The sequence below is a fragment of the Marinicella gelatinilytica genome, assembly GCF_026410405.1.
Lineage (GTDB): Bacteria > Pseudomonadota > Gammaproteobacteria > Xanthomonadales > Marinicellaceae > Marinicella > Marinicella gelatinilytica.
On record NZ_JAPMLN010000010.1, the window covers coordinates 57,672 to 106,934 of the forward strand.

General features: G+C 42.4%; 47 protein-coding genes (1 of these 47 cut by a window edge). 23 read left to right on the forward strand and 24 right to left on the reverse strand.

All coding sequences use genetic code 11. The features are described 5' to 3' along the window. From OS173_RS07970 to OS173_RS07995, 6 genes are all read right to left on the reverse strand, one after another. Positions 1–2,196, reverse strand: partial view of a bifunctional diguanylate cyclase/phosphodiesterase gene (locus OS173_RS07970; protein WP_267183745.1) — the 5' portion only. It extends 567 nt beyond the left edge of the window; the window shows 2,196 of its 2,763 coding nt (coding positions 1–2,196); the start codon lies at positions 2,194–2,196; its stop codon lies beyond the left edge, outside the window. Between the two features lie 93 nt (positions 2,197–2,289). After that, positions 2,290–3,105 (reverse strand): bifunctional DNA-formamidopyrimidine glycosylase/DNA-(apurinic or apyrimidinic site) lyase, encoded by an 816-nt coding sequence (gene mutM, locus OS173_RS07975; protein WP_267183746.1) that lies wholly within the window; start codon positions 3,103–3,105, stop codon positions 2,290–2,292. Between the two features lie 2 nt (positions 3,106–3,107). Next, positions 3,108–3,992 (reverse strand): NAD(+) diphosphatase, encoded by an 885-nt coding sequence (gene nudC / locus OS173_RS07980; RefSeq protein ID WP_267183747.1) that lies wholly within the window; start codon positions 3,990–3,992, stop codon positions 3,108–3,110. Further along, positions 3,989–4,318 (reverse strand): iron-sulfur cluster insertion protein ErpA, encoded by a 330-nt coding sequence (gene erpA / locus OS173_RS07985; protein WP_267183748.1) that lies wholly within the window; start codon positions 4,316–4,318, stop codon positions 3,989–3,991. The genes nudC and erpA overlap by 4 nt, the downstream gene beginning before the upstream one ends. Continuing rightward, positions 4,311–4,745 (reverse strand): bactofilin family protein, encoded by a 435-nt coding sequence (locus tag OS173_RS07990; RefSeq protein ID WP_267183749.1) that lies wholly within the window; start codon positions 4,743–4,745, stop codon positions 4,311–4,313. Before OS173_RS07990 ends, erpA begins: the two co-directional genes overlap by 8 nt. Before the next feature lie 17 nt (positions 4,746–4,762). Then, the gene (locus OS173_RS07995) at positions 4,763–5,530 is read right to left on the reverse strand and encodes a DUF6776 family protein (RefSeq protein WP_267183750.1); all 768 of its coding nucleotides are present in this window, start codon (positions 5,528–5,530) and stop codon (positions 4,763–4,765) included. A gap of 64 nt (positions 5,531–5,594) precedes the next feature. Here OS173_RS07995 and OS173_RS08000 point away from each other — a divergent pair, with 64 nt between their 5' ends. From OS173_RS08000 to OS173_RS08025, 6 genes are all read left to right on the forward strand, one after another. Next, positions 5,595–6,026: a CopD family protein gene (locus tag OS173_RS08000; RefSeq protein WP_267183751.1), complete on the forward strand. Its 432-nt coding sequence runs from the start codon at positions 5,595–5,597 to the stop codon at positions 6,024–6,026. 303 nt (positions 6,027–6,329) lie between these two features. Then, the gene (gene glyA, locus OS173_RS08005) at positions 6,330–7,583 is read left to right on the forward strand and encodes a serine hydroxymethyltransferase (RefSeq protein ID WP_267183752.1); all 1,254 of its coding nucleotides are present in this window, start codon (positions 6,330–6,332) and stop codon (positions 7,581–7,583) included. A gap of 45 nt (positions 7,584–7,628) precedes the next feature. Further along, positions 7,629–8,087: a transcription antitermination factor NusB gene (nusB, locus tag OS173_RS08010; protein WP_267183753.1), complete on the forward strand. Its 459-nt coding sequence runs from the start codon at positions 7,629–7,631 to the stop codon at positions 8,085–8,087. Continuing rightward, a complete protein-coding gene (gene thiL / locus OS173_RS08015; protein ID WP_267183754.1) occupies positions 8,084–8,995 on the forward strand; it encodes a thiamine-phosphate kinase in 912 nt (303 codons plus the stop codon). The genes nusB and thiL overlap by 4 nt, the downstream gene beginning before the upstream one ends. A 171-nt stretch (positions 8,996–9,166) precedes the next feature. Next, positions 9,167–9,640, forward strand: a complete 474-nt coding sequence (locus OS173_RS08020) for a phosphatidylglycerophosphatase A family protein (protein ID WP_267183755.1) — start codon at positions 9,167–9,169, stop codon at positions 9,638–9,640. Positions 9,641–9,804: 164 nt separating this feature from the next. After that, the gene (locus tag OS173_RS08025) at positions 9,805–10,884 is read left to right on the forward strand and encodes a saccharopine dehydrogenase family protein (RefSeq protein ID WP_267183756.1); all 1,080 of its coding nucleotides are present in this window, start codon (positions 9,805–9,807) and stop codon (positions 10,882–10,884) included. A 54-nt stretch (positions 10,885–10,938) separates the two neighbouring features. On the opposite strand, the gene OS173_RS08030 is transcribed toward OS173_RS08025, so the two are convergent. The 4 genes from OS173_RS08030 to OS173_RS08045 all read right to left on the reverse strand — a co-directional run bounded on the left by OS173_RS08030 (position 10,939) and on the right by OS173_RS08045 (position 13,808). Further along, positions 10,939–11,544, reverse strand: a complete 606-nt coding sequence (locus OS173_RS08030; RefSeq protein ID WP_267183757.1) for a hypothetical protein — start codon at positions 11,542–11,544, stop codon at positions 10,939–10,941. Between the two features lie 17 nt (positions 11,545–11,561). After that, positions 11,562–12,209, reverse strand: a complete 648-nt coding sequence (locus OS173_RS08035; RefSeq protein WP_267183758.1) for a hypothetical protein — start codon at positions 12,207–12,209, stop codon at positions 11,562–11,564. Between the two features lie 18 nt (positions 12,210–12,227). Beyond that, a complete protein-coding gene (locus OS173_RS08040; RefSeq protein ID WP_267183759.1) occupies positions 12,228–12,827 on the reverse strand; it encodes a hypothetical protein in 600 nt (199 codons plus the stop codon). Between the two features lie 294 nt (positions 12,828–13,121). Further along, a complete protein-coding gene (locus OS173_RS08045; RefSeq protein WP_267183760.1) occupies positions 13,122–13,808 on the reverse strand; it encodes an SDR family NAD(P)-dependent oxidoreductase in 687 nt (228 codons plus the stop codon). Positions 13,809–14,063: 255 nt separating this feature from the next. On the opposite strand from OS173_RS08045, the gene OS173_RS08050 reads away from it, so the two are divergent. The 3 genes from OS173_RS08050 (at position 14,064) to OS173_RS08060 (ending at position 18,274) form a co-directional block, all read left to right on the forward strand. Beyond that, a complete protein-coding gene (locus tag OS173_RS08050; protein ID WP_267183761.1) occupies positions 14,064–15,620 on the forward strand; it encodes a peptide MFS transporter in 1,557 nt (518 codons plus the stop codon). Between the two features lie 28 nt (positions 15,621–15,648). Continuing rightward, positions 15,649–17,898, forward strand: a complete 2,250-nt coding sequence (locus OS173_RS08055; protein WP_267183762.1) for a peptide MFS transporter — start codon at positions 15,649–15,651, stop codon at positions 17,896–17,898. 64 nt (positions 17,899–17,962) lie between these two features. Then, positions 17,963–18,274, forward strand: coding sequence for an FmdB family zinc ribbon protein (locus OS173_RS08060; protein WP_267183763.1), 312 nt, complete (start codon positions 17,963–17,965; stop codon positions 18,272–18,274). Between the two features lie 6 nt (positions 18,275–18,280). Here the strand turns inward: OS173_RS08060 and plsB are convergent, their stop codons facing one another. The 4 genes from plsB to hslV all read right to left on the reverse strand — a co-directional run bounded on the left by plsB (position 18,281) and on the right by hslV (position 23,664). Continuing rightward, positions 18,281–20,713 (reverse strand): glycerol-3-phosphate 1-O-acyltransferase PlsB, encoded by a 2,433-nt coding sequence (plsB, locus tag OS173_RS08065; protein WP_267183764.1) that lies wholly within the window; start codon positions 20,711–20,713, stop codon positions 18,281–18,283. A gap of 39 nt (positions 20,714–20,752) precedes the next feature. Further along, complete coding sequence (locus tag OS173_RS08070) at positions 20,753–21,580, reverse strand: hypothetical protein (protein ID WP_267183765.1); 828 nt, start codon at positions 21,578–21,580, stop codon at positions 20,753–20,755. A gap of 61 nt (positions 21,581–21,641) precedes the next feature. Beyond that, entirely contained in the window at positions 21,642–22,976 is a 1,335-nt protein-coding gene (gene hslU / locus OS173_RS08075) for an ATP-dependent protease ATPase subunit HslU (protein ID WP_267183766.1), read from the reverse strand. Between the two features lie 109 nt (positions 22,977–23,085). Next, on the reverse strand, positions 23,086–23,664 hold the full coding sequence (gene hslV / locus OS173_RS08080) for an ATP-dependent protease subunit HslV (RefSeq protein WP_456085707.1): 579 nt from the start codon (positions 23,662–23,664) through the stop codon (positions 23,086–23,088). Positions 23,665–23,856: 192 nt separating this feature from the next. Here hslV and OS173_RS08085 point away from each other — a divergent pair, with 192 nt between their 5' ends. The 9 genes from OS173_RS08085 (at position 23,857) to hrpA (ending at position 35,599) form a co-directional block, all read left to right on the forward strand. Continuing rightward, entirely contained in the window at positions 23,857–25,323 is a 1,467-nt protein-coding gene (locus OS173_RS08085; protein WP_267183767.1) for a GTPase domain-containing protein, read from the forward strand. Beyond that, positions 25,238–26,653 carry a YcjF family protein gene (locus OS173_RS08090; protein ID WP_267183768.1) on the forward strand — a complete coding sequence of 472 codons (1,416 nt, stop codon included), beginning with the start codon at positions 25,238–25,240 and terminating at the stop codon, positions 26,651–26,653. The genes OS173_RS08085 and OS173_RS08090 overlap by 86 nt, the downstream gene beginning before the upstream one ends. A 193-nt stretch (positions 26,654–26,846) precedes the next feature. Continuing rightward, positions 26,847–27,434: a ubiquinol-cytochrome c reductase iron-sulfur subunit gene (gene petA, locus OS173_RS08095; RefSeq protein ID WP_267183769.1), complete on the forward strand. Its 588-nt coding sequence runs from the start codon at positions 26,847–26,849 to the stop codon at positions 27,432–27,434. Positions 27,435–27,442: 8 nt separating this feature from the next. Beyond that, on the forward strand, positions 27,443–28,678 hold the full coding sequence (locus OS173_RS08100; RefSeq protein WP_456085709.1) for a cytochrome b: 1,236 nt from the start codon (positions 27,443–27,445) through the stop codon (positions 28,676–28,678). Continuing rightward, positions 28,675–29,418, forward strand: coding sequence for a cytochrome c1 (locus OS173_RS08105; RefSeq protein ID WP_267183771.1), 744 nt, complete (start codon positions 28,675–28,677; stop codon positions 29,416–29,418). Before OS173_RS08100 ends, OS173_RS08105 begins: the two co-directional genes overlap by 4 nt. 157 nt (positions 29,419–29,575) lie before the next feature. Further along, entirely contained in the window at positions 29,576–30,208 is a 633-nt protein-coding gene (locus tag OS173_RS08110; RefSeq protein ID WP_267183772.1) for a glutathione S-transferase N-terminal domain-containing protein, read from the forward strand. A gap of 7 nt (positions 30,209–30,215) precedes the next feature. Next, positions 30,216–30,629 carry a ClpXP protease specificity-enhancing factor gene (locus OS173_RS08115; protein WP_267183773.1) on the forward strand — a complete coding sequence of 138 codons (414 nt, stop codon included), beginning with the start codon at positions 30,216–30,218 and terminating at the stop codon, positions 30,627–30,629. 3 nt (positions 30,630–30,632) lie between these two features. After that, positions 30,633–31,790 (forward strand): mechanosensitive ion channel family protein, encoded by a 1,158-nt coding sequence (locus tag OS173_RS08120; RefSeq protein ID WP_267183774.1) that lies wholly within the window; start codon positions 30,633–30,635, stop codon positions 31,788–31,790. An 8-nt stretch (positions 31,791–31,798) separates the two neighbouring features. Continuing rightward, complete coding sequence (gene hrpA / locus OS173_RS08125) at positions 31,799–35,599, forward strand: ATP-dependent RNA helicase HrpA (RefSeq protein ID WP_267183775.1); 3,801 nt, start codon at positions 31,799–31,801, stop codon at positions 35,597–35,599. 167 nt (positions 35,600–35,766) lie between these two features. Here the strand turns inward: hrpA and OS173_RS08130 are convergent, their stop codons facing one another. Then, positions 35,767–36,000 carry a hypothetical protein gene (locus OS173_RS08130; protein WP_267183776.1) on the reverse strand — a complete coding sequence of 78 codons (234 nt, stop codon included), beginning with the start codon at positions 35,998–36,000 and terminating at the stop codon, positions 35,767–35,769. Positions 36,001–36,113: 113 nt separating this feature from the next. Here OS173_RS08130 and OS173_RS08135 point away from each other — a divergent pair, with 113 nt between their 5' ends. Further along, a complete protein-coding gene (locus OS173_RS08135) occupies positions 36,114–36,401 on the forward strand; it encodes a hypothetical protein (RefSeq protein WP_267183777.1) in 288 nt (95 codons plus the stop codon). 117 nt (positions 36,402–36,518) lie between these two features. Here OS173_RS08135 and OS173_RS08140 read toward each other — a convergent pair whose 3' ends face one another. The 4 genes from OS173_RS08140 to OS173_RS08155 form a co-directional block, all read right to left on the reverse strand. Continuing rightward, positions 36,519–37,040, reverse strand: coding sequence for a hypothetical protein (locus OS173_RS08140; RefSeq protein ID WP_267183778.1), 522 nt, complete (start codon positions 37,038–37,040; stop codon positions 36,519–36,521). A 30-nt stretch (positions 37,041–37,070) separates the two neighbouring features. Then, on the reverse strand, positions 37,071–37,457 hold the full coding sequence (locus tag OS173_RS08145) for a hypothetical protein (protein ID WP_267183779.1): 387 nt from the start codon (positions 37,455–37,457) through the stop codon (positions 37,071–37,073). Positions 37,458–37,662: 205 nt separating this feature from the next. Next, complete coding sequence (locus OS173_RS08150; RefSeq protein ID WP_323373186.1) at positions 37,663–38,202, reverse strand: REP-associated tyrosine transposase; 540 nt, start codon at positions 38,200–38,202, stop codon at positions 37,663–37,665. Positions 38,203–38,323: 121 nt separating this feature from the next. Next, positions 38,324–39,541: a cysteine desulfurase-like protein gene (locus tag OS173_RS08155; protein WP_267183781.1), complete on the reverse strand. Its 1,218-nt coding sequence runs from the start codon at positions 39,539–39,541 to the stop codon at positions 38,324–38,326. Between the two features lie 128 nt (positions 39,542–39,669). Between OS173_RS08155 and OS173_RS08160 the strand changes: the two genes are divergently transcribed. The 4 genes from OS173_RS08160 (at position 39,670) to OS173_RS08175 (ending at position 43,480) form a co-directional block, all read left to right on the forward strand. Then, positions 39,670–40,212: a lipocalin family protein gene (locus OS173_RS08160; protein WP_267183782.1), complete on the forward strand. Its 543-nt coding sequence runs from the start codon at positions 39,670–39,672 to the stop codon at positions 40,210–40,212. Positions 40,213–40,387: 175 nt separating this feature from the next. Then, positions 40,388–40,723 carry a PRC-barrel domain-containing protein gene (locus tag OS173_RS08165; protein WP_267183783.1) on the forward strand — a complete coding sequence of 112 codons (336 nt, stop codon included), beginning with the start codon at positions 40,388–40,390 and terminating at the stop codon, positions 40,721–40,723. A gap of 388 nt (positions 40,724–41,111) precedes the next feature. After that, on the forward strand, positions 41,112–41,528 hold the full coding sequence (locus OS173_RS08170) for an MgtC/SapB family protein (RefSeq protein WP_267183784.1): 417 nt from the start codon (positions 41,112–41,114) through the stop codon (positions 41,526–41,528). A gap of 290 nt (positions 41,529–41,818) precedes the next feature. After that, a complete protein-coding gene (locus tag OS173_RS08175; protein WP_267183785.1) occupies positions 41,819–43,480 on the forward strand; it encodes a hypothetical protein in 1,662 nt (553 codons plus the stop codon). 75 nt (positions 43,481–43,555) lie between these two features. Here the strand turns inward: OS173_RS08175 and OS173_RS08180 are convergent, their stop codons facing one another. Genes OS173_RS08180 through OS173_RS08200 form a run of 5 tightly spaced genes read right to left on the reverse strand, consistent with a single transcriptional unit; the run spans position 43,556 to position 48,863 of the window. After that, positions 43,556–44,413, reverse strand: coding sequence for an alpha/beta hydrolase (locus tag OS173_RS08180; RefSeq protein ID WP_267183786.1), 858 nt, complete (start codon positions 44,411–44,413; stop codon positions 43,556–43,558). Next, positions 44,410–45,165, reverse strand: a complete 756-nt coding sequence (locus OS173_RS08185; protein ID WP_267183787.1) for an undecaprenyl-diphosphate phosphatase — start codon at positions 45,163–45,165, stop codon at positions 44,410–44,412. Before OS173_RS08185 ends, OS173_RS08180 begins: the two co-directional genes overlap by 4 nt. After that, the gene (locus OS173_RS08190) at positions 45,165–47,162 is read right to left on the reverse strand and encodes a tetratricopeptide repeat protein (protein ID WP_267183788.1); all 1,998 of its coding nucleotides are present in this window, start codon (positions 47,160–47,162) and stop codon (positions 45,165–45,167) included. Before OS173_RS08190 ends, OS173_RS08185 begins: the two co-directional genes overlap by 1 nt. Continuing rightward, the gene (locus tag OS173_RS08195) at positions 47,159–48,109 is read right to left on the reverse strand and encodes a YheT family hydrolase (RefSeq protein ID WP_267183789.1); all 951 of its coding nucleotides are present in this window, start codon (positions 48,107–48,109) and stop codon (positions 47,159–47,161) included. The genes OS173_RS08190 and OS173_RS08195 overlap by 4 nt, the downstream gene beginning before the upstream one ends. Continuing rightward, entirely contained in the window at positions 48,084–48,863 is a 780-nt protein-coding gene (locus tag OS173_RS08200; RefSeq protein ID WP_267183790.1) for a lysophospholipid acyltransferase family protein, read from the reverse strand. The genes OS173_RS08195 and OS173_RS08200 overlap by 26 nt, the downstream gene beginning before the upstream one ends. Positions 48,864–49,263: the final 400 nt, after the last annotated feature.

The following is a 49,263-nucleotide window of genomic DNA, read 5'->3' on the forward strand; positions in this document are numbered from 1 at the left end:
TTCGGCCACCGGAATAAACTCGTCAGGATAAATGGTTCGACCATCTTGAAATATACGGATGAGTGCTTCAAAGCTGACAATCTGACGGTCATGATTGACCATGGGTTGGTATTTAAGAATAAAGGTATCTTCGTTTATGGCGTGTCTGAGTACCTGTTCAACATAAAGGATTTGGTCATTATGTTGCTTCATGCTTTGATGATACATGGTCACTTGATTGCGGCCCTGTTCTTTGGAGCGATACATGGCCACATCGGCCTGGCGTATGATGTCGTTAACGGAATTACCTTCATAAGGGTAAATAGACACACCAATACTAACGGTACAAATATGTTGGTGGTGGTCAATTTGATAGGGTTTGGCCAGTGTCTGGATAATGTCCTCGGCTAACATGACTACTTGTACCGCAGCATCATTGGCAGTTTGATATTCGCAATCAGTGACCAATACAAACTCATCTCCCCCAAAGCGGGCAATCAGTTTGAATTCATCTTGGTAAAGTTTTAAGCGGTTACTGATTTTTAATAACAGTTGGTCACCAAAATGATGACCCAATGCATCGTTGAGTACTTTAAAACGGTCCATATCCAAAAATAAAACAGCTCCGAATAATTGTGTGGCCTGACCTCTTTGGATAAGTTCATTGAGCACATGTTGTAATCGTTGGCGGTTAGGCAGATCGGTTAAATGATCGTGATAAGCTAAATGGCGAATTTGTTGGGCACTGTTTTTTTCGTCGGTAATATCCACCATCATGCCCATTATTTCTTGGCTTTGTTCGAAATCTTCAGGTAAATATAAGGTGTCTCTGAACCAGCGATACTCGCCATTGGCATGTTTAATGCGGTAATCAATATCCAGATTATGGCGATCAAAAATATCCTGAAACAAGGCCTTTTTGAAACGGCTCAAATCATCGGGATGAATTTTGCTCATTAAAAAATGTGGCTCAGTGAGCCATTGTGAGGTGGGGTAACCTAATAAAGACTGGGCTTCGGCACTGATAAATTTAATTTGGTCTTCCTGGATGTTCACTTTCCAAAAAATCACAGGGTGACTTTCTATGATGCGTTTATAATCTGAATTTGTTCGGGCGAGTTTTATATTGGCTTTGTACAGATCTTTGGTTCGTTCGGCAACTATTTTTTTAGTGGTGTAATTCTTGCCGCTTAATATCAGCATAATAAAAGTGATAAAAGCAGCAAAGAAAATACCCACCAACAAAGTTAACCATAAACTATCGGGTGTATTGGTGGTGAATAAATCGTTGTCCGGCGCCACCATTAGTAAATAATCCTGGTCAGCAATGGTGATTTGGGCTTCATGAATATAGTCTTTAAACCGGGATATGCGGACATCCTTGTTTTGATAAATTACATGTCTTTGGTTGTTGTCTATCTGATAAAGTCTGACCACATAATTCTTGATGTCATAAATTTGGTTTTTTTGGGCTAAATACTGCAAGTAATGATTAATATTGCCGGATTCCTGCTCTAGATCTGAAACCAATGTGGTTAATTGCGTTTCAATGCCTTCATTAATCCGATCGATTTGAAACTGACGAAATGAATTAAATAACAAAAAAATTAGAATAAAACAAACCAGAACAGGTACTGTTAAACTGACAATGCGGGTTCGCCAAAGAGACCTTGGTTCAGCAAAAAGAGTTAGTAATAGGGGAGTGAATATGAGTACGCTCATAATATCGCCAAGGTACCAAAGAAAACTTTTAGTCAAAAAATTGTCTTCATCGAAAAAGCCGACTTGGTTTAATAGCATTACAAATAAGATGCTGGTAAAAGCCATGGGTAAAATGGCCGAGTAAAAGAAAAACTGGCTGACTGACTTGAAGTCAAGCAATTTAAATTGATTGCCTACAACGCGAAGCACCCAAAAGCCGGCAAGCAAGGGGCGAAAAATATTGACCAAATAAAAAAGAACATTGTATAAGGTGTCAATATTCCAGCCTAAATGCAGATGAACCTTATAAATGAATAGGCTATTCAATAGTTCACCCAACATAATGCCCGGAATAATGCGGCTACGCCAAATAATAACCGCGCCTACACCGAGACCAGCAGCCGGCCATATCGCCAAGGTGGGTCTGACAAAATAGAAATACGCTAAGTAACAGACCAACGCGTATATGGCTGCGAATATGACGTTGGTTAAACTTAATTTAAGGCTGATTTTCAAGGTTCGTTTAAATGGTGATTTTTAACATGATAGTAGCAAAAATCGACAGGTGGGTGAACAGTTAAATGACTTCATCTTGTAATAAATAGTTAGTTAACGCTGACATTGTTGACAATAATAACTGCTGCGACTGCCAATAAGGATGTTGCGTATTGTTTGATTACATTGTCGGCATGGTTGTCCTTGGTGGCCATACACTTGTAATTCTTGTTGGAAATATCCCGGCTTACCCTCACTGTTTGTAAAATCTTGTAAGGTGGTGCCGCCTGCTTTGATGGCTTTTTGCAGTACGGCTTTAATGGCGTTAGCCAAGCTTTCATAGCGTTGTAAACTAATGCGAGAAGCGGCTCGTTTTGGGTGGATGCCGGCTTGAAATAGTGCTTCAGCGGCATAAATATTGCCCACACCAACCACCACTTGGCTGTTCATGATAAAGTTTTTGACGGCCACTGTGCGGTTCTTAGCGGTGTCTTTCAACCACTGACCGTTAAAGTCATTGCTCAAAGGTTCTGGGCCTAAGGATGCGAGTAAAGAATGTTGTTCAGGGTGTTCATTGGTTAATAGGATGCAGCCAAAGCGCCTTGGGTCATGAAAACGTAATGTCTGTCCATCATGAAACTGTAGTTCAAAGTGGTCATGCTTTTTAACTGGTTGAGAAACAGGAACAACCGACATGGCACCTGACATGCCCAAATGCATTAGCAGGTGACGGCCGCCACTCAGTTTGGCTAAAATGTATTTACCGCGGCGACGAAGTTCGACGATTTGCTGGCCTTCAATATCACGAATGTCTGCTGGAATCGGCCAGCGCAATTGGGCTTGACGAACGATAACGTGGTTAATGGTTTTGTTGAGGATATATCGGTTAAGACCACGACGGGTGGTTTCCACCTCGGGTAATTCGGGCATGGTTACACAGCTTTGCCAATAAACTGGCTGATTAAACTATGGGCAACAGTAAATCGAGGCGCTAAAATAATGGAACCATCTTTTTGGCAAGCCAATAGTTCATCCCGAGAAAACCACCGAACATCTTCCATTTCATCATCTAATCGGATGTCTTCGCTGATACCTTCGGCTTTAAAGGCCAGCATTAAAGAAGCCGGAAAAGGCCAGGGTTGGGAGCCAAAATAAGACACATTTTTGATGCGAATATTTGATTCTTCATAGACTTCACGGTAAACCGCATCCTCAATGGTTTCACCGGCTTCCACAAAGCCCGCTAAGGTGGAATACACACCCGGTTTCCAATTATGTTTGCGTCCTAACAGGCAGCGATCATCTTTGGTGACCAATACAATAATGGCCGGTTCAATGCGCGGCCATTGGGCATGGCCGTTGGTGCATAACATTTTATGACCAACGCTTTCAATTTGGTTTAATTCACCGCAAATAGAACAATATTTTTTTTGACGTTGCCATAAATCTAAACCCCGCGAATATAAAGCAATATGGCCCAGGTCTTCATCCAAAGCCATGGCATAATCTCGAACAGATTCAAAGTGGCCGTGACGTTGTTGTGCCAGCTCATCTGCTTCTTGTTCAGTGAGTCCGCAGCTAAACCATAACTCGTCATGTAGAATACCTAAAAAACTTTCTCGTTCCGGTTGACCAATGGTATGGTCTGAGATGTAAAACAGGTTTTGTTCTTTCGGGTACAAATGTTTACCTTCAAAAACCGGAACAAAATGACATGCTTTTATTTTTTTTAATTGCTCAATCCGGTTTTTTTGGTTGCGCATGTCGGCGCATCGATCTAATTCTGTCCAAGTAAAATAAATTTGCTCGTTGCTCATATGGCAAAAGAACTGCCACATCCACACGTGGTTTTGGCATTGGGGTTATTGACCACAAACCGAGCGCCCTGTAAGTCCTCTAAATAATCAATGGTCGAGCCCATTAAATAAGGAAAGCTCATGGGATCCACCATTAAAGTGACCCCTTCTGATTCAATGGTCATGTCATCGCTATCGGTTTCCTCTTCAAAGGCAAACCCATACTGAAAACCCGAGCATCCGCCACCAATGATATAAACCCTGAATTTTAAATCAGGGTTCATTTCTTCAAGTACCAGCTGGTTAATTTTTTTAGCTGCCGGTTCGCTGATATTAATTTCACTCATGTTTTTGTTGCTTGTCTTTTTTATCGTGTTTGTTAATGTGGGTGACTTCACCGCCTTGATAAATAAGTTGGCCATTGATCTGTGAGCCGGTTTCCATCTCGATGTTGACGTAATAAATGTTTCCGCTAATACGTGCTTGACTGAGTACTTCGATTTTTCCGGTGGCGGTAATATCACCTTCTATGGTGCCGTTAATGACTAAGTTACCGGCTTTAATGGTGCCTTTAACGCGGCCATTTTCACTGATTGTTAGGGTGTCATTGTCATTTTCTGCAATGACAGAGCCTTCCACTTGGCCATCAAGGTGCATCATACCACTAAAGGTCATGTCACCTTTCATCCGTGTACTTTGGCCAATCAGGGTATCGAGTTGTTTTTGGTTGTTTTGTGCCATGGTTGTCTCTGGTTTACGTTTTTTGTTGAACATTATCTCTACCTCCAAAATTAGTTGGAGTCAGTTTGTGGTGGGGTGGTGTCAATCACCACTGGCGACTGTCCGGCGCCTTGCCAAATATCTTGCCATGCTATGCGGTCGGTGACAGTCTTCGGTTTATTATCTTGACTATGTAATTCTACTAAAAGTGCGGTTGGAATGAAACCATCGGGTAAGGTGATGGCGTAATTCTTAATTTGAAAGTACTTAAAAGAAAACTGGTTGTCTAAGTCAAATTGTTTAACGAGGTCTATTTGATTGGCTTTGTTGTCGGTTATTCCTAATAACTTAAGGCTGATGGTGCCGGTTTTATTGAGGGCTTTTTCTAATTTTTGTGCCAATACGATTTTTAATTGAATGTGGTTAGCCACCGGTTCCGCCACCGCTTCAAAAACCCGCAAAGTCTTAATGCTATCCTTGTGGCTCAAAAGATTTTCATAAAAGCCCACGTCAGCTTTTAGCTGGACTATTTCCTGGTTGAGCTTATCTAAATCCATTTTTAGAGACTGCAGTGCTTGGTCTTTAACTTTTAATTCTGTTTGGATGCGGCTCATGGTGATGGATTGTTGTTGGTTTTCTTCGGTTAACTGTTGGTTAATTTCAGTCCATGTTTGTTTTTGGCCTTTAAATGCTTTTAAGACATCCACGTCGTAATAGCGGCCGTAAAAAAATGCGACGACGATTAAACCGGTTAAGGTTGCCAATAACCAATGTCGCCGTATAAACGAAGGTTGTTCGTTGGCAGTTTGGATAATGTATTTGGGTGTTTTTGTGGACACTTGAGTTGTTGTTTTGATCAAAAAAAGGCATTATACCACCTGCCGGTGATCAGTGAGTTTGAGGATGTTGATAATTAAAACCATTCATATTTTTTTTGTGGTTAGTTGGTTTGCGTGTTTGTTCTACCTGCCACGGTTGTTTGTTAATCACGCCATGGTCGAGCAGGAGTCAGAGCGGCTGCTGTTGACCGGGCTGCAACAACGACTCATTAAAATGATGCGCTTTACCATGTGGGGGACTGTGATTTCAGCGATACTGCTGGTTTACAGCATTGCCGGTAAATCTTGGCTACTCTATATTAATCAAACTTGGTTTATCGCTAAAATGATCCTGGTGCTGGCTTTGATTGTTTACCATTATTATTGTTTTGCCATTCATAGACAATTTGTTGAGGGTGTCCAGAAACGCAGTCACGTCTGGTTTCGGTATTTTAATGAAATCCCGGCGCTTATCTTATTGATCGTTATCTATTTGGTGATTGCTAAACCCTTTTAGAGGTCTTTAGTTTGAGTGGTTTTAGATCAGGTTTTTAAAACCACAACCAGTGGTCTTACCTTTCAGGCTACCTTGGGCATTCAAAAATGCCATCCCTACATTTTTAGATAAAGTCGGTTTTTTCATAAAACCTTTTAGGCAAAATTTACAAAAGCTGTTTGTTTTATTGCAACTCAATGGTTTTGATATAAAAAAAGTATTTGAAAGCTGAAAGCAGAACTGATGAAACATTCTCGCTTATAATGACTTCTTAAGCGGTGGCAGTTAAAATACCGACCTATCGCTTTTAACAATTCATCTATTATGTTTGATAAAAATAACACCTTAAGCAAAACAGATCCGGATTTGATGGCCGCCATCGAACAGGAGAACCGGCGCCAGGAAGATCATATTGAGTTGATTGCTTCTGAAAACTACACCTCGCCTGCGGTGATGCAGGCCCAGGGTTCTCAACTCACCAACAAATACGCTGAAGGTTATCCGGGGCGTCGTTATTACGGTGGCTGTGAGTATGTGGATATCGCTGAGAATCTGGCTATTGAGCGGGTCAAAAAATTATTTGATGCCGATTATGCCAATGTGCAGCCGCATTCAGGCTCGCAGGCCAATCAGGCGGTATATATGGCCTTATTGCAACCCGGTGACACCATTTTAGGGATGTCATTGGCGCATGGTGGTCATTTAACCCATGGTTCGCCGGTAAATATGTCCGGTAAACTTTATAATGCCATTCAGTATGGTATTGATGAGGCCACCGGTGAAATTGATTTTGAAGAAGTGAGAAATCTGGCCATTGAGCATCAGCCCAAAATGATTATTGGTGGATTTTCTGCTTATTCCAAACGCATTGACTGGCAAAAGTTTAAAGATATTGCCGATGAAGTCGGTGCTTATTTTATGGTGGATATGGCCCATGTGGCCGGTTTAGTGGCGGCCGGGGTTTATCCCTCGCCGGTTAATATTGCAGATGTCACCACCTCAACCACCCATAAAACCCTGCGTGGTCCTCGTGGCGGTATTATTTTAGCCAGAGCCAATAAAGACATTGAAAAGAAATTGAATTCACTGGTTTTTCCGGGGATTCAAGGTGGCCCGCTCATGCATGTCATTGCAGCCAAAGCCACGGCTTTTAATGAAGCCTTACAGCCTGAATTCAAAACCTACCAACAAAATGTCGTTAAAAATGCCCAGGCCATGGCACAGGTTTTTATCGCGCGTGGTTTTGATGTGGTGTCAGGTGGCACCGAAAATCACTTGTTTTTACTCGATTTGGTGGCCAAAGACATCACCGGTAAAGATGCCGAAGCCCGTTTGGGTGAGGCTAATATTACGGTTAATAAAAATGCCGTACCCAATGACCCGCGCTCACCCTTTGTCACCAGTGGTTTACGATTGGGAACTCCGGCCGGTACCACACGAGGCTTTGATGCCGCTGATTTTAGTGACATTGCCGACTGGATGTGTGATATTCTGGAAGATATGGACAATGATGCCGTGTTGCTTGAAGTGCGCAAAAAAGTGGCTGAATTGTGTAAAGTTCACCCGGTTTACGGTTAACAATGAGTGGCCATTTTGTCACACTTGAAGGATGAATACAGCGGCATGAGTCAGCACAGAAAAAACAAACGATTACCTGAGCCTCTGGCTCGCAAACACCGCGCCCGTAAGCGTCTGGTGCAAGCCTTATACCAGATGCATTACAACGATGAGTCGGTGTCCTCGGTGATTAATCAATTTATCGAAGAGCAAGACTTCAAAAAAGTGGATATGGCCTTTTTTGAAAAGGCTTTGCGTTATATCGCTGCCAATCGCACCACCATTGAGGCCTTAATTGATCCCCATGTGGGCCGTGAAAAAGCTTCATTGGGTGCGGTTGAATATGCGGTGTTACTGGTGGCTGCGTATGAGCTGTCGCAAAGTATTGAAACACCGTTCAAGGTTGTTATTAATGAGGCGGTTATTTTAACCACGGAGTTTGGTGCCGAAGGTGGGCATAGTTTTGTCAATGGCGTGTTAAAACAAGTGGCCGCTGAAACCCGTCCGCATGAATTGGGTGTGTGATTAACGAATTCGATCTTATCAAACAGCTCCAGTCGTTGGTTCATGGTCAGGACCGGGCCGTAACCCTGGGCATCGGCGATGATGCCGCGGTGATTGATCCTGCCTTAATTCCTGCCGGTCACCAAATGGTTATTGCCACCGATACGCTGGTGGTGGGTCGTCATTTTAAAGCGGATGATAAGCCTGAAGATATTGGTCATAAAGCCATCGCCGTTAATTTAAGCGATATGGCCGCCATGGCAGCTCAACCCAAGTGGGTTTTGATGAATTTAACCTTACCCGCTGTCGATGGGCCATGGATTGCAGGTTTTAGTCGGGGTGTCAGTGGTTTATTGAAAAAACACCGGGTGGAATTAATTGGCGGCGACACCACATCCGGGCCGCTTGCCATCGGTTTCACTGTTATCGGCTTGTCAAAAAATCCGAAAAAACGAAAAGATGCTCGGGCGGGTGATTTAGTCGTGGTCAGTGGTGAGCTGGGCAGTGCTGCCTTTGCGCTCAACAATCCCGGCGTCAACGATTATTGTGATGCACAACTCAAACGGCCTCAGCCGCGATTTGATGTCGCCGAGGCAGTGATTGATTACGCCCGTGCCATGATTGATGTTTCAGATGGATTGCTGGCGGATTTGGGTCATATCTGCGAGGCATCGGCTATGGGTGCGCAACTGGATGTGGAAAAAATGCCGGTCTATGAGCCCATTAAAAGTGATTCACAATGGTTGGACTACGTGTTAAGCGGTGGTGATGATTATCAATTATGTTTCACCATTCGACCAGAGGATGAATCCTTGTTACCGCCGGATTGTACGGTGATTGGGCATATGTGTGCCGGATCGGGTGTCACTGTTTATGACAAAGGTCAGCGTATTGAAGTTAAACGGTCGGGTTTTGATCATTTTGGGTAAAACTTAAATTGCGACTCCTTCGGGCTTGACCCGGAGGTCCATTTTTGAAATAGATATAAAAATGAGTAATCGTTTAGAATTTAGACATTATAGCAAGACAATTAAAAGCGACTGCTTTTGTTTGCTATCGCAAACTGGATCTCCGGGTCAAGCCCGAAGACGACGCGGCTTATGAATAAAACACAGAAAATAGCATTAACCACACCGTCCGGCTTTCTGGCCTTTGGTTTTGGCAGCGGTTTGGCGCCGGTGGCGCCGGGGACGTTTGGGACACTGATGGCGATTCCTTTGTATCTGGCCTTGCAGACCTTGCCGCCTTTAATGTACTTAGCCGTCGTGGTGGCTGCCTTTATCGGCGGAGTCTGGATTTGTGGCCGTGCCGGCAAAGCCTTGGGCGTGCATGATCATGGTGGCATTGTCTGGGATGAGTTTGTCGGTTTTTGGATCACCATGTGGTTGGTGCCGTTTCATTGGACTTGGCTGTTGGCCGGATTTATTTTATTTCGTCTGTTTGATATTGTGAAACCCTTTCCCATTGGTTGGATTGACAAAAAAGTCTCCGGTGGTTTTGGGGTAATGATTGATGATGTGGTGGCGGGTATTTATGCGTGGTTGATTTTAATGCTGGCCAGATATTTTTTATGATGCCTGATGCTTAATGAAAATTCTGTATCTCCGAAACCAGTGAACAGTCTCATGGCGAGTGGCACAAACACCGACAAAACCCTACTCAAAGACACTGGGTGCCGGCCTTCGCCGGCACGGGTTAATGTTGAATGATGAAGATGAATCACTGTGGAAGTTAGGGTATGAAGAAGATTATTGTGTTGGGTGGTGGTCGTATTGGTCGGGTGATTGCTTTAAACCTCAGTGAAGACCATGTCGTCTGTTTGACGGATTTACAGAAGCCCGATGCGTTACCGGATGGTATTGAATTTAAACAACTGGATGTCACCGACAAAGCCGCCTTACAAAAGATGGTGGCAGATTATGATTTGGTGGTCGGTGCCTTACCCAGCGTCCTGGGCTTTAAGGCTTTAAAAGCAGTATTGGAAACCGGGCAATCGATGGTGGATATTTCATTTTTTACCAAAGATCCGCTGCAATTGGATGATTTTGCTAAAAAACATAATGCCACGGCGATTGTTGATATGGGGCTGGCGCCGGGTTTAACCAATTTATTTGCCGGCCATTTTGTGGCGACTTATGAGCAGGTGGATGAATTGACTTGTCTGGTCGGAGGTTTGCCGGTTGAGAGAAACTTACCGTTTGAATACAAAGCACCATTTGCACCCCTGGATGTGATTGAAGAATACACCCGTCCGGCACGTATGAAGAGAAATGGTCAGGATTTAGTGTTACCACCGTTAACTGAAATCGAAACATTGCATGTCCCCGGAATCGGTGACCTTGAAGCTTTTAATACCGACGGCTTACGGACATTATTAACCACCGTTGATATTCCAACCATGGCCGAAAAAACCATCCGCTATCCCGGTCATGCGCAGTTTATTACGCAGTTAAAACAAGCCGGGTTTTTTAACGATGCCCACCGTGAGAATACCGCCGAAGTTCTGCAAAAACAGTGGCAATTTCAAGCCGGCGAACAAGACCTGACAGTACTGGAAATTCGGGTCAAAGGTATTCGTGTCGGTCAGCAAACAAGTGAAATCTACCGCATGGTGGATCATTATGACACTGAAAATTACATCAGCTCCATGGCCCGTACCACCGGCTACACCTGTGCCGCGACAGCTCGTTTAATGCTGAATAATAAGGTTATGCCAGGCGTACTGGCACCGGAGCATTTAGGTCAGGATGTGCACCACTTTGAATACCTCTTGGCCAATTTAGCGCAACACAACATCAAAATTAAACCCTGCACATAAAAAAGGGCTTCGTGAAGAAGCCCAAAACTAAGTCGTTATTTTGTTGACTACTAATTAAGGTGCTGAATCCATAACAAGTTGTACCGCGCACATTTTTTGATCAGTAGTTGAAGTCGGAGAATAAAAACGAATCATATATTTATAATTTGCATTATCGATGACAACGCGAGGCGATAAATAATCAACTATAAACCCGTATCCGGTGTCACCAGTTGAGCTGAGTGTATTTTCAATGACAAAGTTACCTGTAAAATCAACAGAAGCCAAGTAAACTTCTGTGCTAGCGCTACTGCTGTCTTCAAATGCATAACGCACACCAAATATTTCATGGCCATCTGGTAACTGTAGTGGTAAATCAAAGTATCCACTACCATAGATACAACCTTTGCTACCATAGTTTAAAGTAACTGATGATGAATACGGCGTGGCGGCAGTGGCAATTAAATTTATAGTGTAGATACCATCACCGTAAGTTTTGTTAGAAGATAAAAAGTCAAACGCTTTTTCATCTTCAGTAAAATTGTTCTTAATTGTCGTGTGATTTGTTGGAAACTGGTCTGAATTTAAATCCGATTCATCCTGCAGTGAAGTTTGACAAAAACTTCCACCTGATACAGATAATCCAGCGATTAAGGATAATTTAAGTGTTAAAAGTTTCATGGTATTTCTCCTTTGGATTAACGGTAAAAGTTGTTGACAAAGATTACATCACTCGCAACATCCGGTGGCACATAACCAATCCGATAGCCACAGAGTGAGATATCGGAATCATTAGCGCGCTGTCGAACGACAAGTGGATTACTGTATCCTATGGTGTAATCAAGAAAGCCACCTTCACTGAACCGACCTGGTATGGCTGATCCGCCTGAAGGGTGGGTTTCAAGGTCAGTCCATGTATTGGTATTATTGTCGCGCTCAACCAACCAGGATGAGGCTTGAGCAGTGCCGCTATTGTCGACACCAAATGCTGAAAAAGAGACAACTTTTGATCCATTGGGTAGGTCAACGGCATCATCTATTTGAACTGTGCCTGCTAAAGGTGTTTTGCAACCAGAATAAGTGTAAGAATAAGTGCCGCTTGAAGAACTCTGCATGGCGGATCCCACTGCTGAATAATAGCGGATTGAAGTACCGCCAACAGGACGATTTTCATCGACCATAGTTTTGGTATTATCGCTGATTATTTCACCGTCACGATTGATTTCAAATCCCAATGGTGCATTCGCTTCCATATCAAGTAAATCGTCACTGTTGAGATAGACTGTATCACCGGCAAAGACAGTACTGCATGCCATTAAACCGGCTATTTTAATTAAATGTTTCATAATAATTACTCCTGTTTTTTAAGGTGTGGCTGTCATATTAAGCCGAGCACCGCACATTATTTGATCGATACCGGGCGAGCCTGGTTGAAAACGCAAGACATAAGCATAATTTGCATTATCAATAAAGTGCGGCGTGGATATGTTTTCATAATGACTCGTATAGACGCCGGCGCTACCGCTTGAAGTAACTGATTGTAAAGAGCTATAAGTTCCGGTATTTTGGTTGATTCGGTACAAAGTAACTTGACTATTGCTACTGGCACTGTTGTCGTCATAAAAGTACCGTATGCCATTAATTCTATGACCACCAGGTAGTTGAATATTAACATCGAAAAGACCCACCACGTTGGCGTAAAAACAGCCTTTGTTGGCGTAAGTGTAATCGTTGTCGCTGCTCATTATGGGAACGCTTCCTGATGCGGCAATATTCAAATGATAGGTACCGGAAAAACTTTTGTCGGACAGTTCGTCCTGATTGTCATCTTGATATTTAACTTTGGTGACGGTAAATTGATCGGTTATATCAATAGTCTCATCCGGCACCGTTGATTGGGCCGAGATTGAGGTTGATACCATGGCGGTGATCCAAGCCATGGATTTAATGGATAGATATTTCATTGTACTCTCCTCTGAAAAAAATGGTGCTAAGCTGTTAACTTAACTTGCCCCAGTTTACTCCTAAAGAGAACAACCTGCCACTGAAAAACAGTGATACAGTTCACAAAAATGAAGCTAAATCAAGAAAATTAACGGAAAACAGTGAAGAAATGCGTATTTTTGCAGAGCGTTGAGCATAGTGAGTTGCCACGTCAATGGACTAAAAAGTCCATGAAAAAATAATCACAGTCAAGTTCTAGACAGGTTGATGGTCAAGTGATCGGCTTGTCAATGTATCAATTTACAGGATAAAACTTATGACGTCAGCAGTTCGTCCAGATATTGAAGTGCCACTTCGGTGGGTTTGTTGAGTTTTGAGGCATCTTCTGAGGGCCAGACTTTGGCGCGTAGTGTGGTGGGCATGGGGGGGGGTGTGAGGGTGCTGACTTTAACCCCCTGGTTTTCACATTCTTGAGACAGAATTTTTGCAAACTGCTCGATGGCAGCTTTGGCGACACCGTATTGTCCCCAGTAGGCTTTGGCGGTTAAGTTCAGGTCATCTGAGGTAAAAATAATGTGGCCTTTGGCTTTCAGTAATAGCGGTAACAAGGCTTGGGTCAGAAAAATCGGTGAATTAACATTAACCTGCATTTCTTTGAGCCAGCGAGACGCTTCATACAATATAAAGGGTGATAAACTACCGAATTCAACAGCGGTATGAATCAAGCCGTCTAAGCGTCCGAAGTGTTTTTCTAATTGTTTGGCCAGCTGAATGTAATCATTGGGTGTGGCGCCAATTAGGTCCATGGGGTAAATAACCGGCTCGGGTAAACCGCGTTTTAACAGTTCGTCACAGAGTTTATCTAAAGTTTTCGGGCTTTTGTCACTAATCACTAAATTGGCCTGTTGTTGTGACAAACGTAACGCAATGGCTGAGCCCAAGCCGCCGCAAGCGCCGGTAAGAAAGTAAGTTTTTCCTTTAAGTTGATGGTATTTATCCATGGTAACGTAAAATTCGATGTGTCTGAATTTTAACAGTTTATTCGCGCAGATATAGAAATATTTTGAATTCACTGAAGCAGTGGTGAAATATATCGATTAATTGCTAAATATTTGATTGGGATCTTTCGTTACAATCTCGTTAAATAAGTCAACCAGATGGCGTTTTTTTTATGGTAATATCTATGCCTTTGGCTGATTCGGGTCATGTAAAACACCCGATATCAGATATTTTCTAAGCCTAAATAAATAAATTCTATGACTGCAAACACAAATCCTTTATCAGCCTCTACAGCTAACCTCAATCCCCAAGTAATGAATCATCCGGCGGGGCTTTTTATTTTATTTTTTACTGAAATGTGGGAGCGTTTTAGCTTCTATGGTATGCGGGCTTTGCTGGTGCTGTTTTTGGTAACTGCCATTTCAGATGGTGGTTGGGGTTGGTCCAGAGAGAATGCGGGTATTTTATATGCCTGGTACACCGGTTTGGTTTATTTAACGCCTTTAATTGGTGGTTGGTTAGCCGACCGTTACATGGGTTTTAGAAGTGCTGTTGTTTGGGGTGCTTTATTAATGACCTTAGGCCACGGTTCGCTGGCTTTTGAAACGCAAAGCAGTTTTTATTTAGGACTGGCTTTACTGGTGGCCGGTAATGGTTTGTTTAAACCCAATATCTCTTCGATGGTGGGAGGTCTCTATAAGGATGATAAAAAGAAGGACAGCGCCTACACCATTTTTTATATGGGAATCAATGCCGGTGCTTTTTTGGGTATTATGCTGTGCGGTTATGTCGGTGAAATGGTTGGCTGGTCTTATGGATTTGGGCTGGCCGGGGTGTTTATGTTTTTCGGGTTACTGCAGTTTTACTTTGCCCAAAAGCTGTTAGGCTCTAATGGTGACAAGCCAATGCGGGTTAATGTCGCTGAAGATATTCATGAAATCCAAGACCACCCTTTAAATAAACAAGAGAAAGATCGTTTATTGGTGATTGCGGTTTTTGCTTTATTTGTGGTGGTGTTTTGGTGGGCTTTTGAGCAAGCCGGAAGCTCCATGACGATATTTGCCAAAGATTATACCGGTCGCTTATTAACCGGATTACCTGCCACAATCTATGTATGGTCTAACTTTTTCCTGACTGTTTTACCGGTGGCTGTGGTGACATGGGTGTTGATTTTATTGTTTAAACGGACTTTTAAAACGATACCGTTATCGAATATCTTTTTAGGCACTAGTTTTGCCATTATTTGGGGTATTGTGATTTGGAAGGTGTATAGTGAATTTACTTCAACTGACCAAATTGAGATACCGGCTTCCTGGTTTGGGGTGTTAAATTCGTTTTTTATTATTACCTTGGCACCTTTATTTTCTAAACTTTGGGAAACCCGCTTTAATCCATCAGGACCGGCCAAATTTGCTTTGGGCTTGGTGCTTTTGGGTATTGGTTTTGGCTTTTTAGCTTATGGCGCCAGCGGTATTCAAATGGGTGCTGCCACCGCTTCTGTTTCCATATTTTGGTTGATTGCTGCTTACTTTTTCCACACCACCGGTGAACTGTGTTTGTCTCCAGTGGGTTTATCTTATGTCAGCAAATTGGCGCCGAAAAAACTGTTGGGTCTTATGTTTGGGGTCTGGTTTCTGGCTAATTTCGTGGCTAATTTAGTTGGTGGTTATACCGCCAGCTATATTGATGACATTAATGCCAGCATGGGCTTATCTGGATTCTTTATGATCTTTACCGCCATTCCAATCGCTGCCGGTGTATTGATGATGGTGTTGTCGCCCTGGTTGCGCAAACGTATGCACGGTATCCATTAACTTATCATCTAATAAGAGGAGTGAATAAATGACAACTGATGTAATTGGTTCGGCCACCACAGGTGATGGCAAAGACTATAAAACCTTGTGGGGACATCCCATTGGTTTGTATGTGTGTTTTGCCACAGAACTATGGGAGCGCTTTTCGTTCTACGGCATGAAATACCTGCTGTTGCTTTATTTAACCAAATACCATCTATTTACCGATGAAAATGGATTGGGTATCGTCGGCGCTTATGCTGGTTTGGTGTATGCCTTACCACTGGTGGGTGGTTTATTGGCGGACCGTTATTTAGGTATGCGCAAGGCCGTTATCTTCGGTGGCGTATTATTGGTGATGGGTCACTTATTGATGGCGGTGGAAGGCACCAAAGCGACCATGGTGGCCGGTGAAGTGATGCGTGATCAGTTTGCCATTAATGTGTTTTATTTGGCTTTGGCTTTAATTGTTTTGGGGGTTGGTTTTTTAAAACCCAATATTTCAACCATTGTTGGTAAGTTATACCATGAAGATGATCCGCGCCGTGATTCGGGTTTCACGATTTTCTACCAAGGTATTAACATTGGCTCGTTTGTGGCCACAATTATTTGTGCCTGGTTGGGCGAAACCTATGGTTGGAGTTATGGTTTTGGTGCCGCCGGTTTAGGTATGTTGATTGGTTTAGTGACTTTTTTATGGGGTCAAAAATATCTGTATGGACATGCTGAGCCGAATAATCCGAAGGTTTTAAAAGAATCTTTTCTGGGGCCAATTAATAAGGAGTGGGGCATTTATATTGTTTCCGTCCTGTCGTTGGTTCTCATTTGGTTTTTGGTGCAGAAAATTGCCATTGTATTTTTTACCCAAAATTTATTCCTATTGATGGCGGTGGTGGGATTGACCTACTATGCCATGTTTTATAAAAACGAAGATCAGAATCGCGGCTTGGCAAAGATTTTTGCCGCAGTGATTATTATCTTTGGATTGCTGGCTGTGATTGGTTTTACCATCGATCATTTTCCGGACTCGCTGCTGAGTCAGGTGGCTGTCTTTAATACTTTTGCTGAATGGATTGAACCGTTGGCCTATGTACTGCTGGGCATGATTATTGCTTTTAGCATATACGGTTTTTTGAAAACTTCAGGCGAAAGTTACTCGCGCATGATTGTGTTGATGTTTTTAATTGTTTCCACCATTGTGTTTTGGGCGCTGTTTGAACAGTCGGCCAGTTCCATGACTTTATTTGCCGATCGGGTCATTGATCGTCGTTTAATCAATGCTGAATTAACCAATGGTGATGCCTGGTTGTTTTATGTGCTGGCCGTGATTTCATTTGCCATTGCCGCTTTAGGTTTTAAAACAGCCAATGCCTATCGCCGTATTCATAACAGTCCATTAAGATCCGTGTTAATGCCGACCGTTTTGGTGGGTTTGGTTGATATTGTATTGGTGCTGGGTGTGGTTATTTATCAATTTGGCGGTGAGTGGATTACCTATTTTTCTTATTTAGGTATCTTTTTGCTGCTGTTAACATCGGTGGTTAAAGCCATGTCCTTGGCCTTTATATTAATCGGGTTTTTCTTTAACCGTGATAAAGCCACCACCATTACCCAAACAGATGCCACCTCATCGGCCGCCAGTATCAGCATTATAGCCGTGACCATGCTGATTGTTGGTGGTATCTGTGCTTATTATGGTTTGTTCCATTTGGGCGGTTTGGCAGATGGTGAAGTTGAGCGTCTTGTGATTGAACCCACAGCCGGACAATTTGGTTCACTCAATGCCTTATTTATCTTTACTTTAGCGCCTTTATTTGCCGCTTTATGGGTTAAATTGGCGCGGGTTAATTTAGATCCCAGCACGCCGGTGAAATTTTCCTTAGGTCTTATACAAGTGGGCTTGGGTTTTGGGGCTTTATTGATCGGCGCCTTAATGCCTGATGCGTCCGGTAAAGTTGCTTGGGTTTGGTTAATGTTGGCATACTTGCTGCATACCACAGGCGAATTAAGTTTATCGCCGGTCGGTTTATCGGCGGTGACTAAGCTGTCCATTAAGAGTGTGGTGAGTATGGTTATGGGCGTTTGGTTCTTGGCCACTTCCTTATCGGAAGTGGTGGCCGTGTTGTTGGCTAAAATTGCAGCGCTTGACCCCGAAGAGTTAACCACGCTTACAGTGTCGCAACAATTAGATAAATATAACGAACTGTGGACCACCTTATTGTATTTAGGTGTTGGTTTTGGTTTGGTGTTGTTGCTGCTGAGTCCGCTATTGAAAAAAGGCATGAAGGGCTTACATTAAACCTGTCTTTATGTTCAGTTAAGCCCTTAAAGACAAACACTTTAAGGGCTTTTCTTATCGCACCATGCCAATATATTGTTATCGACAAACAGAACAAAACGGTTGCGACCTGTGTCGCCACGGTTTTGAGTTGCGCCAAAAAATAACGGATGTTCCGTTACAACACTGTCCTGAATGTGGTGTGCCAGTTAACAAAATTATCACAGCGGTACATGTTCATACCGGCTTAACCAGTGGTGGTGGGCACACGCTGAGTGAGAAAAATATAAGTAAACAAGGTTTTACCCAGTATCGCAAAGTGGGGCCGGGCCAATACGAGAAAACCGCCGGCAAGCAAGGCCCTGATCAGTTCAATGCCAAAGATCTTAAGGATTAATGCCGTTTAAATCAGCGAAAGAATGCTGTGACGAATACGCCGGGATAAGATGGCTTTCGAACCCTGGTACATGGGTTCTAAATTTTCAGTCAGAATGATTTTACCTGTATCATCAATTTCTATGATGGCTTCTTCGCTGAGTTGCTTAATAAAATGTTTGAAGAGATTTCTGTCAAAGAAGTCTGGAGAGTTAAACTCGTATAGTAAAGTCAATTGACTGGCAATTTGATGGCATAAAGATTCCAGATCATTTGCTGTTAGGGTACCGGAACCTTTTGATTTAAGCACCGCAATGACAATAAAAAACCGTTCATAGGTTTGCATCAGGGCATTGGCCAGCACCCTTAACTTTCCTGCTTGTAAAGAGCCGCCCACATGACGCTGTAATTGTCGTCCGTCAGATTGTAATAAATCATGGTCCTTGAATATTTTGAGGGTTTGCCGGCCATAATCAATGAATTCTTCGCGAGACCACTGCAAAAATAATTCATTTTTAATGTATGGGTAAATAATGGCCATCATCCGTAATAAATCTTTACGCGGGTATTTGGCCTGGTTAATAAAAAACATGGCAATAAAAGAACTGGCAGCAAAAAGATGCAGTACATTATTGCGGTAATAAGTCATCATCACGCCCATATCCTGCTTCACCCTAACAACATCGCCAAGATCATGTGAAACTTGCTCAATAAACCCCAGTTTTATACCTTGATCGATAATTTCTTTTTCTGATAAGTTGGTGATGGTGGTTCTGTCAGAATAAGGAAGGTCGCGCAATAAGGTTTTATAGAGATGAATTTGTGCCATTAAATTTGACATTGAGGCAGCTTGATTGGGTGTGGCCAATAAACTCACTGCCAGTAAATTAATGGGGTTGACATGTGATGCCCTGTTAATATTTGTCAAAATGAGGTTGCCGGCTTCTGAAACCACATTTTTAAACCAAGTGGGTTTTTCCTTAACACCTAAGCGCAGGTTACGCCAATCAGCTTTATGTTTGTCCAAAATATCATCCAGCTCAATGGCTTCGGCAAAATTAACTGTCAGCCGTCCATATTCATCTTTGAGAAGTTTTAAAGTTTTGAAAAGACCGCCAATGGATTCTTTTTTCTTGGCCTCACCGCCTAGTTCTGATTTGTAGGAAGCGCCTTCCATGAGTTTTTCATAGTTCAATGAGGCGGGCAGGAATACCAAGGGTTTACCACGTTCATTGATATAACTACGCACTGTCATGGCTAACATGCCGGCTTTTGGGTGCAGTAATCGACCGGTGCGACTGCGGGTACCTTCAATAAAGTATTCAATGGACACGCCGTGGGCGATTAAAGAGCTTAAATATTCAGAAAAAATGGTGGAATATAAAGTCGAATTAAATGAGCGTCGAATAAAAAATGCGCCTGACCCACGGAGAAGACGGCCTATGATGGGTAGATTTAAGTTTATGCCGGCAGCTATGTGAGGCGGAACCAAGCCCTTTTCGTAGAGTGAATAAGACAGGATTAAATAATCAATGTGACTGCGATGACAAGGGGTGTATATGATTTCCTTTTCGGTGGTTAAGCCACGAAATTCTGCATAAAAATTTAATTTAACACCATCGTAAACACGGGTCCAGAACCAACGAAACACTTTATGCATTAAACGGATATTACTGTAAGAGTAATCAGCCGCGATTTCACGGATAATTTTTTCAGCTTCTCGCTGGGCTTTATCCTCGGAAACTTTTTGTCGCACAGCGTAGTTTTTAATTTCAGTCTGTACCAAAGGCCGAGCCAAGATGTTTTTGGCGATGGTCCGGCGATGCGATAGGTCTTGACCAACCACTGCGGTTTTAACCCGATTAAAATGCAAGCGAAGAACACGAGATAATTTATGTGACAGGGCCTTTGAATCATCTTCCCTGTTGTCTAAATTTTTATCAACCACAATCGGCCGGCTTAAACGCACCAATGTGTGATTGCCATGAGCCAAAATACTGAAAAACTTTCGTAATCGTCCGGTGATTCCCCAGCGTTCAGAAAACAATATTTTAAATAGGCCGTGATTTTTGTCAGGTGCCCGCCCTAAAAATACGGAAACCGGTATAAGCTGTAAAGATTTATCGGGATTTTGGCGAATGGTTTGTATCAGTTCTTCAAGCTGTTGTTCAAAATGAAGATAATCTACGCGACGTCGGAACAGGCCGGTGATTTTTTTATTGGCCAATATACTGCTGTCAGCTTTGAGTTTGGTTGATGTCTGGTCGTCATCGATAACGGCGACCGGTACAGGCAAATGACCCCGTCTGATTTCCTCAAGCAAAATACTGCGTGATACCATGGAGTCAGCCGATAATACGTACATAAACGGTTTATCGGCTGCCACACCTAAGGTGCTCAAATCATCCGGGCTGTATTCAACGCGTACCCGAAGATAGAGTAATTTACTGAGAAGCGACATAAGTCAGACAGGGCTGACGAATCAGCCCTTAATGTTCATTTATTGTGGGTTAACAACCCAAATACCATCACGTTTAATCATGGTAACAGGACTGCAAGCGGTTTTACCAAAAACCTCATAACTGGCGATCATGGTGGCTTGTTCGCCATTGATGGTAACGTCAGAGACCTGAGCTGAACTTAATATGGCATTGACGTCAATGCCGTGCGCATTCAGTGCGTTCTTGAATCCACTAAAAACTTGACCACCCATTTCTAAGGCTTCATCAAAATTAAGATTTTGTAAATCATCTGCAGATGACAAGTCTAAATCACGACCCATGGCGACCAACTCGGCGATGCTGTTTTTAACTTTATCTTCTTGCAAGATATCGTTGTCCATAATCCAGGTAACGGTGGCGTCAACCACTTCCGAGTTACTGTTACAACGCGGCGCCAAGCTGGTCTTGTCGGCCCCCAATTGTTGGCTGATTTGGTCTTTGGCACCCATTAGCATCATTGGCATAAAAGCACGTACTTGGGTGAGTTGCGGCGCAATCATGGCAAACAATTGTTGTTCTGCGTCATCTTGGTTAATCAAAGCCAAACCTTCATTAAACTGAGCTTTCTGTTCAGCATCCATAGGTTCATTTTTCTTGGCTTCAAATTCAGTGACCAGTTCGTTATATTTATCTTGCGATAAACTATTTTTAACAGCGGCCTGAATGTCGCTTTCAGCCAGCGTATTCATGGTTAATAAAAAAGCGCCATCAGGCGTATTTTTGTCCAAATCAGAGGTATCAATTTGGCCGGCATCGTCGCTGCCACAGCTTATTAAAAACAGCGCGGTGAAGGTCAGAAGAAAAGTATTGCGAAATCGTGTTTTCATTGTCGTTATCGTTTAAAAAGAGACATATTATCCCTGTTAATGGATTTATTCACAAGCTTCACTATAAAATATAGCGGCTTAGGTCTTCATCTTTCGCCAATTCACCGACGGTTTTATCAACCAATTCAGCATTGATAACATATTCTTTACCGGCGTTATCGCTGGCGACAAATGCCACCTCATCAAGTATTTTCTCAAGCACTGTGTGTAAACGTCTGGCACCGATGTTTTCAGTGCTTTCATTGACAGAGAACGATATTTCAGCAATGCGTCGAATACCATCTTCGGTAAATATCAAATCCACATCTTCGGTACCGATTAAGGCCCTGTATTGCTCAGTGAGTGAGTGTTTTGGTTCTGTTAAAATACGTTCAAAATCTTTACTGGTGAGGGCCCGTAACTCAACACGAATGGGTAATCGACCCTGTAATTCGGGGATTAAATCAGATGGTTTGGCCAGGTGAAAGGCCCCTGAAGCGACAAATAAGATATAGTCAGTTTTAATTTGGCCGTATTTGGTGTTGACCACAGTGCCCTCAATAAGCGGTAACAAGTCACGCTGAACACCTTCTCGAGAAACCTGACCAGAGTCGCCTAATCCACTGCCTTTAGCCACTTTATCAATTTCATCCAAAAAGACGATGCCGTTTTGTTCGGCGTTTTGCAGTGCTTGGTGCTTGATTTCTTCTTCGTTAATGAGTTTTTGCGCTTCTTCTTCCACCAATATCGGTCGCGCGGCTTTGATGGTCAGTTTCTTTGTTTGTTGTTTTTTGCGACCCATGCTTTCGAACATATTTTGCAATTGATCGGTCATTTCTTCCATACCCGGTGGTCCCATGATGTCCACACCGAGATTTTGACTGACTTTGATTTCTATTTTTTTATCTTCTAAATCACCATTGCGAAGGCGTTCTAAGAATTTTTGACGCGTGGCATGATCACGCTCTCCATCCTGTTCTCCGGGAATGGTGCTGCCACTGCGTTGTGGTAGTAAATAGTCTAAAATACGTTGTTCGGCAGCCGCTTCAGCACTTTTCACGACTTTACGTTTGGCGGCTTCACGGGTTCTTTTCATGGAAGTTTCCACCAGATCACGAATTATGGATTCCACATCCTTACCCACATAGCCCACCTCAGTGAATTTTGTGGATTCTACTTTTATAAACGGGGCATCGGCCAACACCGCTAAACGTCGGGCAATCTCGGTTTTGCCGACACCGGTGGGGCCAATCATAAGAATGTTTTTAGGGGTAATTTCTTTCGCCAGCTTAGGGTCTAATTGCATCCGGCGCCATCGATTTCGCAAAGCGATGGCAACGGCTCGCTTGGCCTGACTTTGACCAATAATATGTTTATCCAGTTCTTGGACGATTTCTCTGGGTGTCATGTTCGACATAATGTTTCCTTATTTAAAAGCTTTGTTTTGATGATGTGGTTTTACAAAAAAGCCATCAGTGATGCCCGTGAGGGCAATTAAAAATTCACCAGTCAAAACAAAGGTTTGGTTAAATATCTAATGTTTCAATGGTGTGATTATGGTTGGTATATATACAAATATCGGCAGCAATGGTTAAGGCATCTTTAACCAGTTGTTCAGCCGGTATTTCGGTGTTTTTCATCATGGCCAGGGCAGCGGCTTGGGCAAATGGACCGCCTGAGCCAATGGCAATCAGTCCTTGTTCCGGTTCAATCACGTCACCATTTCCGGAAATAATGAGTGATGTTGTTTTATCGGCGACTGCTAAGAGCGCTTCTAAACGGCCCAAGCGGCGATCAGTTCGCCATTCTTTGGCCATGGCCACGGCAGAACGGACCAGATTGCCGGAGTGTTTTTCCAGTTTAGCTTCAAACACTTCAAATAGTGTGAAGGCATCGGCAGTGGCACCGGCAAAACCGGCCAATACTTGGTTGTTGTAAAGTCTGCGTATTTTACGGGCATTGGATTTCATGATGGTGTTGCCAAGCGTCACTTGACCATCTCCGCCGATAACCACTTGTTTGTCGTTGCGGTAACTAACAATGGTGGTACCGCGATAATTGTGCATGGATTCTTTCATGGTATTGGGTGTATTAAGGTAATCCAAGAAATGGGTTGTGCCGGCTAAAATTCAAGTCAAATTTAAATAGAGACCTTTGTATTAATGGTGAATCGAATTAAAACCAAAGGCTCTACTGTTGGCCTTTTTCCGCATCTCAGATTATTACAATGATCTTGCCTGTCAATTTATGACCAATGGCAGTTTATACTTTGCGGTGGGGCACACTATAATAAACCCATGAAATTAAATTCAAAATCAATTCTTGCCGTGGTGTTATTGACACTGGGTTTATTACTGTTATTGTTAATGCTGGTGTTGGCTGAAAAGCTGTTGAGCATTTGGCATTATTTACAACAGGCACCAGTGTGGTTTTGGCTGCTGTACGCGTTAGCCATTATGATTGTGGCTTTACTGCCGCTGTGGATGTGGTTTAAGTGGACACGTCCAAAAAATCAGTCAGAAAAGAAACCAAAAATCATTGATGAGGCGGGTTTACAACAGGCGTTAGAAACGGCACAAAGCCGAGGTATTGACATTACCTCGGCACAACAAGAGCTTGATGAGCTACAGCGACGTCGCCAAAATAAGCGTTTTTATATCTGTTTGTTTGGTGGTGCTTCCAGCGGTAAGTCATCATTTATTCAGGCATTAATTCCGACAGCCCATACTGAAATCGATGTGATTAAAGGCACCACATTAGAGGTGTTGCGTTATCAACATGAAAACTTGGAAGTCACTGATTTACCCGGTTTTGATGCCATTGAACAAGATCACTTGAGCCGTCTGGCTCTGGCTGAAAGTCGCCGTGCGCATGTGGTGATATTCATGCTTAGCGGCGATTTTAGTCGTTCGGAAATGATGTTCTTTGAATCTTTAAAGGACTGGCATAAGCCGATGGTGATTGCTTTAAATAAGTCTGATCGCTACCAGTTGGAAGAATTGCAACAGATTAAACAAGCCATAGCCGATAAGACGGAACACAAGTATCCGGTGGTTGCCATTTCTACGGGTGGTTTTGATACTGTTATCAGAAAGCAGCCGGATGGTCGTCAACTAACAGAGACAATTACCCGTCAGCCTGACATCGCTCCCTTAATTCGAGCGGTGAAAAGAGTCATTGCCGAGGACAGTGAAAGTTTGCACCGTTTTCGAGATGCCGGAATGCTGATGTTGGCAGAGCGCACACTCACGGAAGCCACGGCCGAACACAATAAATTAGCAGCCATGCGTACCATTGAGCGTCATAGTAGGCGAGCCATGGTTGGTGCCATGGCATCGATTGCACCGGGATCTGATATCATTATTCAAGGCGCCATCGGTAGCCAAATGGTTAAAGAGCTTTGCCAAATTTATAAGGTGCCAATTAAACAGTTACAAGTTGATGAAATTTTACGGGCAGCGGGTAGTAAACTGAAAACCTCCACCTCTATGGTATTGGCAGTGGCCGGAAATGCGTTCAAATCATTCCCCGGGCTCGGCACCGCAGCCGGTGGGTTGTTACATGCGGTGGCCTATGGTTTAATTTTTAATGCCTTAGGTCGGGCGGTGCTGACCACAATTAATGAAACCGGACGCTTAGACAGCGAACAAACCAAACAAATTTTTGAGGATAACTTACTTGGATCTTCTGACAAAATGGCAAAAAATCTGGCACAAATGGCGCTCGCCGTCAAAGCCAAAAAATCAAGCCAAAACAGCGACTAAACAATCAGTCAATGATTCTATAGATGACGAGATGCAAACTTCGTCGTTCAATCCTGAGCAGCAGGCTTTGGATAGTTTACGCAAATTGTTGCATGATGAACATATTCCTGCGTCTGTTCGTAATCAATTGGCGAAGGAGTATAGACAGCTTGAAAAGTTAATAGATAAACTGGAAAACAGTGCGGTTCATATCGTGGCTTTTGGTCAAGTCAGTACCGGCAAGTCTTCTTTATTAAATGCCTTGTCTGGAACTGATTATTTCTCCGTCAGTCCATTGCATGGAGAGACCAAACACACCCACCCCATGGATTGGCAAAGCCACCGTCAGCAATCCATGGTATTAATTGATACCCCAGGCACTGATGAGCTTGGTGGAGAGGCACGTGAAGCCATGGCGCGGGAAGCGGCCAAATTAGCAGATGTCATGTTGTTTGTGTTGGACGGCGATGTCAGCGCTTCCGAGTTAAAGCAGTTACAATCAATCAGCAATCCGCATCGTTTGGTGATAGTGGTGATTAATAAAGCGGATTTATATCACCATGATGAGCTGGCTCGGTTGAAAGCAAGCGTAACACAAAAGTTGACAGGTCTCTGTCATGCCGTGGTCACTGCCAGTGCCAATCCGCGGCCGGTCACAGTTATAACCACCGATAACGATGGTAATGAACAGACAAGCCAACAGGCATTGCCACCTGATATTGATGAACTTAAACAACAATTGTGGCAGTTGTTAGATAAAGAGGGTAAAGCCATCACTGCCATAAATGCCAGTCTGTTTGCAGGTCAAATCAGTGACAACATTGCCGAAAAAATGGTCGCGGCGCGGGCACAAGCTGCCGATAAAATTATCCGTACCTATTGTATTGCCAAAGGAGTCGGTGTGGCCTTTAATCCCATACCCGTTGCTGATTTGTTGGTGGCTGCAGGCGTTGATGTGGCTATGGTTAGGCAATTATCAAAACTCTATGGTCTGCCCATGGGTCGTGCTGAAGCGGCCCGTTTAACGGCCACAATAATGGCACAGCTGGCACTGTTAATGGGGGCTGTGTGGGGGGTAAATTTACTGTCTTCCGCACTTAAAACGGTGAGCGTTGGTTTGTCCACATCGGTGACAGCGGTGGCCCAAGGTTCCTTGGCTTATTATGCCACTTACTTGGTGGGTAAAATTGCCAGTTATTACTTTGTTCAGGGTTATTCATGGGGCGATGATGGTCCTAAGCAAGTGGCAAAAAATATAGTGAAACAATTAGATCGTGATTCGATTTTACAGGAAGCCAGAAGTCAAATCTTGGCACTCATAAAGTCAAAGTCACCTGATTCTGAAAAATAAATGATAATGGTTGTTATTTAGCCGCTCAAACCAAGGGTTTTATCTCTAATTATCTTGATAATCTCGTCTCATCGCTATGAAATAACATTAAAATCTTGTAAAATTGCGCGAGTTTATTAGCTATATTTTTGACTCAAGCGGCTGGCCATAATGGCGAGTTGCTGTGGGTTTTATCACATTAGGGGTTAATTCAATGACTGATAATGTCAATAAAAGCCGCCGTAATTTATTAATCGGAACATCTGCAGTTGGTGCCATCGGTGCCGGTTTTGCAGCCGTACCTTTTATTAAATCATGGCTGCCATCAGAACGGGCAAAAGCTGCCGGTAGTCCGGTTAAAGCAGATTATTCCAAAATCGAACCGGGTCAAATGCTTAATGTTTTGTGGCGTGGACAACCGGTTTTTCTGGTTAATCGCACTGAAAAACAAACCGCTGTCTTAGACAGTTTGGAAGATCGTTTAAAAGATCCGAATGACAGCGCCAGCATACAACCTGATTACATCGATAATAAATACCGAGCACGTAAAGAAAACTTATTGGTTGTTATCGGTATCTGTACCCATTTAGGCTGTTCGCCTAAGTATTATCCTGATTTAGAACCACAGTCATTTGACAGTGAATGGCAAGGTGGCTTTTACTGTCCCTGTCATAATTCTCGGTTCGATATTTCTGGTCGGGTTTACAAGGGTTCGCCGGCGAGTCGAAACTTAGATATTCCCCCTTATACCTTTTTAGATGAAAACATCATCGAAATTGGAACGGATGGAGGTGCCGCCTAATGGGTAAAATTGCTAGTTCAAGAACTAAAAGCAGTAACGGAATCATGGATTGGTTTAATGCACGGTTACCGGTTACTCAGTTCTACAAAGATCATCTGTCTGAATATTATGCGCCGAAGAACTTTAACTTCTGGTATTTTTTCGGCTCGTTAGCTTTACTGGTACTGGTTAATCAGATTGTTACCGGTATTTGGCTGACCATGCACTATAAGCCTGATGCGGCCCAAGCCTTTGGTATGGTGGAATATATCATGCGTGATGTGCCTTGGGGTTGGTTAATTCGTTACCTGCACACCACCGGTGCTTCTGCCTTTTTTGTGGTCATTTATCTGCATATGTTCCGTGGCTTGTTATACGGTTCTTATAAAAAACCTCGGGAATTAATCTGGGTGTTTGGCATGATTATCTATTTGGCATTAATGGCTGAAGCCTTTATGGGTTATGTTTTGCCTTGGGGTAACATGTCTTATTGGGGTGCTAAAGTAATTACCCAATTGTTTGCCGCTGTGCCATGGGTGGGTGATTCCTTGGTTGAGTGGGTCCGTGGTGATTACCTGATATCAGATGCCACTTTAAATCGATTCTTTGCGTTACATGTGATTGCTTTACCATTGGTTATTGTGGTTTTGGTGGTGCTTCACATCGCTGCTTTACACACCGTTGGTTCTAACAACCCTGAAGGTATTGACATTAAAAAACACAAAGATGAAAACGGCGTGCCCAAAGACGGTATTCCTTTCCATCCTTACTACACCGTTAAAGATATTTTTGGTGTTGGTATGTTTTTATTAATTTTCTTGTTTATTGTGTTTGTGAAGCCTGACATGGGTGGTTTATTCTTAGAGCATGATAACTATGTGCCGGCTGACCCGTCATCGACGCCTGACCACATTAAACCGGTGTGGTATTTCACGCCTTTTTATGCCATGTTACGCGCCGTACCAAGTATGCAAATCGGTGCACTTATAATGGCCTTAGCGATTGTGGTGTTATTCTTCTTGCCTTGGTTGGACCGTTCTCCGGTAAAATCCATTCGTTACCGCCGCTGGCCTTATAAATTAATGCTTAGCTTGTTTGCCTTAGCCTTTGTGGTTTTGGGCTGGCTGGGTATGCAGGCAGGCAGTGAGTTGCAGAAGTTAACGGCGCAAATCTTAACCGGCTTTTATTTCTTCTATTTCGTATGGTTGTTCTTTTACAGTCGCAACGAGACCTATCACGAAGTCCCAGAGAGGATAGAAAAATGATGAAAAAATCAATACTACTTTTGCTGTGTATGACGATTCCTGTGGTGGCTTCTGCTGCCGGCGGTGCTTATATCGGTGAGCCGGCAAATACCAATATAAGATCGCAATCCTCTTTACAAAAAGGTGCAAAAACCTTCATGAATTATTGTATGGGTTGTCATACCATGCAATTTCAGCGCTACAACCGTGTGGCGGAAGATTTGGGTTTGACCGAGGACGAGATGATGGAATCCTTGGTATTAACAGATGCCAAGTTTACCGACAAAATGACCAATGCCATGAGCAAAGAGCATGGTGAACAATGGTTTGGTAAAGCGCCACCTGATTTAACTGTGATTGCCAAAGCCCGTGGCGTTGATTGGCTGTATAATTTTTTAATTAATTATTATGTTGATCCAAGCCGACCCAGTGGTTGGAACAATGCCACATTTCCAAATACCTCAATGCCTCATGTGTTATGGGAGTTACAAGGTATCCGCAAGGCTAATTATAACGAGGAAGTCGATGCAGAAGGTAATAGCCACGCTGAGTTAACCGGCTTTGAAACCGTTGAAGAAGGGCAGTTAAGTGAAGAAGCTTATAAGGACTTGGTTCGGGATTTGGTTAACTTTTTAGATTATTCCTCAGAACCGGCACAGCTTATTCGTATGTCGTATGCACCTTGGGTGCTTCTGTTTACGGCATTATTTACATTTTTTGCCTACTTGTTAAAGGTGAATTATTTCAGAGATATTCACTAAATCTGTATCAAGTTAAGCAAAGCTAATTTAACAAAAAAGTAAAAATTTGCTAAAATCAAGGGTTTTTCGTGGTTCTTAGGATCGCAAAAACCCTTTTTGCATTTAATCGAGACTTTTTTAGAACCATAAACTGGTCTCACCCATAAGGAGAAAGCAGGTGTCAACTATTGAACGTGGTCGATCAATCATTACAATATATTCAGAAAAAGAGGCGTTTGATTCACACAGAATTCGCTATTTATTGGCAACAAAAAACATCAACTGCAAGATTATCTCTATCGATAAAAGCAATCCGCCTGAGGATTTGCTGGCACATAATCCGGGATTAGAGATACCTCATTTGGTGGACAGAGATATGCATGTTTTCGGCGTCCAGGTTATTACCGAGTACTTGGATGAGCGTTACCCACATCCACCGTTGTTACCACCTGATCCGATGACCCGAGCGCGGTTACGCTTTACCGTCTATCGTTTGGAGCAAGGGTGGTTTTCTTACGTCAAAATAATTGAGAATAACACCGGTAAGAAAAAGGATGATGCCATTAAAGCATTGACTGAAGAATTGGCTGCAACCGGACCTTTGTTTGCCCAGCAAGAATATTTCTTACACGATGACATGTCTTTAGTGGATACCAATTTGGTGCCATTTTTATGGCGCTTGGAATATTATGGTGTTCAGTGGCCATCCTTACCGGATGATTTAAGAAAATACGCTCACCGTATGTTTAAGAGTAACGCTTTTAGAACCAGTATTACAGAAACAGAAAGAGAGTTTCGTTTTGATTTTTGATGATAACATGACTTCAGTAAAGCCTTATTTAATTGAGGCACTGTATCAATGGATTAGTGATAATCAACTGACACCTTTGGTGGTGGCTGATGTTTCTGTGGCCGGTGTAAAAGTGCCGGAAACCGCTATTGAAGATGGCAAAGTGGTGTTGAATGTATCCATGACCGCCACACAGGGTTTATCCTTGGAAGATGAAATTATTTCATTCAGTGCCCGCTTTTCAGGGCGGCCATTTATGGTGGTGATTCCGATGGCGGCGGTGACCGCCATTTACGCCAGGGAAAATAGTAAAGGTATGATGTTTGATGTTGATCCTGATGCTGAAATTGAATCTGATGACTCCGGTGATCAACAGTCAGATAAGCAGGAAGATAAAACCAAAGCCACAAAGAAAACCGGTCATTTGAAGTTAGTGGATTAATCTATGCAAGACACACAAACAGCTGAAAATGGTACCGATGTCATGGTCATGTTTGATGGTTTTGGCCGATTTATTCCAGACAGCTGGGAGCCTTATTGGCAACAAATCCAACAATTTCCGCTATTGGGTTTTGTTCTTGTTACCGCCATTGGCTATGTGTTGGCCAAAGTGGCTTTGTTTATTTTTTCAAAAAGTTTTAATCAACTGACCAAGCTTTCCAAAAATGAGGTGGATGATGAATTAATCGAGATTCTTAAACGCCCCATTTTCCTGACCATTTTCTTTTTATTTTTAGGACTGGCGATTAAAACCATTGGTCTAAGTGACGGTTGGGAAAAAGGCCTGATTCGTTTTCTGGCTTCTGTGTTGGTATTGGCATGGATGTTTCGTGGGTTTCGTATATTGACCTTATTGTTGAATACCTTATCTAAGCTCACCCATAAGTACGAAATTATTCAACCCAAAACCATTCCGCTGTTTGATTTAGTCGGTAAGTTATTACTGATTGGTTTAGGTTCGTACATTTTGTTGATGTTATGGGGTGTGGATCCCACTGCCTGGTTAGCCTCAGCCGGTGTAATTGGTATTGCCGTGGGTTTTGCTGCCAAAGACACCCTGGCCAATTTATTTTCGGGTTTCTTTATTATTGCAGACGCACCCTATAAAGTGGGGGACTACGTTAATTTAGATGCCGGTGAGCGCGGCATGGTAACCCAAGTAGGTATGCGTTCAACCCGTCTGCTCACCCGGGATGACATCGAAATCACCATTCCCAATAACATCATTGGCAACGCTAAAATCATTAATGAAAGTGGCGGTCGCTGGGTAAAAAGCCGAATACGTATTCCGGTGGGTGTGGCCTATGGTGCCGATGTGCGTGCGGTATGCGATGTCCTGAAATCATGTGCCGTCAATCACAAAGAGGTTTTGGATGATCCTGAGCCACGGGTTCGTATGCGCAGTTTTGGCGCATCATCGCTGGATTTTGAATTGCTGTGCTGGATTAATGAGCCGGTACTACGTGGTCGTTTACGTCATGAGTTATTTATGGATGTTTATGAGGCCTTAAATGACGCTGGTATTGAAATTCCATTCAGCCAACATGATTTGTATATTAAGGAATTTCCACAAAACCTGAAATCCCCTGAATCTTCCTCGTAAAAGCGGTAATGTCTGATGCCACGCAACGCTTAGTGCAGAATATGCAAAACGCCGTGCTTAGGCGAGATTTCTACAGATTGTCGACACGCTTAAAAAAGGCTAAAAATCAGCAACAAAAAGCCACAGCGTTGGCTGAAATTGAACAAGCCCATCAGCAGTTTCAACACCGTAATCAACAACGTCCAAAAGTGACTTTAGCACCTGACTTGCCGGTGTCTGAACAGGCAGACAATATTCGCCAAACCATCATTGAGAACCAAGTCACCATTATCGCCGGTGAAACCGGTTCCGGAAAAACCACACAAATACCAAAAATTTGTTTACAAGCTGGTTTGGGTCAATTTGGACAAATCGGTTGTACCCAACCGCGGCGAATTGCTGCAAAATCCGTGGCAGCTCGGGTCAGTGAAGAGTTGGCCGTAACACTGGGCCATGGCGTTGGCTACCAGGTTCGGTTTGACGAAAAATACAGTGAAGATGGTTATATTCGTTTCATGACCGATGGTATTTTATTACAACAAACATTGCGTGATAGATGGCTGAATGATTATGACACCATCATCATCGATGAAGCCCATGAGCGTAGCTTAAATATTGATTTTTTACTGGGATTTATCAAAAAGCTGTTACCAAAACGGCCTGATTTAAAAGTCATTATCACTTCTGCAACCATTGATACCGAAAAATTCAGTGCCCATTTTAATGACGCACCGATTATCAACGTCAGTGGACGCTCCTATCCGGTCACCACCCACTACCGACCACCGGAGGAATTAGGTATTGATTTGGAAGAAGCCATTATTCGGGCAGTGGATGAGTTTTATCAATTAAAGAAAACCGGTGACATATTGGTGTTTTTGCCCGGTGAGCGAGAAATTAATGACACCATCGAACGGATAAAGAAAAAACACTTACCAAACACGGAAGTGCTGCCTTTGTATGCGCGATTAACCGGTGCTCAGCAAATGCAAATATTTTATCCGGGTGATAAACGCCGCATTATTGTCAGCACCAATGTCGCCGAAACTTCACTAACTGTACCACGCATACATTGTGTGATTGACAGTGGACTGGCGCGCATCAGTCGCTATTCTGCACGCAGTAAAATTCAGGGCTTGCAGATAGAAGCCATTGCCCAGGACAGTGCCGATCAACGCCAAGGTCGCTGTGGACGGATTGCACCCGGACACTGTTATCGTCTCTACAGTGAAGCAGATTATGACTCACGCCCGGAACACAGTGATGCTGAAATTTTGCGCACCTCACTGGCATCGGTGATTTTACAAACTCAGGTTTTACAGTTGGGAGATTTGGAGGATTTTCCATTTATAGACAGCCCTGATTTTAAACAAATTGCCGATGGCTATCAGTTACTGTTCGAATTACAAGCCATAGACGAAGGTCGACAGCTGACAAAAATAGGCCGGATTATGGCGCATTTGCCCATTGATGTGCAGCTGGCACGGATATTATTGGCTGCCCATGCGTTGGGTTGCTTACAGGACATTGTGATTATGGTGTCGATGTTAGCGGTGCAAGACCCAAGAGAGCGGCCACTGGATTCTTCACAAGCTGCGGATAAGGCCCATGAAAAGTATCTGGACGAAGATTCTGATTTCATAGGTATTTTAAATTTATGGAGAATATTGAATAAAACAAGAAAAGAGTTGGGAAACAAAAAATTTAGGGACTGGTGTCGGAAAAACTTTATCAGTATCAAAAAATACATGGAATGGAAAGACGTTCACCGACAATTATTGCAATTATTGAAGAAACAGAAAATGGTGGCGAAATCCGGTCAATCCTCATCAGCCAGCCAGCACGAGGCCATTTTGAGTGGTTTTATTTCTCACATTGGTCAATTTCACGATGAACGGACTTATTTGGGTACGCGTAATAAAAAATTTATGCTGTTCCCGGGTTCGGTGTTATTTAACCGCATGCCAAAATGGGTGGTGGCAGCTGAAATCGTTCATACCAGTCAAGTCTATGCACGCATGGCGGCTCAAGTCACAGTGGCACAAATAATTAATGCCGGAAGTCATCTAATTAAGCACAGTTATTACGATCCTTACTGGTCAAAAAAGCAAGGCTCAGTGATGGGTTATCGCCGCAGTACTATATTAGGTTTAACGTTGACTGAGCGTGAGCGGGTGCATTACGGCCCGCAAGACCCCGAAACTTCTCGACAATTGTTTATAGAGCAGGGATTGGTGGCGCGACAGCTGAACACGCGAATGGAGTTTTACCGACATAACAGCCGAATCATCGCAGAAATTGAAGCTGAAGAAGACCGCCACCGTAAAAGAGATTTGTTAATTGAACCCGCTGAGGTTTATCGTTTATATGATGATCGCATTCCCGATGGTATTTACAGCGAACCACAATTAAAAAAATGGCTTAAAAAGCAAAGCGGTCAACCATTACATTTTACTGCGGATGATTTTTACCAAAACCAAGCCCAAACCCCGGAAGTTGAACAATTCCCGGATCACATTCAAATCAGACAACTCAACATACCGCTGACTTATGTATTCGCTCCCGATCAGTCTGACGATGGCGTTACAGCACACTTAAAATTAGCTTGGATCAATGCCTTAAATGCCAATGACTTTGCTTTCTTAGTACCTGGGTTACTACAAGAAAAAGTGGTGGCGCTAATAAAAGGTTTGCCAAAAAGTCTGCGACGCGGCTTAATTCCGGTTAATCATTATGCTGATATTATGACCGAGCTGTTAGATCTGAAAAAAGACTTTTATCAACAACTGGTTAGTATCGTTCACCAAAAAAACGGCCTAGAAACCACGGTTGAGGAATGGCAAGCTGCGGAGCTGCCACCACACCTGCAGTTTCGTTATGAAGTCCGTAACCACAATAACAAAATTGTCTATCAAGGTCGAAGTTTCGATGAGATGCAAGGCAGGCACAAACAAGCGGCTAATGTCAGCTTTCAAAAAAGTGCCAGTGAAACCCGACAAATCAATGGCGCCAAAGACTGGGTTTTTGAAATCATCGAACCGGTGGTGACCCTTGATAATGGCCTACCCGCTTATCCGGCGGTGGTGGATCAGACAGACGCTGTGGGATTGCGTTTTTTTGAAACACAAGAACAAGCCGCCCAAGAACACACCCGGGGCATAAAACGCCTGTTACAGCTCAAATATCCAAAAATCGTCAAGCAATGCCAGAAAATAAACCCCAACCTGAAAGCCGCTCTGGCCTGGGATAGTTTAGGCACAGAGAATAAATACATTGACGCCGTGATTGATGCCCGCCTGGAAGCCGGTATCGCTGCGGGTGACACTGTCCGAACACAAGCCGATTTTGATCAGCTCGCCCAGCATCTGTCATCGAATCTCTACCGCGATGTTTATCAATGGCTTGAGATTTTAAATCAAGTTCTAATCAAGTGGTACGAAACCTGGCAAGCCATCGAACATCACAGCGAATCACTCGCCGATGAAAGCTATGATGATATGATTCAAGAACTCGATTATTTAATCTACGACGGCTTTTTAAGAATCGTCAGCTTCTCCGAACTTAAACATTACCCCCGCTATTTAGAAGCCCTCGCCATGCGCCTGGAAACCGCCTTACATTCCCCGCAAAAAGAAGCCGATAAACTGGCGCAGCTGACTGATGTCAGTAAACCTTTCTATACCTTATGCGAGAACGCAGCAGCCTTCACCCCCGCGCATCAGGATTATTTAATGACCTTACAAGAATACCGCGTCTCGCTGTTTGCGCAAAGCCTTGGAACCCAACAAAAGGTATCCGGCAAGCGATTACGGAATTTGTTGAAACAATAATTTTAAAAATTAAATTATTATGACATCATCTTTGTATGATGGTACATGCTATTAATTTTTTGATAAGCCTGTAAGGGATCTTGTTAGTTAGTCCAAAAAAATAGAGTGGAATAGCAGTTATTTTTATGTAATTATAGAAATAACTATTTTAGTTTCAGTATTTAAAATTACAATGCAACTGCTTTGACTATGTCATAAGTGTCTAAATAGAATTGATCATTTTTACTATTTAATTCGGTACATACATATAAATCATTATTGTAATCATAATAATTAACAATTAATTTTATTTTTTCATGATGTATTAATTCAGAGTCAAATTCAACCCCATCAACATAAACAGGACATGATTGTGGTTTTAATTTAATGGTGTATTTTTTTCCTTGCATTAACATACCCATAATATTTACCTTATATTTAATAAAATTTAATTATATAGTAAAAAAATACAAATTTTTATTTATCTTTATCATAAAATAATATCTTAATTTTTCTTATTCGGAGAAGTAATTTAATGCGACAATTTAAATTAATTACCATCTTATTGTTCATGTTTTTGAATGGGATTTCTAACTCTCAAACAGATTGCGAAAGTGGTCATTGGATTAAGTCTAAATCTAAGGATGGTTCTATAATTATTCTTGAAGATAAATCGGTTTGGCAAGTTGAATCTGTTGATACTATTGATTCAAAGTTATGGTTGCGCTTAGATGAAATTATTGTTTGCGATTATAAGTTGATAAATGTAGATAACGACACAACGGTTGAAGCTAAACAAATTAAATCACGTCGTTATTATTAGATAACTCACCAGCTTTTATGTCGGTTTTCGCGTTGCTCAGCCCAACCTGCCAGACTTGATAAGTCAATAATACCATATCAAACTCAGTCAGATTTCGATGATAAATCATTTTTGAGTTTATTGTGAAAAATATCTTTCACACACACTCAAATCTATTTTATATTCTTTTATTAGTTCTCCGTCCAAAGTTTTAAATCTATTAATTTTGTAAAATCCATTTTGACTCATTTTATCGATGTAGAATTTGCAAGTTTGCTGAATTGCATATGATTCATGTTCTAAATACGATAACTTATATGCTGCTTTAGCCATTTTCAGTGTCATGTGTTTACCTGCATAAAGAACATAAGTAGATTCGACACCAATCCAATCATTAGTTAATCTATTTTTTTCTGGAACAAATTCAAATTCATACTCCGAGAATGTCTTTACACGTTCAGATATATCATTTTTGTTATCGTGTAATCTCTTATTAGATTGTTCGACCAATCCTTCAAGCCATATTTGATATTTATGATCTTTTGTTACTAAGCCCTGTTTGTTTTTTTCTGTTTTATCTTCACTGCAAGCAAAAATAAAGATCATAATGAAGCTATAGAAAACTCCTTTTAAAATTTTTAACCAATTTTTTTTATGCATTATCGTTACCATTATAATTAGTATATTGAGCTATTTATCTAAATCATTAATATATTCATTTCTCCAGGAGTTTAACGAAAATATTAAAATCATAACACTTAAAAATATAAGTGAGTCTAATAATTGCCAGCCCCATCCAGCCCAAAGTCTATTGGTTCCTAAGAAATACTTAATCATCCAAGGAGCGGGTTTGAGTTCTCTCCCAATACCATCAGTGACTTGGAAATATGGATTTTGAGACTCTAAGATTTCTCTGATAAGAACTTGATCTTTGATATTTGTTATTGGTAAAAAATGCCATTGCTTTGGTTGATTGCTTGATGTGATTTCAGTTGTTATTACAAAATATGACAATACAAAAACACTGATAGAAGTGAATATGATAATAATCATAATGAATTTTAATATTTTGGCCATACAATACGCTCAAATTTATAAATAATAGAGTTATCACATTTTTTAATGATTAATAATTACATTAAAAATATTTAAATTCAACGTTTTGATAATAAAAAATAATGTTTAACATTATATAGCATGTAGGTTGGGCTAAGCGTAGCGCAGCCCAACATCAAGCCGGATTCAAAAATGTTGCGCTGCGCTTAGCCCAACCTACGGTAAATTATGGGATGTTCTCGCCAAAATTTTGATGTTCATGTATTCGGTTGTCATTACCCCAGTTTTTGTCGTAGATACCTAAATCAATGTATTTGTGAATGGTTGAATAGGCCCAATCGCTGGGTTTTTGGGCGTGGCCGTGTTTAACCGGATTGTAATGGATGTAATCAACATGTTTTTGGTAATCATCTTCATCACGGATTAAATGTTCCCAATATCGCCTTTGCCAAATGCCACGCTCTCTTTTTCTTAGGCGACTTGGATTAATACGTTCAGTTTTTGGGATTTTTTTGGAGAAGCCTGATTTGATTAACATAATACGTTTGGGGTAATCGTTATCATTTTCCGGTAGTGTCATCATAATATGAAAATGCTCGGGCATAATAACCTTGGCATCTAATTTGAAGGGATGTTTGTGTTTAACTTGATTAATAACATCACGCAACACATCAAATTTCATAACTAATAAATAGCTGCGTCTGTCAGCTAAATTTATCGTGAAAAAATAACAAGCGCCTGTGATATTTGCCCTTCGATATTGCATATTTTCATTATATCGAAAAATAATTATCGTAGGTTGGGCTAAGCGTAGCGCAGCCCAACCCAACGTACAATATATCACGTGATGTTGGGCTGCGCTCTGCTTAGCCCAACCTACATTATGGTTATAATTTGTGTAAAACCTCAATTAATCGGCTCACTTCTTCGGGGCTGTTGTAGTGAGCTAACGATACTCGGACGACACCGTGTTGATTGCGGAGACCTAAGGTGTCAATCAATGCCACGGCGTAGAAATCGCCGTAGCGGATGCCTAAACCTTGTTGGTTGGCTTGTTGAGCCACATCTTGACTGCTGAGGGTTTTATGAATAAAAGAAACGGTGGCGACGCGTTGGTTTTTGTCTGCCACAGTATCACCGATGATGCGAATATCTTTATGGGTATATAAGAACTCAATAAGTGGTTCGATCAGTTGTTGTTCATAATCAGCGATGGCGTTATAGGCAAGGTTTAAATTTTCGCGTAATGATGAATGACCGTTGTTATGGTGCCGGCCTAAGGTTAGCAGATATCGTATGGCACCATGGATGCCACAGATGAGTTCATAATTAACATTGCCGGGTTGGAAACGATAAGGCGTGTCTTTGATAAAACGGTGGTTAATACCGGGTAAGCGTTGCAGATTTTCATGTTTTCCGTATAAAACCGCTTGGTGTGGGCCAAATGTTTTATAAAAACTAAAAAAATAATAGTCTACACCTAACGCTTGAACATCCAGGAGACGATGCGGTGCATAAGCCACCCCATCGACACATATGTCCGCGCCATGGTTATGGACGACTTCTGCCCAATCGGCAATGGGGTTAATGTGGCCGTAAATATTTGACACGTGGGTACAACAAACCAGACGGGTTTTATCACAGAGTAATTTATTAAGTTCGGATATTTCTAATTCGTGGGTTTCGGTATTCACGCGCCAGTGTTTAATAACAATACCTTGGTCCTGTAAATCCAGCCAACAACTGCGGTTGGCTTCATGATCGACATCCGTGATAATGACTTCGTCACCCGGCTGCCAGGTTTTCATTAGCTGTAAACTTAGCATGCGGGTTAACCAGGTACTGGATGCGCCAACAATCACTTCTTCCGACTGCTTGGCATTGAGCCAGGTGCTGATAGCAGATTGAGCTTGAGTGACCCGCTTGACAGCTTCTTTTGAAGTGCCGTAATCAGCGCCTAACTGGACATTACACTGGGTTAAGAAATCATTGATGCCTGAAATGGCGCTTTGTGATATTTGTGAACCGCCGGCATTATCCAGTAAGACATCTGTGGTGTGACCAAGGCCGGGGAATTGACTGCGGACCCAAGATAAATCAAGCATAAAATTGATTGGTTATAAAAACATCAGTGTACTGTATTGTGTTAAAAAAATCAGCTTAGGCCACGATTCTTGACCTATTTTTCACTGCGTTTTTGTTACTTTAATACCATTAAAAATCAGGTGGTAACATGAAAATATGGATGGTTTTGGCGATTGTTGTGGCATCATTAAGTTTATATGCGTGCCGTTCGAGCAATCCAATTCAGCGGGCTGATAATGTCAATATCGATGCTTTTATGGGCGATTGGTATGTGATTGGTCATATTCCGACCTTTATCGAAAAAGATGCCTATAACCCCTTAGAAACTTATCAACGAGGCCAAGAAAATAAGGTTAACACCACTTTTAGTTTTAACAAAGACAGCTTTGCAGGTGAGCGTAAAACTTATCGACCCACAGGTTTTATCCAGCCTGAATCCAATGCCTATTGGAAGATGCAATTTTTATGGCCGTTTAAGTCAGAATTTATTATTTCTTATGTTGATGATGCTTATGAGCACACCATTATCGGACGTTCAAAACGTGATTATTTATGGATTATGGCGCGACAGCCACACATCAGTGAAGATCAGTATCAGCAATTGGTGGAACGGGCGGTCAAACTTGGCTATTCGCGCGAAGACATCATTAAAACGCCTCAGCAAAGTTTAGAAATACAAAAAACAAAATAACGACCATGTATTAGAGATAACGATTGTAACCTATTGTAAATAAAACAAATTATTAGCGTAAAGTTTACGGTATCTTAATGTGATCACTGTATAATAAATATATCTTGACGATAAGCAGTGAGGCTTATTCAAGTTAATTTAATTAATCACAAACATAACTTTAAAAGGAGTAATTATGCAACATACTAATATATTATCAGCAGATTCACTTAAAGGTAATGATGTTAAGAATTTTGAGGGTGAAAGCTTGGGTGATATCAAAGACTTTATGGTCGACACCCAAACCGGACAAGTAAATTATGCCGTATTAGATTTTGGTGGTTTTCTTGGAATCGGTAATAAGCTTTTTGCAGTCCCTATGGAAGCCATGAAATTAGATAACGAAAATAAATGCTTTAAAATGGATATCAACCAAGAGAAGCTTAAAAATGCTGAAGGCTTTGATAAAGACCATTGGCCGAATTTTGCAGATGCGCAATGGCAGGCTAAGAACAACAGCTATTATCTCTAATTGTATTTATTAGATAACGAGGAAAAGGGCGATGCATTCGCCCTTTTTTTATGGCTGTAATTCTTAACTTAATTTAAATCAATAGAAGCACTGATTGATTCATATTTTAAGGAATTGAGACAAGCTCTAACCTGTGACTTTTTAGCGGCCTATTGAAAGCAGATTGCATATTTATCATATCTAATGGTGTTCTTTTCCACACTAAATTTCTAAAAATTGCTAAGATAAAAATAACTTTCGCCATCCTTATTTATTGTTATAAGCGTGATTGATAAGCAGGTCATGGGATTATCAAGCACGATAAGACAACCGTTTTAAATCAGTGAGGGTTATAAAAATGTATGAGCTAATAGAAAATTATGTTGTAAACCCTCTTGAATGGATGGCCATGTTAAAAAACTTTGGGCTGGTATTTGTTGCGTTAATTATTTCCTTACCCATAGCCTATAACCGTGAACAAGGATCAAAAAGTGCCGGTTTGAGAACTTATCCATTGGTGTCGGTGGCTACTTGTTCTTATACCTTATTAGCACTTCAGGTTTTAGATGGTTCTGATGCCCTTGGAAAATATATGGCGGGAATAATTACCGGCATTGGATTTATTGGTGGTGGCGCCATACTCAAAGGAAAAGATAACGCTGAAGTAAATGGTCTTGCAACGGCTGCCAGTATCTGGAATACCGGCGCCATTGGTATGTCTGTGGCTTGGCAGAAATTTGAAATTGCAATTATGATTGCGCTTATCAACTTTATAATTTTGAGTATAGGCAGAAAAGCCAAAGATGCCATTTGTGATGATGATTGAATACTGTTGAGATATCGATCCACGTCAATCTAAGATTGACTCAAAAATTAAATATCACAAGAAATGGTTCCATACCCGTAGTACTGTCATTCACCCTGATAATGATTGTTCTCAATCAGTCATTGAGCGACACAACACGTACTAAGTCATCATAAGTCAATGAAAAATAAATAGATTTTATTATTCATTAAGGTTTTCTTTACGGCAATTTAACCTGGGTTTGTTATCATTAATTTTCCTTAAAAAAAGAGATAACGACAATGAAAAAGATAATGATGTTATTCCTTAGTATGCTCCCCGTCGCATTATTACAGGCTCAGCCGGTAACCGTGGTGGAGGATTCCTTTGTTTCAGCCAACTTTTTCACCGCCATTATTACCGGTGTGATTCTGGCCCTGGCCATTCAGTTTGTGTTGACCGCATTATCGGTGGCCTTAGGTGTGTCTGCCATTGGTGATATTCGCAGCCGTTATGTGGAGTCCAAATTGGACGTGTCACCGGATGAAACGGACAGCCGTGACATCAATAGTGATGATTTTGGCGATAAAGTGTCACTGGGTGTTAAAGTCACCAGTGGCTTTGGCTTATGGAGCGTGTTAACCACCTGTATTGCTTTATTCGTTGGTACTGCTTTGGCCATCAATTTAAGTGTAATTCAAACACCTGTTACAGCCGCAGTGATGGCCTTGGTTATCTGGGCGGTGTTTTTTATTTTATTGTTCTATTTAGAAGCCAAAGTAGCGGGTACCGTGATTGGTAATCTGATTACCACGGTCACAGCCGGCATAAAAAGTGGCAGCCAAGCCGTGGCCGGTTTATTTGAACCCTCTGACGATAAGAAATTAGATCATTTGATTAGTCGCAGCATTGCCACGGTGAAAGATGAAGTTAGTAGCCAATTTGACTGGCAGTCTGTGTCTAAAAAAGTCGATAATTTCAGTGCTCAGTTAGACCGCAAAGTACCGGATTATGATGATTTACGCGCTGATCTTAATGACATGGTGAAAAAATCACGCCACAGAGATAACAGCGCCATGTGGATGGTCATTCAGCAAGTGCTGTCACAAGCCATTAGTAAACAAGATAAGCTGTCTGATGAAGCGGCCAAGAAAAAAGCCGAACAACTGCGTGCTTTGATGGATGAGATGCGTGAAAGTTACGCCAAAGGTGATGGTGCCATTGATGGTTTAAAACATGTGGTGGCTAATTTTAGCAACCAGGAAAAAGCCGATGTGGACGCACGTTTACAAGAATTTCGTCAGAAATTGGTCGATGCCACCCCCGAACGTTTGTCCAAGGAGCAATTGAAGCAAGATTTGGATGCGGTATTGAATGATCCAAATACTTTAAGCACCATTATTGCCAATAAGTTTGAAGGTGTTAATCGTGACAGCATTATTGAGGCTTTGGATAACAACACCCGGTTGGATAAAGATCAGTTAAACAATTATGCTGATTCCGTTGAAGCGGGCATTGAGCGCATTGTTTCTGAATTTGATAAAGATAATGCCAACCGCTTAAGTAAGCGAATGGAACGTCAGGTTGCGGCCTTTTTAGATGGCACCAATCGTGATGAATTGGCTTATGAAGTGTTGAAACAAGATGTTATTGATATGGTGGATGATCCGCGCCACAGTGTCGATGTGCTGCGTCATCGTTTAAATCAATTTGATGGCGAAACAGTTCGCGCTTTAGTGACCAATAACCGTTACATTGACGATGAACACATCGATAAAGTGGTGCAAACCATTGAAGATGCCAAAACCTATGTGGCGGATAAGTTACACAAAGCAGATGAAAAAATACGACAAAAAGTCCGTAATTTACAACGCAAAGCCGTGATTAAAGCGGAACATGCCCGTAAATTAGCGGCTGTTGCAGCCTGGTGGCTGGTGGCCTCAGCGGTGTTATCTGCCGGTGCTGCCGTATTAGCAACCATGGTCGTGATGTAATCATTCACTTGGTTTAAAGCTGTACTGAGTCGGGTTCATCCGACCACTAAAAAACCGAGCTCTTGGCTCGGTTTTTTAGTGGTCGGGGAGAAAATCTAAAATCCGCTCGGCCACCACAGCAGCTTCCGTCATGTGTAAATGATGATGGCCGGCTAGTTTATCTAAACGTTGTGGCTTTAGGGCCTCAATGCGCTGTTGAAGGCTGGGATAATCCATGGCGTAGGTGAGCGGTTCGGCCAAAATAAGTTGCGTCGGAACCGATATGTCTGCTAAAAATTCTTGAATTTGTTCTTCGTTTATTCGCACCATGCTGTTTAATCGTAAGCGCTTATCCGTTCGCCAATGAAAGCCTTTAATGGTCTGTTGCAAGCCACGTTCCACCATGGGTTTTAAAATATCAGCAGGCATCGGCGTGGCTTTTTGTCTGGCTTTGATGGCATGTTCAATACTGGGGTAAAAGCGCTTGTGTTTTAAACTGTGATTTTGCCAATTATCCAGGGCTTCTCGTAAGGTCTCGGTGGCTTTACCCGCTTGGTAAGGTGGAATGGCGCCTAAGTTTTCAATCAATATCAGTTGTTCAACAGATTTTGGGTAAGCGGCTGTGAACATAGATGCCATGGCGGCACCCATGGAATGGGCCAGCAAAATTAATGGCTGGGTTAACTGATCCATGACCGCCTGTAAATCCAATAAATAATCGATAAAGGCATAATTATGGCCTATGGCGCGGTGATGCGACAGTCCGTGCCCGGGAAAATCAATGGCAATCACTTGATAACCTTGTTTAGCCAATAACGGTGCCAATTGTGCGAAACTGGCGGCATTGTCCAACCAGCCGTGAAGTGCCAGAATTAATTTGGAATGTCCGGTACCCCATTGTAAAGCACCGATATCGCCGGCGCGGGTATTAAAGGTCAGTTCGGTGGGTGTCATAGTATGATAAATAATAAAATAAGTGCCAGTAGAATACGATATAGCATAAACCAGATAAAATCGATGCGCTCGATAAACTTCATAAACAAGGCAATCACCAGCCAGGCAAACACAAAACTTAAGGCAATCACCAGTACCACCGCATTGACATCGATGAGCGTGGGTTCTTTATACCATTTTAAACCGGCATAGGCGGTGGCCATTAACAGCGTCGGGATGGCCAATAAAAAACTAAATCGGGCTGCCGCTGATTTGGATAAGCCCAAAGCCATGCCGGCGGTGATGGTGACGCCTGAGCGTGACGCACCGGGAATTAATGCCAGACACTGGGCGATACCCACTAACAACGCTGATTTATTGTTGATATTTTTATCACCGGCCCAGCGTTGACTGTACCAAAGCAAAACTCCGAAAAAGATTGAAGCAGCGGCAATAACCGGAATGGAACGTCCGTAGTCACTGTAAACACCCGCCAACAATAAGCCGGCAACAACGATTGGTAATGAAGCGATTACAATCTGAATGAATAATTTCTTTTCGCGTCCCGATAACAGCGCAACAATATCTCGTCGAAAATAGATCAAAACCGCCAATAAAGAACCCAAATGAGCAGCGACATCAATCACTAAACCCTGATCCTGCCAATCACTCAATAAACCCACCAAAATTAAGTGGGCTGATGATGATACCGGTAAGAACTCAGTCAGACCTTGAATCAGTGCTAAAACCAAGGCATGCCAAAAATCAATCATTATGGTTTTGTTTTTAAATGGTCACTGTAGGCTTTCCAACGATTTTTTGGCAGCATTAATTGCTGCATAGGCATTATCTTGGCTGGTTCCTGCGCTGTTAAAGACACCTTGAAAATATCACTCAGTTCGGCCAGTGATTTTTTATCGTTGTCTAAAAACGCATCAATATCAAGTAAATGAATGTTGGGGTTCATGGCAATCATCTGATTTTTTAAAGCCCGAAAATCATTCGCTGAATATCGACTGTTAGCAAAAACCAATTGATGTAAATGGCGGTCTGCCATATTGCGATCCAACATGATGACTTTGGCCGACGGAAAGACTTTTTTGAGTAAAGCCATATTGAGGGCAGTGGTTGGAATAAAATCAGCAAAAGGCCCCTGATTGTGGATCCGTTTGAGGTGTTTCTGGTATTTTTTGCGTAATAAATGACACCGCGCCTCGGGTAGTCCGTCGATATCCGGAAATAGCCATTGTTGGAAAAATAAATCCTGGCGTGCCGTTGGGCGAAAACGGTCTGTCAGTGCTTCGATGCCGTTGGCTTGCAGTCCTTCCACAAAAGCCGCATGACCGGTGGAAGTATCGCTGAACACAAAAACCGGTTGAATTTCAGTCGCTTCAGAGGGCCACTTTTGCGCGGTTTTCTCTTCGTCTTTTGATAATAATGCCACGGCCTTAGGTGATTCTGTTTGTTGGGCGCTAAAGTGTTGCCATGCCGATTCATATTCACCTTGTGCATCCAGTATTAAGCCGGCATTTAAGTGTAAATTATCTTCTATGGCTGACAGGTTGTCATTGCTTAAACCAATTTCTAAGGTTGCCAACGCCTGTTCCAAATCATTTAAGTAACCAAAAGCGTGACTTTTCATGACAATGGCTTCACCGTGATCCGGATTGAGGGCCAATAATTGATCTGCGGAGGCAATGGTTTTTTGCCAGTTCTTTGACTGAAAATATGCCTGCATTATATGTTTTAGGGCGGCCGGATAGCGCGGGCTGTCTGTAGAAATACTGGTGAAGTGTTCAATCGCTTGTGGGTATTGTTTGGCCCTCAGTTCAATCAAACCAAGCATCACAGTGGCGCGGTCATTGGGACTTCTGCGTAAGACCTGCTGGAGCACTTGTTTGGCTTCCGGTAAACGATTCATGGCCACAAATCCCTGGCTCAAAGCCATATACCAACTGGGATAAGCCACTGTAGAGCGACATGCCGATACTAAATAATTAACGGCTTCATTGTAATGCTTTTGTTTGAGCGACAGCATACCGACAGCGGCCAATAATTCCGGTGACTGGTGTTTGGCTTCAATCAGTTGGTTTAAATGGTCTGCCGCTTGACGCAGGTCGTTGTCCATTAAACTGATGGCCAAATAAATTTTGGCCAATGGGTACTCCGGATTGTCTTCCAGTAATTTTTTAAAATGCAGTTCGGCAAACGCAAACTCACCGGCTTCCAAATTAATAATGCCTTGATAAAGCTTGATTTGCGGATCTTTGGGTTGATGTAACGCCGCCGCTTGTAACACACTGTCAGCCTCTTCAACGCGACCGGTTAGCAGCAATAATTTGGCTAATTTTACAGCCGCCGGTGTGGCATCTTGGTGAACCCGCAGGGCTAAACGGTATTGCTCTTCTGCATCTTGGAATTGTTCTTTGAGCGAAAAAATATCGCCAATGGCGAGATATGAAAAATACAGGTTGGGATTATGTTTCAGGGATGTTCGAAAGGCTTGTAAAGCCGCTTCGCTATCACCCAAAGCCATGTGCATTTGTCCTTTGAATTGATGATAACGTTCTGCGTTGGGCGCCAGTTGTACCGCGCTGGTAGCAGATTTTAGTGCCTCATTAAACAGTTTATTGTCTTTATACGCCAAAGCCAAACCAAAATGCGCTTCGTCATCATTGGGGTTTTTTTTCAAATAAGACTGATAACCGTCAATGGCTTTTTTAAGTTGTCCTTTTTGATGTTGTTTTTTAATCTGCTCTAAATCATTCATGATGTTATCTCATTGATAATGTAATCTTCCACCCAGCTGTCCAGTCGCCAATTTTTGATAAAGCCACAATGGCCGCCTAATGGCGTGGTCACCAGTTTAATATTGGATAATCGGTCAATTGTACTAAAATCAGCAAAAGGAATCACCGGATCATCCCAGGCTGTGATAATTTGGGTTGGTATATTAATTTTTTTAATTAAATCAGGGGTCAGACTGTAACCCTGAAAATAGTCACTGGCGGTGTCAAATTCAGTGTGTTTTAACACCAAAGCCTCAGTTAAGGTCTGTAAGCTTTTTTGTGATTGCCAATCGGTGCCTTCAAACAGATGGGGAAATAACTGCTGTTTTTTGAGTAATGATTTTTTCCACTTATGAAGAAAATAAGGCCCATATAGTTTTGATGCCTCAATGGCATGCATGCTATTTTCCGGGTTAACCGGTGGTGACACCGCATAAACACCTGTAAAGTTTAATTCCTTGGCAGCTGCCGCCCGAACCGCAAAGTTGCCACCTAAAGAAAAGCCAATTAGGTGTTGTTGTTGGTTACTAAACCGCTGGTTAAGTTGTTGCAAAGCCGCCACCACCTCAGCCAATCGACAAGAATGGAACAAATCCTCGTTTAAATGATGCGAATCACCGTGATCTCGCAAATTAAGACGATAGACACTGATACCGGCGTTGTACAAATGGTGTGCCATAAGCTGTAAATAAGTGGATTCGGCACTGCCCTCCCAGCCGTGAATTAGAATCGCCAGTTGGCCGTTATCCTGAGGATGGGGGCTGTAAAAGCCCTGTAAAGTCGCCAAAGGGGTTTTTATTAACTCAGCTTGTTGCGCGGTTTTAACCGGATTTTCATGACGCAGCGATCGTAAGCGTAACTTGGCACTGGCTAAAATAGATTGTAAATGCCGATTTTTAGGCTTAAGCGACGGACGATAAATAATCATCTTGTTCCAACTGTTGTTCAATGTAACTTCGGGCCATGGACGTCATGATACGGGTACCGGCATCGTAATTTGTCAAGCGCGCACCACAATATATTTCAACAGTGGTATGCGGTAATTGTAAAATCCTAAAAACATGCTGCAAAAAAGGCTCATCATCGATAAAACCAACCCGAGCTTCGCGTTGACCTTCCTGGTTTAAGAATTTAATGGCCACCGGAACAATCGGTGTGCGGGTTTCCACGGCAGCATGTATTAATTGTCGATGGAAGGGCCTTAAATAGCTGCCATCAGTGACGGTTCCTTCGGGGAATATTGCCACCGAGCGTCCTTGAGTTAAGCGTTTCTTGAGTTGAGTTAATACAGCTTTTCTGGATTGGCTGTTACCGCGGTTTAAAAAAACCGAATCACCGGCCATCGCCAACCACCCCAATACCGGCCAATATTTGATTTCGTGTTTAGCGACAAACCCAGCCAGAATAAAAGAATGAATAATTGGTATATCCAACCAAGACACGTGATTGGCGACCAACATCACCGGTGACACCGGTTTATCACCATAAATTTTAATTTCCAAACCCATGATGGCACACATCAATCGTGACCAAAAAGTAACCACCCATTGGTTAAGTTGTCGCCAGCGAAGTAATTTTGAGATGATAATTATCAACACCACAAACGGTAATAGACCAAGCACAGCAAATAGAAAGGTCAATAAGCGCAGGCTCAGACGCGTGTAGTGGTTAATGGCTGTCAAATTATTCAGGTGAGTAAGAACTGGCGATATTATAAAGGAATGTCCTTGGGACTTCATTCACTTTTCGAATAGTCATCAAAGGATGAAAAGCGAAAGCGGGTCTCTATCACGTCCTGTTATCGAGACACACCTACATCCTGTAGGCGCCACGGCGGGCCGATATCGGGTCCAACCTAACTCGGCACACCGCCATCCATGGCGGCGACATGTCTTAAGCCTATTGCACGTAACGCTCTGGCTCACCTGCATGGATGCAGGTGTGATGTGATGAACGCCTCCAGGACGGTATCAAAGTACCTGTCTTGTAAAATAACAAGGACTAACAACCGGAGACATTCATCATGAAACATTGTAAATTACTTGGCATTGACTTGGCAAAAACTGTTTTTCAGTTATGTGC

What these genes read in the sequence shown, in the direction of transcription:
- mutM (WP_267183746.1), bottom strand. Translation starts at nt 3,105, where the DNA reads ATGCCCGAATTACCCGAGGTGGAAACCACCCGTCGTGGTCTTAACCGA.
- nudC (WP_267183747.1), bottom strand. Translation starts at nt 3,992, where the DNA reads ATGAGCAACGAGCAAATTTATTTTACTTGGACAGAATTAGATCGATGC.
- erpA (WP_267183748.1), bottom strand. Translation starts at nt 4,318, where the DNA reads ATGAGTGAAATTAATATCAGCGAACCGGCAGCTAAAAAAATTAACCAG.
- OS173_RS07990 (WP_267183749.1), bottom strand. Translation starts at nt 4,745, where the DNA reads ATGTTCAACAAAAAACGTAAACCAGAGACAACCATGGCACAAAACAAC.
- OS173_RS08000 (WP_267183751.1), top strand. Translation starts at nt 5,595, where the DNA reads ATGTTGATAATTAAAACCATTCATATTTTTTTTGTGGTTAGTTGGTTT.
- glyA (WP_267183752.1), top strand. Translation starts at nt 6,330, where the DNA reads ATGTTTGATAAAAATAACACCTTAAGCAAAACAGATCCGGATTTGATG.
- nusB (WP_267183753.1), top strand. Translation starts at nt 7,629, where the DNA reads ATGAGTCAGCACAGAAAAAACAAACGATTACCTGAGCCTCTGGCTCGC.
- OS173_RS08020 (WP_267183755.1), top strand. Translation starts at nt 9,167, where the DNA reads ATGAATAAAACACAGAAAATAGCATTAACCACACCGTCCGGCTTTCTG.
- OS173_RS08025 (WP_267183756.1), top strand. Translation starts at nt 9,805, where the DNA reads ATGAAGAAGATTATTGTGTTGGGTGGTGGTCGTATTGGTCGGGTGATT.
- OS173_RS08030 (WP_267183757.1), bottom strand. Translation starts at nt 11,544, where the DNA reads ATGAAACTTTTAACACTTAAATTATCCTTAATCGCTGGATTATCTGTA.
- OS173_RS08035 (WP_267183758.1), bottom strand. Translation starts at nt 12,209, where the DNA reads ATGAAACATTTAATTAAAATAGCCGGTTTAATGGCATGCAGTACTGTC.
- OS173_RS08040 (WP_267183759.1), bottom strand. Translation starts at nt 12,827, where the DNA reads ATGAAATATCTATCCATTAAATCCATGGCTTGGATCACCGCCATGGTA.
- OS173_RS08045 (WP_267183760.1), bottom strand. Translation starts at nt 13,808, where the DNA reads ATGGATAAATACCATCAACTTAAAGGAAAAACTTACTTTCTTACCGGC.
- OS173_RS08050 (WP_267183761.1), top strand. Translation starts at nt 14,064, where the DNA reads ATGACTGCAAACACAAATCCTTTATCAGCCTCTACAGCTAACCTCAAT.
- OS173_RS08055 (WP_267183762.1), top strand. Translation starts at nt 15,649, where the DNA reads ATGACAACTGATGTAATTGGTTCGGCCACCACAGGTGATGGCAAAGAC.
- OS173_RS08060 (WP_267183763.1), top strand. Translation starts at nt 17,963, where the DNA reads ATGCCAATATATTGTTATCGACAAACAGAACAAAACGGTTGCGACCTG.
- plsB (WP_267183764.1), bottom strand. Translation starts at nt 20,713, where the DNA reads ATGTCGCTTCTCAGTAAATTACTCTATCTTCGGGTACGCGTTGAATAC.
- OS173_RS08070 (WP_267183765.1), bottom strand. Translation starts at nt 21,580, where the DNA reads ATGAAAACACGATTTCGCAATACTTTTCTTCTGACCTTCACCGCGCTG.
- hslU (WP_267183766.1), bottom strand. Translation starts at nt 22,976, where the DNA reads ATGTCGAACATGACACCCAGAGAAATCGTCCAAGAACTGGATAAACAT.
- OS173_RS08085 (WP_267183767.1), top strand. Translation starts at nt 23,857, where the DNA reads ATGAAATTAAATTCAAAATCAATTCTTGCCGTGGTGTTATTGACACTG.
- petA (WP_267183769.1), top strand. Translation starts at nt 26,847, where the DNA reads ATGACTGATAATGTCAATAAAAGCCGCCGTAATTTATTAATCGGAACA.
- OS173_RS08105 (WP_267183771.1), top strand. Translation starts at nt 28,675, where the DNA reads ATGATGAAAAAATCAATACTACTTTTGCTGTGTATGACGATTCCTGTG.
- OS173_RS08115 (WP_267183773.1), top strand. Translation starts at nt 30,216, where the DNA reads ATGACTTCAGTAAAGCCTTATTTAATTGAGGCACTGTATCAATGGATT.
- OS173_RS08120 (WP_267183774.1), top strand. Translation starts at nt 30,633, where the DNA reads ATGCAAGACACACAAACAGCTGAAAATGGTACCGATGTCATGGTCATG.
- hrpA (WP_267183775.1), top strand. Translation starts at nt 31,799, where the DNA reads ATGTCTGATGCCACGCAACGCTTAGTGCAGAATATGCAAAACGCCGTG.
- OS173_RS08130 (WP_267183776.1), bottom strand. Translation starts at nt 36,000, where the DNA reads ATGGGTATGTTAATGCAAGGAAAAAAATACACCATTAAATTAAAACCA.
- OS173_RS08135 (WP_267183777.1), top strand. Translation starts at nt 36,114, where the DNA reads ATGCGACAATTTAAATTAATTACCATCTTATTGTTCATGTTTTTGAAT.
- OS173_RS08140 (WP_267183778.1), bottom strand. Translation starts at nt 37,040, where the DNA reads ATGCATAAAAAAAATTGGTTAAAAATTTTAAAAGGAGTTTTCTATAGC.
- OS173_RS08145 (WP_267183779.1), bottom strand. Translation starts at nt 37,457, where the DNA reads ATGGCCAAAATATTAAAATTCATTATGATTATTATCATATTCACTTCT.
- OS173_RS08150 (WP_323373186.1), bottom strand. Translation starts at nt 38,202, where the DNA reads ATGCAATATCGAAGGGCAAATATCACAGGCGCTTGTTATTTTTTCACG.
- OS173_RS08155 (WP_267183781.1), bottom strand. Translation starts at nt 39,541, where the DNA reads ATGCTTGATTTATCTTGGGTCCGCAGTCAATTCCCCGGCCTTGGTCAC.
- OS173_RS08160 (WP_267183782.1), top strand. Translation starts at nt 39,670, where the DNA reads ATGAAAATATGGATGGTTTTGGCGATTGTTGTGGCATCATTAAGTTTA.
- OS173_RS08165 (WP_267183783.1), top strand. Translation starts at nt 40,388, where the DNA reads ATGCAACATACTAATATATTATCAGCAGATTCACTTAAAGGTAATGAT.
- OS173_RS08170 (WP_267183784.1), top strand. Translation starts at nt 41,112, where the DNA reads ATGTTAAAAAACTTTGGGCTGGTATTTGTTGCGTTAATTATTTCCTTA.
- OS173_RS08175 (WP_267183785.1), top strand. Translation starts at nt 41,819, where the DNA reads ATGCTCCCCGTCGCATTATTACAGGCTCAGCCGGTAACCGTGGTGGAG.
- OS173_RS08180 (WP_267183786.1), bottom strand. Translation starts at nt 44,413, where the DNA reads ATGACACCCACCGAACTGACCTTTAATACCCGCGCCGGCGATATCGGT.
- OS173_RS08185 (WP_267183787.1), bottom strand. Translation starts at nt 45,165, where the DNA reads ATGATTGATTTTTGGCATGCCTTGGTTTTAGCACTGATTCAAGGTCTG.
- OS173_RS08190 (WP_267183788.1), bottom strand. Translation starts at nt 47,162, where the DNA reads ATGAATGATTTAGAGCAGATTAAAAAACAACATCAAAAAGGACAACTT.
- OS173_RS08195 (WP_267183789.1), bottom strand. Translation starts at nt 48,109, where the DNA reads ATGATTATTTATCGTCCGTCGCTTAAGCCTAAAAATCGGCATTTACAA.